Consider the following 56,236-nt stretch of genomic DNA (forward strand, 5'->3'; position numbering starts at 1 on the left):
AGGGCCCGCTGTTCCTCGGCATCGACAACGTGCACCTGTCCGACGCCTGGTCGATGCGCTGCCTCGCCTACATCCGGCACCGCGTGCTCGACCTGCCGGTGTTGATCATACTCACCGCCCTGATCGGCCACCCGCCACACCGCGAGGTGGCACTGCTGGAGATGGCGGGCTGCACGCCGGCCACGATCACCCTGAACGGCCTCGGCGACGCCGCCGCGGCGGAGATCCTCGGCCTCGCCCCCGGCGAGCTGGCCTCCGCCTGCCGCGAGGCCACCGGCGGCAACCCGTACCTGCTGCACGCGCTGCGGCCGCGGCTGCTGCCCGGCGCGGACCCGCACGCGCTCGGCTCGTCGCTGATCGGCCAGGTGCTCCACACCCGGATGCACGAGTTCCCGCACGCCCCCGCGATCCTGCAGGCCGCCGCCATCCTCGGCCAGGACGCCGGCTTCGACCTGCTGGCCCAGCTCGCCGGCATCAACGAGCTCGACGCGCTGCAGGCGATCGACACGATGGTCCGGCTGCACGTGCTCGACAACAGCAACCAGCCGACGCTGTCCTACCCGTTCGTCCGCAACTCCGTGCTCAAGGACATGCCGCAGACGACCCGGGCGGTCAGCCACGCCCGGGCCGCGAAGCTGCTGGCGGAGACCGGCGCGCCGATCGAGCGCGTCGCCGCGCACCTGCTGGACGCCACCGCGGTCCGGATCCCCTGGGGGGTCGACGTGCTGCGGCTGGGCGCGCGCAACGCCCTGTTCGCCGGTGAGGCCGAACTGGCCTCGCGGTACCTGCGGCGGGCCCTCGACGAGCGGCTCAGCTCCGGGCGGCGGGTGGCCGTGCTGCTGCAGCTGGCGCACGCCGAGTTCCAGCTCGACCCGCCGGCCGCCGCCGTGCGGGTGCGCGAGGCCGTCGACAACATCGGCCGCCGGGAGACCGCCGCGTTCATCGCCACCGCGATGCTGCTGTCGCTCTGCGGCGGCCAGGACGCCCGGCTCGCGATCAGCGCGGCCGGCCAGATCGCGGCGCGGCTCGACGCCGGCGGCCCGGACGCCGTCTGGCCGCTGTTGTGCATGACCTACCTGGCCGAGGCCGGCAGCAGGCTCGGCCCGCCGCCGGAGTTCCGCGACTTCGAGGAGCAGTGGGCCCCGCTGACCGACCCGGCCGCGCGCCGGAGCCGCTCGGCGCTGCTGGCGCTCGACGCGGTGCGCAGCGGCGAGTCGGCGCAGGACGCCGTCACGCACTTCGCCGACGCCCTGAGCCACATCTCGGCCCCCGCCGAGGACGGCACGCCCCGAAGACTCGGCGGCGGCGACGGCGATCTGTTCGAGCAGCACTACTTCTTCACGCTGGCCACCGCGGTGCTCGCGGACGAGCCGGTGCACGTCGACCGGCTGTGCCGGGTCCTCGACGTCGAGCGCGAGCCGTGGGACGTGCACATCCCGCAGGGCGCGCTGCCGACGCTGGCCCGCGGGATCGCGCTGCAGGCCAGCGGCGACCTGCAGCGGGCGAGCGTCCACTTCGAGTCGCTGCTGCGCCGGTTCGACGAGCGCGGCGCGACGACGACCTGCCCGGTCGGCGTGCTGTGCGCGGCGAAGCTCGTCGAATGCTGGGTCGACCTGGGGCGGTTCGAGGCGGCGACGTCGCTGCTGGACCGGATGGACTTCGTCGCCAGCCAGGGCCTGTTCACCCACACCTACCTGCTGTACGCGCGTGGCCGCCTGCGCGTCGCCACCGGCTACACCCGGTTCGGCTTCGAGGACCTGCTCAGCTGCGGGCGACGGCTCGCGCACCACGGCATGCGGTTCCCCGGGTTCGTCCCGTGGCGCGCGCACGCCGCCCGTGCGGCGCTCGCCCTCGGCCAGGCCGACGACGCGGCCAGGCTGGCGGAGGAGGACCTGTCCGCGTCGACCCGCTGGGGCGCGGCGCGGCCGCTCGGCATGGCCCTCACGACCCTGGGCCTCGTCCGCGAGGACGACGAATCCGAGCGGGCGCTGAACAAGGCGATCATCGCGCTGCGCTCGTCGCCGGCCCGGCTGCAGCTGGCCACGGCGCTGACCGAGCTGGGCGCGCTCCAGTCACGGCACGGTCAGTCCGAAAAGGCCATCGAGACGCTGCGCGAAGCGGTCGAGCTGAGCGAACACTGCGGCGCGCGTCCCCTCGCCCGCCGCGCGGCGGAGGAGCTGCGCTCGTCCCGGCGCGCGCTGACGCCGGCCAAGGACAACGAGCACGGCCTCACGCGGCAGGAGAACCGCATCGCGGTGATGGCCGCGCAGGGGCTGACCAACCGCGAGATCGCGACGGCGCTGCACCTGACCCGCCGCACGGTCGAGCTGCACCTGTCCGGCGCGTACCGCAAGCTCGGCATCCCCGGCCGGGCGGAACTCGGTGGTGCGCTGGCGAAGTCCCAGCGCGTGGACACGCGTTGACCCCCTGCGACGTCGTTGCTCTACTCGGGCCATGGCTTCGCTCGAAGAACCCCTGAAATTCGCCTACTGGGTCCCGAACGTGAGCGGTGGGCTCGTCACGAGCGACATCGAGCAGCGCACCGACTGGGGCTACGAGTACAACCGCGAACTGGCCGTGCTCGCCGAGGACAACGGGTTCGAGTACGCCCTCTCCCAGGTCCGCTACACCGCCAGCTACGGCGCCTCCTACCAGCACGAGTCCACCGGGTTCAGCCTGGCGCTGCTGCTCGCGACGCAGCGGCTGAAGGTGATCGCGGCCGTGCACCCCGGCCTGTGGCACCCCGGGGTGCTGGCGAAGTTCATCGCCAGCGCCGACGTCATCTCCGGCGGCCGTGCCGCGGTGAACGTCGTCAGCGGCTGGTTCAAGGACGAGTTCACCGGTCTCGGCGAAGCCTGGCTGGAGCACGACGAGCGCTACCGGCGTTCGGAGGAGTTCATCCGTGTCCTGCGGGAACTCTGGACGAACGACCACGCCGAGTTCCGCGGCGACTTCTACCGGATCCACGACTTCGACATCAAGCCGAAGCCGGTGGCCGCCCCGCACCCGGAGATCTTCCAGGGCGGCAACTCCACCGCGGCGCGCAAGCTCGCCGGCCGCGTCTCGGACTGGTACTTCAGCAACGGCAAGGACTTCGACGGCTTCAGCGAGCAGGTCGCCGAAGTGAACGGCTACGCGGCCGAGAACGACCACACCGTCCGATTCGGACTGAACGGCTTCCTCATCGCCCGGGAGACCGAGAGCGAAGCGAAGGCCGTGCTGCGCGAGATCGTCGAGAAGGCCAACAAGGACGCCGTCGAGGGCTTCCGCAACGCCGTCAAGCAGGCCGGAAAGTCCACTTCGGACAGCAAGGGCATGTGGGCGGACTCGGAGTTCGAGGACCTCGTGCAGTACAACGACGGCTTCCGCACCCGGCTGATCGGCACGCCGGAGCAGATCGCCGACCGCGCCATCGAGTACAAGCGGCGCGGGGCGAACCTGCTGCTGCTCGGCTTCCTGCACTACCTGGAGGACGTCGAGCACTTCGGCAAGCACGTGCTGCCGGTGATCCGGGAGAAGGAGCGCGAACTCGCCCGCGGCGCCGCGACCCCGGAACCCCTGGGCGTCTGAACGCCCTGGAGGAGGCTCCGGCTAGCGTGAGCCGGTGAACTTCTGGGCGGGTGCCGCGAGCCTCGTGCTCCTGATCGGGGTGCTGGTCTTCGCGATCGTCCGCCCGCGCGGCTGGCCGGAGGCGGTCGCCGCGGTGCCGGCGGCGGGGCTGGCGCTCCTGCTCGGGCTCGTGAGCCCGGCCGCGGCCGGGCACCGGGCCGTCGAGATCCTGCCGACGCTCGGCTTCCTGGCCGCGATCCTCCTGCTGTCCTTTTTGGCCAGTGTGGACGGCGTGTTCGCCTGGCTCGGCAACCGCCTCGCCGAGGCCTGCCACGGCAAGCCGAAGCGGCTGCTGGTGCTGACGTTCGCCGCGGCGGCGGGCGTGACGGCCGTGCTCAGCCTGGACGCCACGGTCGTCCTGCTCACCCCGGTGGTGCTCGCGACGGCGTCGAGCCTGAAGATGCCCGCGCGGCCGCACGCCTACGCCTGCGTGCACCTGGCGAACTCGGCCTCGACGCTGCTGCCGGTGTCCAACCTGACCAATCTGCTGGCCTTCGCCGCGTCCGGGCTGACGTTCGCCGGGTTCACGGCGTTGATGGCGCTGCCGTGGCTGGTCACGATCGGCATCGAGCTGCTCGTGTTCCTGCGGTTCTTCGCCACGGACCTCCGCCCGCAGGAGACGGCGGAGCCGCGGCAGCACCTGGAGACGCCGACGTTCGCGCTGGTCGTCCTGGCGGCCACCCTGGCCGGCTTCGGGCTGGGCCCGCTGGCCCACGTCGAGCCGGTCTGGATCGCGGCGGCCGCCGCCCTGGTCCTGGGCGTCCGGGCGCTGGTCCAGGGCAAGATCAAGCCGTGGCAGCTGGTCAGCGAGGCGGCCCCGCAGCTGTGCCTGTTCGTGCTGGGCCTGGCGGTGGTGGTCGAGGCGGTCTCGGAGCACCTGCTCGGCGGCCTGCTGCGCGACCTGCTGCCGACGTCGACCGGCCTGGTCGACCTCCTGCTGGCGGCCGGCGTGGCCGCCCTGCTGGCCAACCTGGTCAACAACCTCCCGGCGACGCTGATCCTGCTGTCGGTCCTCGGCACCCACCCGGCGCCGGGTGTGCTGCTGGCGGTGCTGCTGGGCGTCAACATCGGCCCCAACGCGAGCTACCTGGGCTCACTGGCGACCCTGCTGTGGCGCCGGGCCCTCCCGCGGCACCCGTCGGCTCGCACGTTCCACACTCTCGGCGCACTGACGACACCGCTGTGCCTGGCCGCGGCGACGGTGGCCCTGTGGCTGGGCCTGACCGTCGCGACGTGAGCCGTCAGTGGTGCGAGACGTCGCGCCAGTCCTGACGATCCAGGACATCCCGGTACTGCCTCAGGATGCGGTCGCGTTGGCCGGGGGTACAACCGTTCCGCTCGGGCGTCCGCGCCGCCAAGTAGCCGGCGATGATCTCGGCGGTGCGATACCTGTCCGCTGTCGGGCTCTGCCGCGCGACGTGTGCCGCGTGTGCGGTGAGCACAGCGGACGCCGGCGGATAGGTCCTCAGGCTCATGCCCATGCCTTCGCAATCGGCCATGGTCCTCAGCAACAGACCGGTGTGGTCGACCAGGTCGTCGTCCGGGTCACCGGCGGCTTCGTGCAGGTGAGCCGTAGTGGCGACTTCTCCTGCGAAGTAGCCGTTGAGGAAGTCACCGTCACAAGCATGGCGAAGCAGCCAGGTACGGGAAACGGATGTCACTCGCCGGCAGAGAGCTCGCACGACGTACACCCGTCCCCAGCCGCCGACGCGCTGGGCCAGCCAGAGCAGGGCTTCCTCACCGCCGCTACGACGCCTGAGCGCATCGGCGGCCAACGGCCCGAACCGGTCCGACAGCAGCCCGATGGTCTGGATCAACGGGATGTCCTGCTCGACCGAGTCGGTGGCCAGCAGGGCCAGCCCGATTGTGGCCGAGCAGCGGTCGGTGCTGTGCCGCACCAGCCATCGGCCGGTGTGCCGAACTCGCTGCCGGTCCGCCCGCAGGGCCGCCGCGGTGATGTGCTCGTTGCGGTGGATCGGGACGTTGACGGCGTGGAACGCGTCGGCGAGATCACTGGGCGGGGCGGCGGGGTCGCCGAAGTACCGGTCGAGGACACGTGCGGCTTCGGCACCTTGAAGGCGCCGATCCCGCACGGCCGGTGGACGGTGCCGCCGGTAGGGACCGTCGTCCGGATACGGCTCGCCGTCCCACGGCAAGGGCGCGTCGGGCGCCGCCTGGTGCAGCCGAAGAGCGTGCCGGAACAACGTGGTTCGCGGCGCGCTCACCGGCGGGCGGAGGGCTCGATTCTCTCGGTCATGACCACCACGATCACAGACCGGAGCCCGTCCGGGCAACCAGGTTCCGGACTCAGTTGCCCGGCATCCTCAGGGTCTGGCCCGGCTTCATCGTGGCGCCGCAGTCGTCCAACGGGCCGCCGAAGCGGTCCGCGGCCACCGCCGGGATCGTCACCTTCGCGTAGTCCTGCGCCGCCTTCAGCTTGGCCGGGTCGGTCACCGCGTCCTTACGGACCCAGTCGCCGTTGCGCAGGCCTTCGATCGGCGACGAGTAGATCAGCACGTAGTCGCGGTCCAGGCGGGGGTCCAGCGCGATGCCGTTGCCCGCGGCCCACGGGCCCCACGAGTGGATGAACGTCGGCTTGACCGTGTCGAAGACGTAGTTGCGCAGGCCGGCCAGGTCGTTGTCGTGGACGAGGTCGGCGATCGGCTTGTTGACCAGGCCGGCCATGTCCACCAGCTCGAGCCGGCTGGTCATCGACGAACCGCCGAGGTCCGGCAGCAGCAGCGACGCCTTCTGCAGGCCCAGGATGTCGGCGTAGGTGTTGAACCCGCGGCCGAAGCGGTCCGCGACCAGGCACGCCGTGATGTTCGGGTTCTTCGCGAACTTGTCCGCGGCCTGCGCGAAGCCGACGGCCGACGGGACGAACGCGCCCACCAGCACCACGACGATCCCGATCCGCAGCAGCGCCCGGCGGTGCTTGAGCAGCTCACCGGCCGACAGCGTGCCCGCGATGACCGCCAGCGGCCAGATCGGGCTGGCGAACCGGTGCTGGTACATCCAGTCGGCGACCAGCACGCCGTACGCGACGATCCCCAGCCCCAGCGGCACCAGCAGCGCGACCAGCGAACGCCGCCACGGCGCCTTGACCAGCGCGAACACGATCACCAGCAGCAGCAGGACGACGCCGGCCCAGCCCGCGTACCCGGCCAGCTCGAAGGGGCGCTTCAGCGCGTCGACCCCCGGCAGGCCCTGCTGCTTCGCGACCGACGGGTTGGCCAGCAGCCGCCCGAACTCGGAGTGCCGCCAGAGGACGTACCCGCCGAACGGGACGGCGAACGCTGCCACCGACAGCAGCGCCAGCCGGAAGCTCTTCCAGAACAGGCCCGAGCGCAGCAGGAACAGCGCGGCCAGCGGGTACGCGCCCGCGTAGATCAGCCCTTCCGGCCTGGTCAGCGCGGCGAACGCGACGATGACGCCCGCCCAGATCGCGACCTTCGGCGTCAGCAGCTTGTCGCGCTTGACCGAGACGAACAGCGTCACGCCCAGCGTGACCACCGCGAACGCGAACAGCGAGTTCTCCAGGCCGGACACGACCCAGATGACGAACGACGGGATCGTCGCCAGCGTCAGGCCGGCGACCAGGGTGACCAGCCACGCGAAGCGCGTGAAGATCTGCTTCGCGGCGATGTAGCAGGCCGTCAGGATGCCGCCGGTGAACAGCAGGCCCAGCAGCTTCGGGAACAACACGTAGTCGGGCAGGCCGAAGAGCTGGCCGTGGTCGAAGAGGCCGACGAGCTTGCCGACGCCGAGCAGCACCATCCACGTCGGGTCGGAGAAGCCCTCGACCGGCGGAGCGCCCGGCTGCAGCACCGGGCCGAGGCCGTCGGCGAAGCTGCGGGCGTAGGAGAACGTGATGGCGGCGTCGTCGACGATCCAGTGGCCGTAACGGGTGGCGTGCGCCGCGACGGCGGCCACCCCGGCGAGCACGGCCAGCACCGGCGCCAGCCGCGCACCCCAGCTCCGGCTGGTGGTGGCGGGCGCGGGGTCCTCGGGGACGTCGCTCTGGGAGGTCTCGCTGAGTGCGCTAGCCGTCATTTCCTCGTCACTGTTCCGCCCGCAGGCCTCTGCCGGTGGGATACGCACGAGCTGGCGCCCCATGAAGCGCGCCCGAGGCCGGACCCGCCACCGCGGCGTCGCGGTCGAGACACTGTAGCCAATACCCCATCGGGGGTCGGCCACGCGTCGCCATTGAGCGTGATCCACCCCACATCTGCCCGCCTCAGCTCAGGTGCGACGTGTCGTTCACCAGCCGGACCGACGCGTTGCCGTCCGGGTAGAACTCCACGATCGACAGCGACGCCAGGTCCAGGTGCAGCCGGAACAGCAGCGACGGCCCGGCGTCCAGGCCCATCCGCAGCAGCGTCTTGATCGGCGTCACGTGGCTGACCAGCACCAATGTCCGGCCGCCGTGCTCGGCGATCAGCTCGTCGCGGGCCTTGCGGACGCGCCGGTGGACGACGTCGAAGCTCTCACCGCCGGGCGGCGGGACCGAGCTGTCGCCCAGCCAGGAGCGGTGCAGTTCGGGGTCGCGGTCGGCCGCCTCGGCGAACGTCAGCCCCTCCCAGTCGCCGAAGTCGGTCTCGATGAGGCCGGGGTGGGTCTCGACGCGGCCGCCGAGCGCGTCGGCGACGGCCTGCGCGGTCTGCTTCGTGCGCGTGAGCGGCGAGGAGATGATCGGGACGGCCTCGCCGTCGACGATCAGGCCCTCGGTCGCGGCCAGCCGCTTCGCCGCCGCCGCGGCCTGCGCGCGGCCGAGCTCGGTGAGCGGGACGTCGCCGCGGCCGGAGTAGCGCCGCAACGCCGACATCTCGGTCTGGCCGTGGCGCAGCAGGAGCAGCCGGGTCGGCGTGCCGCGCGCACCGGTCCAGGCCACCGTCGCGCGGTCCGGCTTCCGGGTCGGCAGCTTCGGCGCGGGCTTTCCGGCGGCGGGCTTCCCCGTGGCCGCGTCCATGGCTTCGTTGGCCAGCCGGTCCGCGTGGGAGTTCTCCGCACGCGGAATCCACTGGTAGCTGACGCGGGTGAAGCCCGCGGCCAGCTGCTTGGCCTGCTCGGCGAGCGGCTGCATGTCCGGGTGCTTGATCTTCCAGCGCCCGGACATCTGCTCCACCACGAGCTTCGAGTCCATCCGGACGTCCACAGTGGACGCTCCGAGCTCGGCCGCGGCGGCCAGCCCGGCGATCAGGCCGCGGTACTCGGCGACGTTGTTGGTGACGACGCCGAGGCCTTCCTTGCGCTCGGCCAGGACCTCGTCGGTCGCGGCGTCCTTGACCACCGCGCCGTACCCGGCGGGCCCGGGGTTGCCCCGGGAACCGCCGTCCGCCTCGATGACGACGTGCTCGGTCACAGGCCGGACTCCACGGTCCTGACCAGGATCGCGCCGCAGTTCTCGCACTGCACGACGTCGTCCTCGGGGCCGCCCTTGATCTCGTTGACGGTGTTGCGGTCCAGCTCCAGCTGGCAGGCGCCGCACCGGCGGGCGCGCAGCAGCGCGGCGCCGATGCCCTTGTGCTCGCGGACGCGCTCGTACAGCTTGAGCAGCGGCTCCGGGAACCGCGGCAGCAGCTTCGCGCGGTCTTCCTCGCGGCGGGCGAGGGTGGTGTCGAGGTCCTTGAACGCCTCGTCGCGGCGGATGGTCGCGGCCGCGACCTCGGCGTCGGCCTTGTCGACCTCGGCGCCGGTGCGCTGGGCGTCGAGCCCCAGTGCCTCGCGCTGCTCCATCAGCTCCAGCAGGTCGTCCTCCAGCGCGCTCTGCCGGCGCTGCAGGGTCTGCAGCTCGTGCTCGATGTCGGTCATCTGCTTGGAGTTCACGGAACCGCCGGCCAGGAGCTTGCGGTCGCGGTCTTCGCGAGCGCGCACCGACTCGATCTCCTTCTCCTGGCGGGCTACCTCGCGGTCCAGGTCGGACGCGGCGGTCTCCACGGACACGAGGGCGTCGCGGCGGTCGCGGGCGGTCTTCTCACCGGCGTCGATCTCGGCCAGTTCGGGCAGGGTGCGGCGGCGGTGCGCGGTGCGCGAGAGCTCGGCGTCCACCTTGGCGAGCTCGAGCAACTGGCGCTGCACGGCGGGTTCGGCCTTCACGGTGCTCCTCTTAATTCGATGTGCGCTCGGCGCGGACGTTCCACGGGTCGGTGCACCGCGTGGAGACGCAAGTGTCGACGTTACCCGCAAACGCCCCGGCCACGACCGCCGAGGCTTGCCTGCACCAGGGCCATTCGCTGGCCCAGTGGGTCAGCCCGACCAGCGCGGGCGCCGTGCCCCGGCGGGCCAGGTGCTCACCCGCGGGGTGATGCCGCAGGTCGGCGGTGACGTAGGCGTCGACACCGGCTTCCGCGGCCCGCTCGAGGTAGGAGTCACCGGCCCCGCCGGAGACGGCGACGGTGCGGATCGGACGGTCCGGGTCGCCCGCGCCGAGCACGCCCGGGACGGTCGCGGGCAGGGCGTCGGCGACGCGCTGGACGAAGGCACCGAAGGGTTCCGGCTCCGGCAGCTCGCCGATCCGGCCGATACCCGTGACGCCGTCCGGCTTCGGGTCGAGGGGCCCGGTGACGCGGAGGCCGATCGCCTCGGCGAGCGCGTCCGAGACGCCGGGGTCCGCGGAGTCGGCGTTGGTGTGCGCGCAGTAGAGCGCGATGCCCGCGCGGACCATCCGGTGCACCAACGCGCCCTTCGCCGTGTCGGCGGGGACGCCGTGCACGCCGCGCAGCAGCAGCGGGTGGTGCGCGACGATCAGCTGCGCGCCGAGCTCGACGGCTTCGTCGAGGGTTTCGGTGCCGGGGTCGACGCAGAAGAGCACGCGCGTGACGGGCTCGGCCGGGTCGCCGCAGACGAGGCCGACGGCGTCCCACGACTCGGCGAGTGCCGGTGGGTACGCCTGCTCCAGCGCGGTGATGACTTCGGATAGGGCGGGCATCGGGGGATCTTCGCATGTAGCGTTTCCGGCCATGAAACTTCGGTCCTGGCTCGTCGCGGTGGTCCTCTTGGTCTCCGCGGCCCTGCTGGCCGCGGTACCGGCCTCGGCGTCGCCGTCTTTGTGGCACCTCACGGACCTCGCCGCGCAGCGCGTGCGGATCGCGGACCAGGTGGCGGCGGCCAAGTACGGCACGCCGTCCCCGATCGACGACCCGGTGCGGGAGCAGCAGATCTACGACACGGTCGCGGCGCAGGCCCCCAGGCTCGGCCTCGACCCGGCGGACGCGGTGCGGTTCTTCCGCGCCCAGGTCGAGGCGAGCAAGGTGGTCCAGCGCGGCCTGCACGCGCGCTGGGCCGCGCACCCGTCCGAGATCCCCGCCGACCGGCCCGACCTGAGCGAGCTCCGCCCGGTGATCGACCGGCTGAACACCGGGTTGCTGACGGAGCTGGCGGCGACACTCCCGGCGCGAGCGGCCCGTTCGTGCTCCCAGCGGCAGCTTCTCGCCGCACGCGTCGCCGACGTCGTCCACCGCTTCGACGCCCTGCACGCCCGCGCACTGGGCGAAGCGATCTCGGCGACCTGCCTACCGCGTTAGGGGGCGCCCCGGCGGCGCGTCAACGCCGCCGCGGGCGCCGTGCGGGGGTCAGTTGCAGTTGCCGCAGCAGCCGCAGCCCTGTCCGGTGCACTTCGAGCAGCACCCGTGCATGATCGCTCTCCTTCCGGTTCGCGTCCTCGCGTGATCGACGCTAGGTGCCTGGTGAGGGCCGGTGGTACCGCCGAGCGGTGAGCAGACCAGGTGAACCCGGGGCGCCGGTGGTTACGCTCGCCGCATGCTTCAGATCGTCGTTGTCTGCTCCGGCAACATCTGCCGCTCCCCCATGGCCGAGCTCGTCCTGCGGAAGGAGCTCGGCGACGCCGGGCTCGACGGCGCCGTCCGGCTGTCCAGTGCCGGGACCGGCGGCTGGCACGAAGGGGAACCCGCCGACAAGCGCGCCCGGGCGACGCTCAAGGCCCACGGCTACCCCACGTCCCATGTCGCCTCCGAGGTGACCGAAGACGACCTCGAGGCCGACCTGATTCTCGCCGCCGACCAGGGGCACGCCGAGTTCCTGCGGGCCCGCGTCGACAATCCGGCGAAGGTGCGGCTGCTGCGGTCGTTCGACCCGTCGGCCCCGGACGGCGCCGAGGTGCCGGACCCGTACTACGGCGGTGACGACGGTTTCGAGGACGTCCTCGGCATGATCGAACGCGCCGTGCCCGGTTTGCTGGATTGGGTGCGTTCGCACCCCTGACACGTCACATTCGGCGAGGTCGGCGGGCGGGCCGGACCGGGCACGGCCTACCGTGGAGGGGTGCGGTTGCGGTTCCTGCTCCGGCCCGGGTGGCTGGCTCTGACGGTGGTGGTCTTCGCCTTCGCCGTCTGTTGCTTCACGCTCCTTTCGCCGTGGCAGTTCGGCCGCAACACCGAGCGCGAGCAGCAGAACTCCTCGCTCGAGACGTCGTTCACCGCCGCGCCGGTGCCGCTCGATCAGCTGCTGGCGCCGGGCGCCGTGCCCGACCAGCACACCGAGTGGCACCTCGTGTCGATCACCGGCCAGTACCTCCCGGACAAGGAGGTCGTCGCCCGGCTGCGGACCGTGCAGGGTGAGGGCGCCTACGAGGTGCTGACGCCGCTGCGGACGACCGACGGCACGGTCGTGCTGATCGACCGCGGGTTCGTCAAGCTCGACAGCAAGTCCGGCGTGCTTCCGTTCGCGCCGGCGCCGGGCGGGACCGTGCAGGTCACCGCGCGGGTGCGCAGCGACGAGACCGACCCGAAGAACCGCGACGCGTTCGCCGACGCGTCGACCGGCGGGCGGCTGCAGAGCTACGTCGTCGACTCGAGGGTCGTCGCGCGGGCGGGCCGGATCGACATCCGGCCCGGGTACTTCCAGCTCGACACCGATCAGCCCGGTGTGCTGGGCGCGCTGCCGCTGCCGCAGACCGACTCGGGGCCGTTCTTCTCCTACGCGCTGCAGTGGATCGCGTTCGGCGCGATGGCGGTGCTCGGCTGGCTGTACTTCACCGTGCGCGAGCTGAAGCCGGGCGGCGCGCTGACCGAGTCGAAGCAGCCGGGCGAGCGGACGCGGCGGAAGTCCGTCTCGGAGATCCTGGCCGAGGACGAGGCAGAGTACGCCGAAAGTGGCCCTTCGAAGTAAGCCGGAAATGGACCTGTGGCGAGGCCACTTGTGGTCTTCATACTGGGTTCATGCTGATCCACCCCTGGGACGCCGCGAAGGACGACGCCGAGTGGCGGGACTGGCTGGCCGGCCACGACTTCGGCCAGCTGATCGCCGGCGGCACCGGCCGTGACCTGCCGATGGTCACGCCCGCGCACTTCGCCTACGACGGCGACCGCACGATCGTCACGCACCTGGCCCGCCCCAACCCGATCTGGCCGCTGCTGGAGGAGCACCCGCGCGCGCTGCTGACGGTGGTCGACGACTACACCTACATCCGCGCGGACTGGAACACGGCGTCCGGCGCGGACCCGGCGCGAGGCGTGCCGACGTCGTACTACGCGACGGTCCAGCTGGAGGGCGACGTCCGCCTGGTCGACGACCCGGCGGAGAAGGCGGCGCTGCTGGACAAGCAGCTGCGGCACTTCGAGACGGACGGCGCCCGCGCCGAGGTGAGCGCGACGGACGCCCCCGACCGGCGGCAGCTGCCGGGCATCCGCGGGATCGAGTTCACGATCACGGGCGTCCGCGCGAAGTTCAAGTTCGGCGGCAACCGGACGGAAGAGGACCGCGAGCGGATCGCCGCCCAGCTGGCGGAGCGCGACGGGCGCCTCGACGCGGAGGCCTTGGCCCAGTTGCGGCGCCGCGGCTGAGCCAGGGCTCCCCCCGCCCTTCCCTGGGGGGCGTCCCCACGTCCAGTCTATCGGCGCCCACCGACGGGAACGCCGGAAAGCGGCTCGGGCGGCGGAGTTGTCCACAATGGGCCGAGGCTGTGGACAAGCGGCCGAGACCGGGGCAGCAGCAGGGCCGCGTGGAGCCTGCTGAAGGGAGCGGGCTGAGGCCGAAGGGAAGCAGTCCCGCGCGACCCATGCACTTGGACACGATGTGCACGATGGTCGAGGCCGAACTCAGCGCGAGCGGCGCCAGAAACCCGCGACCACCGCGAGCAGTACCGACGTCACCCCGGCCAGCCAGCCGACCACACGGGACAGTTCCACCGCGCGTGTCACGTGACCCGCGTCCGGATTGCGGCCCACGCCCAGCACCGGCAGTTCCTCGACTCCGTGCGGGTACACCGTCCGGCCGCCGACGCGGATCTCCAGTGCTCCCGCGAACGCCGCCTCCACGCGGCCCGCGTTCGGGCTCGGGTGGGCGATCGTGTCGCGGCGCCACGCGCGCCACGCGCCGCCCGCCGAGCCGCCGACCACCGGGGCCGCCAGCACCGTCAGGCCCGCCGCGACGCGGGTCGGGACCAGGTGGACGAGCTCGTCGAGCCGGTCGATCGCCCAGTGACCGGGACGGCCGCGGCGGGTGCGGCGCAGCAGGCTGACCGCCCGCGCGCCCAGCAGGCCCGGGACGCCCGCCACCGCGCCCCACACCAGCGGCGCGACGACGGCGTCGGAAGTGTTCTCCGCCAACGTTTCCACCGACGCCCGCGACAGCGCGACCGGGCCCAGCCCGTCGGCGACGCGGGGGTCCAATTCGGACAGTGTCGAACGCGCCGGCTCGAAGCGGCACTCCTCGAGGTCGCGCGCGAGCTCGGTGCCCTGCAGCGCCAGGCCGGCCGCGCCGAGCACCGCCCAGGTCGTCACGGCGGTCGCGGTCGCCTGCACCAGCGGACGGCCCCGGCCCGCGCGTTCGAGCAGCAAGCCACCCAGCACGGCGGCGCCGGCCACGGCGGCTCCCGGAGCGGGCCCGAAGCGGCGGAAGGCCGTCACCGGCGGACGCCGTCGCGGATCGCCGAGGGCGCCGTCGGCCGCCACGCCCAACACCAGTCCGATCGCGCGCGCCGCGCTCACCCGTGCCCCCCGGCATAAGAAAAGTCCACTTCGGGGAGAGGCTACTCGCCCCGGCCAGGCCGTCGTGCGGCCTACTCCACCAGGGCCGCGACTGCCCTCGCCTGACCGGCCCCGGCTCACGTCCGGGCCCGCCGCCGACGCATCCCCGGCCTACTCCACCAGGGCCGCGATCTCGTCCCGCGCCTGGACGACGATGTCCCGCATCGCGCGCTCGGCCCGGTCCGCGTCGCCCGCCGCGACCGCGGCCGCCACCTCCAGGTGCAGGGCCACCGCCTCGGGCTGCGGCTCCGGCGGCATCAGCCCGTGGCCGGTGCGGCCGGTCAGCACCTCCGCGACGACCTCGGACAGCTGCGCGAACATCGGGTTGCCGGACGCGCTCAGCAGCAGGTCGTGGAACGCGATGTCGAACTCGAGGAACGTCGGGAGGTCACGCGCCCGAGCCGTCCGCGCCAGGCGCTCGCCCAGTGCGCCGAGGCGGCCGCGCTCCTCCGGCGTCGCGCGCAGGGCGGCGTAGCGCGCCGCGCACGGTTCGATCGCCGAACGCAGCTCGTTCAGTGTGGCCAGGGCCGCCGGGCGGCCTGGGCCGTCGAGCTGCCAGCGGATGAGCTTCGGGTCGTAGTGGTTCCACTCCCCCGGCTCCCGCACCGTCACCCCGACGCGCCGCTTGCTGCTGGTCAGGCGCATCGTCTCCAGCACTCGGACCACTTCACGCGCTACCGTCCGCGAAGCGCCGAAGCGCTCCTGGAGCTCTTCGGACCGCAGCACCGTGCCCGGCGGCAGCTCGCCGTTCGCGATCGCCGCGCCGAGCGCGTCCAGGACCTGGTCGTGCCTGTCGTTCCCCACTCAGCCAACCTAGCGAACTGACTCGATTAAGTAGCACTTAATCTTGAATAAGTAGTACTTTTGAGCTTCACTCACCTGGGCACAACGAAGTGGGAGGTGGCGATGACCGTCATCGTGGTGATGGGCGTGTCGGGTTCCGGGAAGACGACGGTCGGCACGGAACTCGCGGACGCGCTGGGCGTCGAGTACGCCGAAGCGGACACGTTCCACCCGCAGGCCAACATCGACAAGATGACCGCGGGGACCGCGCTGACCGACGCGGACCGCGCGCCCTGGCTCGAGGCCATCGCCGACTGGATCCGCGCGCACCAGGAGTCCGGCGGCGTCGTGACGTCGTCCGCGCTGAAACGCCGGTACCGCGACGTCCTGCGCACCGGCGGCAACGTCTGGTTCGCCCACCTGCACGGTGATCGCGAGGTGCTCGCCGAGCGCATGAAGACGCGCAAGGGCCACTTCATGCCGGTCTCCCTGCTGGATTCGCAGCTCGCCGACCTCGAACCCCTCGAACCGGACGAGCCCGGCGCGATCTTCGACATCCGCGAAACCCCCGACGCCATCACCGAAGCCGCCCTGACCGCCTTCCGGGAGCGCGCATGACCTCCGTCCTCGCGGCCGCCTGGACCGGCCACGACACCCGCCTGATCGCCGCGACGGTCGTCGCCATCGCGGTGATCGTCGTGCTGATCACCAAGGTGAAACTGCACCCGTTCCTGGCGCTGGTGCTGGGTTCGATCGTGCTCGGCCTGACCGCCGGGATGCCCGTCGACAAGCTGCTCAAGAGCTTCTCGAGCGGTGTCGGCAGCACGGTCGCCTCGGTCGGCATCCTGATCGCGCTCGGCGCGATGCTCGGCAAGCTGCTCGCCGACTCGGGTGGCGCCGACCAGATCGTCGACACCGTGCTCGGCAAGGCGCGCGGGGCCGCCCTGCCGTGGGCGATGGCCCTGGTCGCGGCGCTGATCGGGCTGCCGATGTTCTTCGAGATCGGGCTCGTCATGCTGATCCCGGTGGTGCTGCTGGCGGCCAAGCGCACCGGGAAACCGTTGATGCTGCTGGGCATTCCCGCCGTCGCCGGCCTCTCGGTGCTGCACGGCCTGGTCCCGCCGCACCCCGGCCCGCTCGCCGCGGCGGGCGCGCTGAACGCGAACGTCGGGATCACGCTGGCGTTCGGGCTGCTGGTCGGCATCCCGACGCTGGTGATCGCCGGCCCGCTGTTCGGCAAGCTCGCCGCCCGGCTGGTCCCGGACGCCGCCCCGCCCGAGCGGCTGATCCCGGAGCGGGCGGACCCGGACAAGCCGCGGCCGAGCTTCGCGGCGACGCTCACGACGGTCCTGCTGCCGGTCGTCCTCATGCTCGCGAAGGCCCTGTCGGACATCCTGCTGGGCAAGGAAAACCAGGCGCGGCGCGTGCTGGACTTCATCGGTGACCCGCTGATCGCCCTGCTCGCGGCGGTGCTGGTGGGCATGGTCCTGCTGGGCCGCCCGGCCGGCCTGGACCGCGCTCGACTGTCCACTGTGGTCGGCGAGTCATTGGGACCGATCGCGGGCATCATGCTGATCGTCGGCGCCGGCGGCGGCTTCAAGCAGACCCTGGTCGACGCCGGGGTCGGCGACGTCATCACGGGCCTGGCGAAGGACGCGAACCTGTCGCCACTGCTGCTGGGCTGGCTGGTCGCGGTTGCGATCCGCCTGGCGACGGGCTCGGCGACGGTGGCCACGGTCTCGGCGGCGGGCATCGTCGCCCCGCTGGCCGCGACGATGGATCCCTCGCACAGCGCCCTGCTGGTACTCGCGATCGGGGCGGGGTCGCTGTTCTTCTCGCACGTGAACGACGCCGGGTTCTGGCTGGTCAAGGAGTACTTCGGGTTGTCGGTCGGCCAGACGCTGAAGACCTGGTCGGTGATGGAGACGCTGATCTCGGTGGTGGCGATCGCGCTGATCCTGCCGCTGTCACTGGTGGTCTAGTTCAAAGCCGTGAAGGCCACCTTGAGGGACTCTGAGTCCCTCAAGGTGGCCTTCACGGCTTTGGCGACCGTTGACATGTGACCTTTTGGTCACCTATTCTTCCGGCGTGCCCGACGACGACCTGGTGTTCAAGGCGCTGGCGGATCCGACCCGCCGGTTCCTGCTCGACCTGCTCTTCGAACGCGACGGGCGCACGCTCACCGAACTCGAAACGCAGGTCGACATGAGCCGCTTCGGGGTCATGAAGCACCTGAAGCTGCTCGAGGAGGCCGGATTGGTCGTCGCGCGCAAGGAAGGCCGCGAAAAGCTGCACTTCCTGAACCCCGTGCCGATCCGGCAGATCCACGACCGGTGGATCGACAAGTACACCGAGCGCCACGTGACCGCGCTGCTCGACCTCAAGAACGAACTGGAAGGCGACGAACCATGACGACCACCGTGCAGGTCAACCGCATCTACATCAAGGCCACCCCGGAGCGGATCTGGGAAGCCATCACCAAGCCCGAGTGGACGCAGAGGTACGGCTACACCGGCCTCGCCGACTTCGACCTGAAGGCGGGGGGAAAGCACCGGACCCACCCGACGCAGGGTTTCATCGACGCGGGCTTCACCGGGGACCTGATCGACGGCGAGGTCCTCGAAGCCGATCCGCCGCGCAAGCTCGTCATCACCTGGAAGCTGCTGATGGACCCGGCCATGGCGGACGAGCCGTACACGACCGTCACCTACGACATCGAGGCGACGCAGACCGCCGGCACCAGACTCACCGTCACCCACGACGTCACCGGCGCGCCGCTCACCGGGGCGATGGTCGCCGGCGTGCACGAGGACGTCAACGCCGGACCCGGCCAGAGCGCGGGTGGCGGCTGGGCGTGGATCCTGTCGGACCTCAAGTCCCTGCTGGAGACCGGCGACGTCATCGTCCCGGCCTGAGAGGGTCCGGTGGGCCCGGCTCGCGCCGCTTCGGGCCGGGCCCACCGGGGTCTACGCGCGCTGGGTCGCGGCCTTCAGCGCAGCCTTCGCGGACGCCGGAGCGTCCAGGGTGTCCAGCCCGAACAGAGCCGCCCCCACCACGGGGTTGACGTCGACGACGCGGACCACCGCGCGCGGGGCGACCTTCAGGCACCGCTTCTCGATCTCGGCGATCACCGCGGCGCCGATGCCCGTCAGCACACCGCCGCCGAGGACGATCTCCGGCGCTTCCTCGGTCAGGTCGAGGTTCCGCAGGATCACCGCCGCGAACACGCTGACCTCCTCGACGAACCGGGTGACGATGTCCGCCGCCACCTCGTCGCCGGTCGCCGCGACCTCGAACAGCAGCGGGCAGAGCCCGTGGATCGAGGCGGCGGGGATCTCTTCGAAGTGCAGGCCCTGGACGACGTCGAGCAGGGTCGGCCGGTCGAAGAAGCCGGCCACGGCCGCCTGCAGCTCGGTACGCGGGCCGCGGCCGTCCTCGGCGCGCACCGCCCACCACAGGGCCTCTTCGCCGAGGCGGTAGCCGCCGCCCCAGTCACCGGAGATCTTGCCCAGCGCGGGAAAGCGGTGCACGCGCCCGTCCGGGCCGACGCCGGCGCCGTTGATCCCGGCGCCGCACACCACGGCCACGCCGACCCCCGCGCTGCCCGCCCGGAGCAGCGCGAGGGTGTCGTTGCCGACGGTCAGCGTGTCACTCCAGCCGCGGGCTGCCAGCGCCGCGTGCAGCGCTTCTTCCTCACGCGGGAAGTCGAGCCCGGCGAGGTAGGCCGACGTGTGCACCGCGAACGGCTTCTCCCCGTGGTCCGGGAAAGCCTCCAGCACCAAGGCTTCCAGCGCCGCGACGCAGGCCGCGACCCCGACGTTCTGCGGCGAGGCTCCCGGCCCGCGCGACTTTCCGAGCACGACGCCCTCGTGCGACACCACGAGGACCTCGGTCTTGCTGTTCCCTCCGTCGATGGCGATGACAGCCGGCTTCATCCGCGCGCCCAGGGCAAGTACTCACGGTTGATCTGCACCAGCGAATCGGCGAGCGTGTCGGCCTTCGTGTACTGGCCCACCAGCGGGTGCGCGAGCAGCGCGTCGGCCACGCGGTCACGGCCGCCCTTGACCGCCGCCTCCAGCGCCAGGAACTCGTACGCCGTCGTCGCCGCGATGAGGCCGGAGAACTGCGGTTCCACGGGCGACTGCGGGATCGGCGTGGCGCCGTTGGAGTCCACAGTGGACCTTGTCTCGATGACGGCGTCGTCCGGGAGAAACGGGAATGTGCCGTCGTTGCGGACGTTCACCACGTGCTCCTCGGCCGGGCCACCCGCGGTCAGCGCGTGCACCAGCTGCACGGCGGCCTCGGAGTAGTACGCGCCGCCGCGCTTCTCCAGCGACTCCGGCTTCGTGTTCTCCTCCGGGTCGAGGTAGATCTTGAGCAGCTCCTCCTCGACGTCGCTGACGACCTCGGCCCGCGGCCGCTCGGTGCGCTGCTTGGCGACCTGCTCGTCGTGCGCGTAGAAGTACTTCAGGTAGTACGACGGCACGACGTTCATCCGCCGCAACCACATCTGGGGCACACTGACCTCGTTGGCCAGGTAGTCCAGGTGCTGGTCCAGCAGCTCGGGCAGCCGGTCGACGCCGTCGACCAGCGCGCCGCGCTCCCAGCTCAGGTGGTTGAGTCCGGTGTGGACGAGCTTGACGTCGTCCGCGCCGACCCCCAGCAGCTTCCCGAACTGCCGCTGCAGGTTGATCGCGACGTTGCACAGCCCGACCGCGCGGTGCCCCTCGTTGAGCAGGGCGCGCGTGACGATGCCGACCGGGTTGGTGAAGTTGACGATCCACGTGTCGTCACCGGCGATCTTGCGGACGCGCTCGGCGATGTCGAGCACCACCGGCACCGTGCGCAGCGCCTTCGCGAGGCCGCCCGCGCCGGTCGTCTCCTGGCCGACGCAGCCGCAGGCGTGCGGGAAGGTCTCGTCGGAACGCCGCGCCCGCTGGCCGCCGACCCGCAGCTGGATCAGCACCGCCGACGCGCCGTCGACCCCCTCTTCGAGCGACTGCGTGGTCCGGACCCGCGCGGGGTGACCGGCGTGGTCGAGCAGCCGCTGGCTGAACCCGCCGACGGCCTCGACGCGGTAGGCGTCCGGGTCCACCAGCACGATCTCGTCGACGTCCAGAGTGGACCTCCGACCGGCGATCCCGTCGATCAGCTCCGGCGTGTAGGTGGACCCGCCACCGACGACTGCCAGCTTCATCCCTTGACTCCCGTGAATGTGATGCCCTTGACGAACGACTTCTGCGCGAAGATGAACAGGATGATCACCGGCGCCATGATGAGCGCGGTCGCCGCCATCGTCATGTTCCACTCGACGTGGTGCATGCCGCGGAAGGACGCGATCGCCAGCGAAAGCGGCCAGTGGTCCTGGTTCTCGCCGGTGTAGAGCAGCGGCCCGAAGTAGTCGTTCCAGGTGAACAGGAAGCAGAACATCGCGGTGGCCGCGATTCCGGGCTTCGCCATCGGGATCAGCACCCGGTACATCGCCTGGAACTCGTTGCAGCCGTCGATCTTCGCCGCTTCGAGGTAGTCCTTCGGAATGGTGAGGAAGAACTGCCGGAGCAGGAAGATCGAGAACGCGTCGAAGAAGAAGTACGGCGTGATCAGCGGCACGAGCGTGCCGGTGAGGCCGAGCCGCACCCACAGGTCGTACAGCGGCACGACCGTGACCTGCGGCGGCAGCATCATCGCGGCCACCGTGAGCATGAAGAACAGGTTCTGCCCGCGCCACCGCAGTTTCGCCAGCGCGTACGCCGCCGGAATCGCCGAAAGGAGCGCGCCGATCGTCGCCAGCGCCGAATAGAGCAGGCTGTTGCCGAAGTACTCCAGCAGCGGTGCCTTCTTGAACACCGTCACGAAGTTCTCGAAGTGCCATTCGGTCGGCCACAGGCTCGCCGTCATCGCCTGGTCGTCCGCCATCACCGCGGTGAGGAAGACGAACAGCAGCGGCAGCATGAAGATCACGCCGAGCGCGATCCCGGTCGCGTGCAACGCGATCCAGGACAGGCGCCGGTCCCAGCTCCGCTTGAACCGCACCTTCGGGTCCACGCCCGCCGGCTTCTGCGGCGCTTCCGCCAACGCGGTCATGCGCCCTCCTCCTGGTGCTGGGACTTACGCAGCTGCCGCACGAGAATCCAGGTGAAGCCCGCCGAAACGATGAACAGCAGCACCGCCATCGCGGCCGCGTAACCCATGTTGAAGTAGCGGAAACCCTGGACGTACAGCCAGATCGGGTACGTCAGCGTCGAGTTTTCGGGCGCGCCGATGAGCTTCGAGTTGCCGGCGACGTCGGCTGTGCCCGCCGAGGCGGACGCCGCGACTATCGCCTGGGTGAAGAACTGCAGCGCGTAGATGATCGAGTTGACCACGCCGAACAGCAGCACCGGCGAGATCGACGGGAGCGTGACGTGCCAGAACTTGCGGACCGAGCCGGCGCCGTCGAGCTCCGCGGCCTCGTACTGCTCGGTCGGGACGTCGAGCAGCGCGGCCAGGATGATGATCATCAGCTCGCCGGAGCCCCACAGCGCGAGCAGCGTCAGCGCGGGCTTCGACATGGCCGGGCTGTTGAACCACAGGCCGCCGTCGATGCCGATGAGCCGCAGGAACCGGTTCACCGGGCCGAATTCGGGGTTGAACACGAAGACGAACGCCAGCGTCGCCGCCGCGGGCGGGGCCAGGGTCGGCAGGTAGCAGAGGGTCCGGACCAGGCCGACACCCGACTTGAGCCGGGAGATCACCGACGCGATGCCGAGCGAGAACGTCACCCGGCAGACGGTCAGGACGACCACCAGCCACAGCGTGTTGTACGCGGCCGTGCCGACGAGCGGCTCGGTGGTGAACATCCGGACGTAGTTGTCGAACCCGATGAACTGCGGCGGGTTGATCAGGTCGTACTTGGTGAAGGAGTAGTAGACCGTGGCGATCAGCGGGTAACCGAAGAAGACCAGGAACCCGATGAGCGCCGGGGCCATGAAGAACAGCGCTGTTCGACGACGCTTGCTGGCCCGGCGGGCCCCCGCCCGCGCCTTGGAAGGCGCGGACGGGGAGCCGTCGGTTTTCGCGGCGAGGGTGGAGGTCATCCGCCCGCGCCCTTCTGCTTCAGTTCGTCGTCGATCTGCGCGTCCACCTTCTTCAGGCCTTCGGTCAGATCGGGGATCGAGCCGGCCTGCCACTTCTCGGCGAAGTCGTTGACCGCCTTGAGGTGCGCGTCACCGATCGGGGTGGTCTGGTTCGACACGAGCTTGCCGCTGTCGTACATGTCGAGGAACGTCTTGAACTGCGGCTGCAGGTCGAGGCGCGGCGACGTCAGCGAGGCCTTCGTGCTGGGCACGTTCTTCAGGCCGTTGGCCATGTCCACCAGGGTGTCGGTGTCCAGGGTGGCCTGCTTGATCAGCTCCCACGCGGCACCGGGGTTCTTGGCGCCCTTGGGGATCGCGATGATCGTGCCGGTGGTGAAGGCACTGCCGTACTTGTCGGCCATGCTGGTGAGCACCGGGGCGGGCGCGGTGGCGTAGTTCAGCGTCGGGGCCTGGTCCTTGATGAACGCGGTGCGGAACTCACCGTCGTAGATCATCGCCAGCTTGCCCTTCTGGAAGCCGTTGTCCGCGGAGTACTCGTCACCGAGACCGGCCTTGAACTTCTCGACCTTGTCGTGGCCGCCGAGGGCGTCGATCAGCTTCTGCTGGAACTCGAACATCGCCTTCCAGCCGGGGTTGCTGGCGAGGTCCGACTTGCCGTCCGGGCCGATGAACGGCGCACCGAAGTTCGGCGCCCAGTACTGGGCCTGGTTGCCGTAGAACGGCATCGACGGCAGGAAGCCGGCGACCTTGATCGAGCCGTCCGCGTTGTACTCGGTCAGCTTCTTGGCGTCTTCGAGCCACTCGTCGGTGGTCTTCGGCGGCGACGTGATGCCCTTCGCCGCGAACATGTCCTTGTTGTAGTAGAGCCCGTAGACGTCGGCGAGCATCGGCATCGCGCACCGCTTGCCCTGGTACTCGGTGTAGTTGCGGACCGCGTCGGGGATCTGGCTGAGGTCGATCTTGTCGCGCTCGATGTAGGGCTTCAGGTCCTGGAAGCTGCCGTTGGAGCACCAGGCGCCGAGGTTGTCGGTGTAGAACGAGATCGCGACGTCGGGCGGGTTGCCACCGCGGATCGACTGCGTGAGCTTGTCGTCGTCCTGGTTGCCCTCGTGCTTGATCTCGATGTTCGGGAACTTCGCCTTGAGCTTGTTCAGGCCCGCGGTGACCACGCCGTACTCGCGGTCGGTGAACTTGCTGTAGACGGTGATCGTGATCTTGTCGTCCTTGCCGGGCGCGGCGGCCGCGTCACCGCCGCCGCTGGGCGCGGCGGCGCCGGAACAGGCGCTGGTCAGCAGGACGGACGCCGCGGCCACGGCGATTAACGCTGCGCCGCGACGGGTCCGGTTGGTAGGGCGCATGGCCCTCCTCCTCATCGGTTGGGCTACTCGGTTGGGGACGGGGCGGGACGGGTGTTCGGGACCGCCGCTTTACCGGGCGAGGGTCCGACCGCGGGTCGGCGCGACCCGAGGAGCGTGGGGGTGACGACGCCGAAGACGTCCTCACGGGTTTTGGCGAGCGCGGACTGCAGTGCGCCCGCGCGGACGGCGTTGCCCTGCACGGAAGCGCAGCCGACCGGGGTGCGCGGCAGGACGAGGTCGTGCAGCCTTTGCTGGACGAGCCCGGCGAAGTTCTCGCCGCCGGCGCGGCTGGTGTCCCCGCAGAGCAGGACGAGCTGCGGGTCGGCGACCGCGACGAGGTTCGCGATGCCGCCGGCGACGCGCCTCGCGAGGTCGTCGAGGAAGGGATGCTTTTCTCCGGCCTTCTCGACGGCGTCCCACGCGGTGTCGGCGGTGATGCCGTGGGCGGCGGCGAGGCGGCAGATGGCGGGCGAGTCGACGAGGTTGCCGAACCGGGCGCCGGCCTCGGGCCAGACGTCCCCGGTGTCGACGGTCGCCGGGTCGGGCACGCGCATCCAGTCGATCTCGCCCCCGCCGCCGGTGGCGCCGCGCAGCAGCCGCCGTCCGATGACGACCGCGCCGCCGACGCCTTCGGACAGCCACACCATGACGAAGTCGTCGACGTCCTGCGCCTTCCCGGCGCTCATCTCCTCGACGGCGACCAGGTTGACGTCGTTCTCGATCAGGACGTCGACACCGAGCTCGTCGCTGAGCTTCTGCGGGACGTCGAACCCGAGCCAGCCGGGGATGTGCGGGGCGGAGGAGAGCAGGCCGGTGCGCGGGTCGAAGGCGCCCTGAGCGCCGATGACGACGTGGGCGAGCTCTTCGCGGGTGATCCCGGCCGCTTCCGCGACGTGGCTGAGCGCCTCGCCGAAGGTCCCGACGACGTCGGCGCCCTCGTGGACGGGCAGCGCGACCTGGTGCTCGGCGAGGATCGTCCCGGCGACGTCGGCGACGACGAAGTCCGCGACGTGCGGGGTGAGATCCACGGCGGCGACGTAGGCGAGCCCGCCGTTGGCCGACCAGAGCTGGGCGCGCGGGCCGCGCCCGCCACCCCGTACGCCGGCCTTGATGACCAGGTTGTCCAGCTCGAGGCGGGTGATGAGCTGCGCGGTGGCGGGTTTGGACAGTCCGATGGCGAGCTCGAGCTCGGCGCGCGTCAGCGGGCCCTCCCGGAGGAGGACCTCGATGGCCGCGCGATCGTTGATCTCACGCAGCATCCGCGGGCTACCGGCTCGCACTTGTCGTCGCTCCCGACTTAATTAGGATACTTTACAGACGGTTTCCGGGGACTGTAGTGAGCCGAGCCACAGCCGTCAACGGGCTCCGGAAACGGCCAGGTAACGCTTGAAGGCGCGCTGGGCCACGTGGTGGAAACACCAGTGAACGAGTTCCGCCGGGTGCTGCGGGCTTGGTCAGCGGATTTCCGGTTGCGTGGCCGGGGATGCTGATCCGGTGGATGTCGACGAGTCGACCGGTTTCGAGCCGCGGTTCAAGGTGCTCGACGCGCTGGACCGCGTGACACTCCGGGAAGCCGGGGGTTCGCTGACGGTGGGGGTGGAGCTGGTGCGAATGAGCTGGCCGCGAAGGGCCTGGCAACCGGAAACGAACTTGGCTTTCGGCGCCGCCCCCGACTTCACCGGCGAGCCCGCTCGCACGGTGATCGAGCGAGGTGACCTGCGATGACGCCACCTGAGGACGTGCTCGGGTACCCCGTCCCGATCGCGCAGTTCGTAGCGCGGACCGACCTCGCCGTCGTCGCGCTGCAGCACGTCGTCGCGTATCCGGACGGCTGCGCTCTGCACCTGCACCTGAACGTCCGGCGCGGCTCGCTGGACCGGTCCACCTGGGACGGCATCGGCGAAAGTGACGCCGGCGGGTTTCCCGGCCTGGCCGGCGACGGCCTGTGGTTCCGGGTCGACCTCGGCACTTTGACCGAAGTGGGCGGCGGCGCGAGCTACAACGACCACCGCTACCGGGGCGACCGGCAGCTCTGGCTGAGCCCGCTGCCGGCCGGTCCCGTCGAGTTCTCCGTCGAGTGGCGGAAGGCCGGTCTCGACCTCACCGCCACCACGCTGGACGGCCGGGCCATCACCGAGGCGGCGAAGCTGGCCCAGCCGTACTGGCCGTGACTACTCCTCCGCGTCACGCGGGCGATGAACGCGCTACGGCAACCTCTCCACCACGTCGGTCCGGTTCACCTTGACGTTCGGCACCGGTGATCCACTGGTCGAACTGCTGTGCCAACCACTTTTTGGTCTCGTCCGAAAGATGTTCACGAACCTCATCGAGCAGCGGAGTGACGGCGTGCTCCCGCACTTCTTCGTGAGCCTCCGGCGCCGGACAGATGAACACCGCAAGGATGCGAAGGTTCCGCAGCAGCTCTTCGCTGGTGATCAGCTCGAGAATCGGTACGTGCGCGATCACGGCGGTCTTGAGCGCGCCCCAGGCTTTGTCCACGATCAGGCCGACCACTTCCCTGGTCAGCAGCGACCGCCCGTCCTTCCTGCTGGAGTCGACAACCGTGTCGACCACGATCTTCTTGGTCGCTTCGGAAAGCTTGTCGATCACGGCGTTGGACTTTTCGAGGATCTTGACGAAGCCGATGATCAGGTCACACCACCCGTGGTCAGCGAGCTGCAAGCGGATGGAGCCGACGTCTTCGGACCCGGCGTCGAGTTCGGCGAGGATGTCCTGCCAGATGCCCTCGGTCATCGCCTGCGCAAGCGCGTCCACCTGCTCCACCGGAGCGGGATGGCCCGGGTACTCCTCCAGAATGCCGCCAGAGTCATGAAGTTCTTCGGCCGACAAGACCTGCTGCCCGGACTCGTTGCCTGGCAATTCGGCCTGGTCAACCCCGCGAGGTTCGCCCGGCCGCAGCTCTGCTTCCTGCCTCTGAAGTGGAACTTCCGGCGTCCGCACGAAGCGCCGCCTGAGCAAGCCGGACAAGTCCAAGCGGAACGAATCCATGGTCGCCGCGCGGGCCCCCGCGTTGCGCCTCAACCCGCGCTTCGAAACCGTGCACCTGAGCCATTTCTTCCTGATCTCGGCGCGTTTGACGGAGCGAACTCGCTCTGGTTGGCGAGCAAGGCCCACCCACTCTTTCCAACCGTGTTGTGAGCCGCCGCAGTTCCCGCACTTGCAGACGTGGCCTGTGGCCTTCTCACAATTCTGCGGATGCTTCCTGGTCGATGCCATCGACTGGCCCCTCGTTCGACAACCCACCCCACTCGATCTTCCGAGTGCTCAAGGAAGCGACATACCGCCACGCCGGTAGTCGCCAGGTTGCCGTTAGTAACGAGATTTGACCTCATAGAACCCGCGCGCCACTTCGACCGCACGGGCCTCGATTGCCATAGGCGATCGGGTGAGAAGTGCCGTGAAGACGCGGCCTTCACGGCACTTCGATCACTCCTCCGCGTCCGCCCAGGCCTTGAGCATCACGCGGGCGATGGAGGAGTTGCCCGGCAGGAGGATCTCCGCCGCGCCGTCCGCGATCGGGGTCGGCTTGGCGCCTTCGTTCCGCTCCTGACTGTTCTCGAACGCCGCGCGCACCTCCGCGCGGGACACCCACAGCGCCTCTTCGATCTCGCCGTCCGCCGGGATCAGCGGCAGCGTGCGGTCCGCCCGGGCCGTGAAGCCCAGCATGATCGAACGCGGGAACGGCCACGGCTGGCTGCCCAGGTAGCGGACGTCCGACACCAGGGCCCCGACCTCTTCGCGGATCTCGCGGAGCACACACGCCTCCAGCGACTCCCCCGCCTCGACGAAGCCGGCCAGCACCGAATACCGCCCGGCCGGCCAGATCGGCTGGCGGGCCAGCAGGACGTGGGAGCCGTTGGTCCCCTCCAGCGAGTGGACCAGGCAGATCACCGCCGGGTCGGTGCGCGGGTACTCCTCGCGGCCGTCGTTCGTGCACTTGCTCGCCCAGCCGAACTGGATCAGCTCGGTCGGGTGACCGCAGCGGGTGCAGAACTTGGCCTGGCGACGCCAGTTGCGCAACGCCTGCGCCGTGGTGAACAGGCCGGCCGACGTGTCGTCCAGCAGGTCGCCGTAACCGCGCAGCTCGACCCAGATCTCGCCGTCGACACGCGGGACCTCTTCGACGAAGCCCCAGCTGCCGGCCATCTTGACCGTGTCGGTCTCGCCCGACGGGCCGCCCGGGAGCGACCAGTAGTCGGTGTCCTGCCACTCGCCGAGGAAGACCGCGTCGGACGGCGGCTCGGCGCCGAAGTCGACGGCCTTGCGGAACGCCAGCACCGACGATCCCTCGACGACCGGGGTGCGCCCGGTGTCGTCCAGCAGGACGACCCGGGCGTCAGCCCAGCGAGACAGCAATCGAGAAGGGTTGGTGCGCAAGCCTTCCTGGCGGTCCACAGTGGACCGGGACAGGGTCGGCAGGGCATCAAGGGTGAACGGGACGGACATCAGGCAGGCTCGCCCACTTCGACGTCACCGAGCGCCAGCAGCTTGCGTTCCAGCACCGCGGCGTCGCCGACGACCACGCCGGTGAACCGCTTGGGAGCGAAGTACTTCAGCGCCGCGTCGGCGACTTCTTCGGCGGTCACCGCGGCGACGCGCGCCGGGTGCTCGTTCAGCCACTCCAGGCTCAGCCCGGTCGAGGCCAGCGCGAGCACCTGCCCGGCCAGCCCGGCCTGCGACGACGTCGAGGTCAGCAGCGAGCCGATCGCGTACTGCCGCACCGACTCCAGCTCGTCGCCCGCCGGCGGGACCTGGCCGAGACGGCCCAGCTCGTAGCGGGTTTCCAGCAGCGCCGGGGCGGTCGCGTCGGTGGCGGTGTCCGCGTCGACGTTGACCACCGCGGTGTCGTCGGTGAACTCGAAACCGGAGTGCGCGGAGTACGTGTACCCCTTGTTCTCACGGATGTTCTCGACCAGCCGCGACGAGAAGTACCCGCCGTAGGCCAGGTTCGCCAGCTGCAGCGCGGCGTAACCCGGGTCGGTGCGCGGCACGGTCTGCGCGGACAGCCGGATCTGCGACTGCACGGCCCCGGCGCGCGGCACCAGCAGCACGCTCGGGCCGGTCAGGTCCGGCAGCGCGGGCAGCCGCACGGCGGAGCGGTCCGACGCCCAGGCGCCGAGCACCTTCTCCAGCTCGCCGATGACCCCGCCCGGGTCGATGTCGCCGACCAGCACCAGCACCGAGCCGCGGGCCTGCACGGACGCCTGGTGCAGTGCGCGGACCTGCTCCGGGGTGACCACCGCGACGTCTTCCGCGCGAGGAACTTCGCGCGTGGCCGGGTGGTCGCCGTAACGGTGCTTCTGCAGCGCCTCGCGGGCGATCGTGCGCGGCTGCGTGCGGGAGACGGCGATCCGCTCGACCAGCCGCTCCTTCTCCCGCGCGATCTCCTCGTCGGCGTAGGTCGCGCCGGTGAGGGCGTCGGCGAGCACGTCGAGGAACGTCGGCAGCTCGGCGGCGAGCGCGGAACCGGTCAGCACCAGGCGTTCCGGGTCGACGCCGACGCCGATGTCCCCGCCGATCAACGCCAGCTCGGTGTCGATGTCGATGCGGTTGCGGCGCGCGGTGCCGGTGAGGATCGTCTCGGCGAGCACCTCGGCGGTCGCCGGGTGCAGCGCGTCGTCACCCGCGAACGGGATCCACAGCCGCGCCTCGACCATCGGCACCGTCGCCTTGCGGACGGCCAGCACCCGCAGTCCGTTCGACAGCGTGGTGTCCACATGGGACAGGTCGCCGGCGACCCGCTGCTCGCCCAGCGGGGGCAGCGGACGCGGCCCCTGCGCGGTGCGGCCGATCTCCTCGGCGCTGCGGTGCGTTGCAGAAGTCACTGCTCGTTGGTCCCTTCCGAAGCGGGCTTGACCACCAGGACGGCGCGCGCGTCGGGACGCAGCGCCTTCGCCGCCGCCGAAACGGCTTCCGAGGTGACGGCGGACATCCGGTCCGCGAGCTTGTACACCAGCGACGCGTCGCCGTAGAGCAGTTCGAACGAGCCGAGCGCGAGGGTCCGGGAGACCAGCCGGTCGTGCTCGGAGTGCAGGCTGGCCGTCCAGCGGGCGGTGACCTTGCGCAGCTCCTCGTCGCTCGGCGGGCTGTCGGCGAGCTTCTGCAGCTCGTCGTCCAGCGCCGCGAGCACGCGCTCGCGCGTCACCTCGTGCGGGTGGATCAGGGTGATGGTGAACGTGTCCGGGTCGCGGGCCTCGAACGGGCCGAACAGCCCGGCGCCGGCGCCGATGTCGACGACCAGCGGCTCCTTGTGCACCAGCCGCTGCTGCAGCCGGGAGCCGTCGCCGTCGGTCAGCACGCCGGCGAGCACGAGGTAGGCGAGGTAACCGTCGACGTCGTTGATCGGGTCGGGCATCCGGTAGCCAACGGCGAGCGCGGGCAGCGGGGCGTGCGGGTCGACGTTCTCCCCGCGCAGCTCGGTGGTCGGCAGCGGCTCGGCGAACGACGGCCGCTGCGGCGCGGGCCGGTGCGGGACGTCGCCGAAGTTCTTCTCGATCAGGTTCTTGGCGTTGGCGATCTCGAAGTCGCCCGCCACGGTGAGCACGGCGTTGGCCGGCGAGTAGTAGGTGTCGAAGAACGCGGCGCAGTCTTCGACCGTGGCGCTCTCGAGGTCCTCGAAGCCGCCGTAACCGTTGTGCGCGTTGGGGAACGTCGAGTACAGCACCGGCGGCAGGGTGATCCACGGGAACCCGCCGTACGGCCGGTTCAGCACGTTGAGCCGGATCTCCTCCTTGACGACGTCGATCTGGTTCGCCAGATTCTCGGCGGTCAGCTTCGGCGCGCGCATCCGGTCGGCCTCGAGGAACAGCGCGCGCTCCAGCGCGGCGCTCGGCAGCACCTCGAAGTAGTCGGTGTAGTCCGGATGGGTGGACCCGTTGAAGGTGCCGCCGCTGGACTGGACGTGCCGGAAGTGGGCGAGTTTCTCCAGGCTCTCGGAGCCCTGGAACATCAGGTGCTCGAAGAGGTGCGCGAAACCGGTGCGCCCCTCCGGCTCGGAGCGGAAACCCACGTCGTAGTGCACGCTGACGCCGACCACCGGCGCGGTCGCGTCGGGTGCGAGCACCACGCGCAAACCGTTGTCTAGGGTGTATCGGACGAGCTCGGGATCGGCCATGGCCCCACCCTACGACGGCTCGGCGCCTCCTGGCTTCCCGGCTGGCGGGTGAGAACCGGTGTCCGGGCCGACGGCGGCGAGCAGCCGCGCGCGGCGGGCGCCGGCGAACGCGCCCGCGAGCGCCGTCGCGAAGGATCCGGCCTGGTCAGGGGTGATGTCGCCGTCGTGCCAGTAGACCGTCGGCGGGTGCTTGAGGCCGTCGAACGCGGCCACCCACGGACCTAGTTCGCCCAGAGCGAGCGCGTACGGCAGGCCGCGTGAGAACACCAGTTCCCGTTGGGGCTTGCCGAGGTCCTTCACCTTCACGGCACCCAGTTCCGCGGCGACCCCGCGCAGCCGTCGTGCGACGTCGAGACCGGCTCGCCGGCGCGCGGGCAGCGCCGCCGACACCACCGCGGCGGCGGCCCCGGCCAGCGCGAGGATGACGCCGAGCTGGGCGTACCCGGCGGTCAACGCCAGCAGGACGGTCAGGAACACGCCGTAGAAGACGACCCGGATCCCGGCGCGGCGGAGCCGGCCGGGCCGCGGCGCGAGCCAGCCGCGGCGGACGGCGTCGGCGGACAGCGCCGGTGCGATGTCGACGTGGTCGCGCCGCAGTTCGGCAAGGGTCACCGAGTCCTCCGGCAGTACCGCTTCGAAGACCGCACGCTCGAAGGAGGTCAGGTGCTCGTCGGGCGGGTTGCGGCGGGTCAGCCGGGAGCCGTCGCTGACCCAGAGGTAGTTGCGGACGGCCAGGTCGAGCACGGTCGCGGCCAGGTCCGCCGGCCCGGCGCGGCCGTGCAGCAGCACGCCGACGTGGCCCGGCAGCACCCCTTCCGGTGACGCGAACTCGCCGCTCGCCGAGACCAGCTCGGCCTTCGGCGGCTCCGGCGAAGCGGCGTCCCGGCGTCGCGCGAACAGCACGAACGCGGCCGCGGCCAGCAGCAGCGCGCCGAACCCCGCCCAGGCCCAGCCGACCGGGGCGGTGACGACGAACGCGCCCGCGAGCGTCTTCGACGGCACCAGCCGCGCGTTCGCCGGGACGGTGCCCGCCGGCAGCTCGACGGTGGCCGTCATCCGCTGGCCCGCGAGGAGGTTCTGCTGGCTGAACCGGGTCAGGCCGGCGTGGTCGATCTGCGCGGCGCCGCACTGGAAGTCCGAATCGGCCGGCCCGGCCAGGCAGTCCACCGCCGTCGGGATCTTCGGCGCGGCGAAGGACGCGCGGAGGAATTTCAGCTCGGTGCTCCAGCCGCCGGCCAGCTCCCAGGTGACGCGGTCGCCGTCGACCGCACCGTCCACTGTGTACCGGACGATCGACGTGCCGGACGTCAGGTGGACGGTGAACGCGTCCTTGTCGACCGATGCCGTGCCGCTGCCTTCGAGCACGACGTCACGGACGCCGTAAACGCGGTCGCGGTGGTGCGGCGCCGCGACCCGCAGCGCGACCCGGCGGTCCATCGTGACGCCGTTGGGCACGGACACCGCTTCGGCGACCGACAGCGAACCGTCGCGCTGGACCTTGAGCTGGATCTCGGCGCTCTGCGGCAGCGCGGGCAGCGGCGGCTGGTCCACCGGCGCCGCGGCCAGCAGGAGCGTCAGCACCGCCGCCGCGAGCACGTCAGCGCGGCGACGTGGTGCGGCCGGACTCGGTGAGCAGCCCGTCGAGCGCGGTCAGGAACGACGGGAAGTGCGTGCCGAACCGGCGCAGGTCGCTGTCGGCCTCCATGCCGCCGTACCAGTAGAGCCCGGCCGTGCCGTCCGACGCCGGGTTGAGCGCGGCGAAGGTGCCCAGCCAGCGTTCGGTGTCGCCCAGCACCACCGCGTACGGCAGCGACCGGGAGAACACCATCTCGCGATCGCCCGGCGGGATGTCCTCGGCCTTGGCGTGGTGCAGGTAGTGCAGCAGGCCGCGGACCTGGCCGACGAGCACCCGGCCGCGCGCGGTGCGCGAGGGCAGCAGCACGGCCGCGGCGGCGACGCCGAGCCCGGCCAGCGCGAGCGCGACGCCGAGCAGCGCGTCCCCGACGGTGAAGGTGAGGATCGCCGTGACGACAAGGCCGAGCGCGAAGATCCCGGCGCCGAGCCAGGTCAGGCGGCCGCGCGCGGTGTCGGGGCGGCGGGAGAACCAGCGCTTGGTGACGACGTCGGCGTACATCGCGTCGCTGATCCGGCGCAGGTCGAGGCCGCCGCGGGCGCGCAGCTGCGACACGAGCACGGCGTCGGTGCCCTCGGGCAGGAGCGTTTCGTAGACGGCGCGCTCGAAGTCGTGGAGGTGCTCGTCGGGCGGGTTGCGGCGGGCGAGCTGCCAGTCGGGCCCTGGTACTTCCGCCAGCCACAGGTAGTTGCGGACGGCGAGGTCGACCACGGTGGCGCTGATGTCGACGACGTCGACGGTCTCGTCGATCACCGTGCCGACCTGCCCGGGCAGCACGCCGTCCGGGGAGGCGAAGTAGACGCGTTCGCCGTCGCGCAGCAGCACCTCGACCGGGCCGGTGGCGGCGGTGAGCGCGCCCGCATCCTGCTTGCGGCGGCGCACCACGAAGACCGCGGCGGCGATCAGGAGCACCAGGAGGACGGCGAAGACGACGCCGGTCAGCGGTGTCATGGCGAAGGCGTTGGCGAGCAGGCCGATGTCGGCGAACTTCGCGGTGGCCGGCGTGGTGTTCGCGGGCAGGCCGACCAAGAGGTCGACGCGGTCGCCCGGCGGGACGTCGTTCTGCTCCAGGCGCACGACGCCGGTGTGGTCGAGCTCGGCGAGGGTGCAGCGCTGGCTGGAGCCGATCGGGCCGGCGAAACAGTCCACAGGGGACAGTTCCGGCGACGGCGCGATGAACGACGCGGTGAGCTTGGCGACCGGGCCGTCGAAGCCGCTCGCGGCCTGCCAGCGCGCCTGCTGCCGGCCGCTCTCGTCGGCGACGACGCCGTCGACGAGGTAGGTGACGGTCGAGCTGCCGCCGGTGAAGGTGAGGACGAGCTGGTCGCCGGTGAGCTGGCTGGTGGCGGCGCCCTCGGTCTTGACGTCGCGGACGGCGAAGACGCGATCCTGGTCGTCACCGGCCGAAACCCGCAGCGGGACGCGGGAAACGAGCTGCTGCCCGCCGGGGACGGTGACCTTCTCGGTGACGGAGAGGGAACCGTCACGCAGGAGCTTGAGCGCGACGTCGGCGCTGGTGCCGTCCGCGGGCGGCTGGCCCGGCACGATGCTGCCGAGCAGCTGCGGCTTCTTGACCTGCTCGCTCGGCTGGGCGGGCAGCGGCGGCCCGGCGGTGGGCCCTTCGGCGGCCGCGGCTGTTCCCGCGGTCCCGGCGGTCAGCAGGCCGGCCGCGGCGACCACAGCGGCGAGTTTCCTCAACACAGCACCACACCCTAGAGCACTGGATCTATGCTGACGGCCGGAACGGCGAGATCAGCGCAGGTACGCCGCTTCCGACGGGGATAGTCCACGGGGGGTTCCACAAAGATGTCTCAGCCGCCGCAGGGTCCGCACGACCCGCGACGTCCGGTGCCACCTCCGGGCCGGCCGCCGTTGCCGCCGCCGGGGGCGCGGCCGTTGCCGCCGCCGGCGAACCGGCCGTTGCCGCAGGGCCAGCCGGGGCGGGGTGGACCCGGGCAAGGGCAGCCGGGGCAAGGGGGCCAGGGGCAGTCCGGGCAGCCGCCGCAGGGGCAGCCGAGCCAAGGGCAGTCGGGTCAGGGGCAGGCTGGGCAGGGCCAGCCGGGCCAAGGGCAGCCGCCACAGCGGCAGCCAGGCCAAGGTCGCCAAGACCAGCAGGGGCAGGGGCAGGGGCAGTCTGGGCAGGGCCAGCCGGGTCAAGGACAGCCGCCGCGGGGGCCGCAGCAACCCGCTGGTGCACCGCAGGGACCGCAAGGCCCTGCCGGTTCGCCGCAGGGACCGCAAAGTCCTGGCGGCTCGCCGCAGCAAGGTCCGCGCGGACCGCAGGGACCCGCCGGGATGCCGCAGAACCCCGCCGGCCCTCCGTCTCACGCGCCGCAGAACCCCCATGGCCCCGCAGGTTCGCCGCAGAATCCGCCTGCCGGTTCGCAGCAAAATCCGCACGCGCCGCGGAATCCGCAGTCTCCCGCTGGGCCGCCGTCGGGTTCGCGTGGGCCGCAGCAACCCGGGTGGCCGCCGCAAGGTCCGCAGGGCACCCAGGGGTTCCCCGCGCCGGGACCACCGTCCGGGCCCTACCCCCAGCCAGGCGGCCCGCCGACCGGACCCCAGTTCCGTCCCCCGCCGCCCACCGGGGCTCCGCTGCCGCCGCCTGTGACGGCTCCCGCGCCCGTCTTCGCTCCGGGTTATGCCGGGCCGCCGCCCGCCATGACCTTCGGGCCGCGGTTCGCGCCTGGGTACCGGCCCTACGTCGCCAAGAAGTCGAACACCGGGCTGATCGTCGCCGTGTCGATCATCGGGATCGTGGCCGTCGTCGGCGGGCTGATCGCGGCCGTCGCGCTGACCGGCGGGAACTCGCGCCACGTCGCCGACGCCGGCTACTCCAGCGCCTACCCGACCGAGACCGATTCGGCCACGACCAGTGAGGAAACGACCGAAACGACGTCGTCCACCGAGGGGACGACCACGCGCGAGACCACGTCCGGGCGCGAGACGCCGACGTCCCAGACGCCGTCCGGGCCCCACTCGGTCGCGAAGACCGGCGACAACCCGCTGTTCGCCAGCCCGAACTTCGGCCTGCAGAACGTCTCGTGCTCGCTGAGCCGCTGGGCGACCGACCAGGCCAGCGTCACGCGGTTCTTCCAGTCCGGCCTCACCTGCCTCGACGCGATGTGGTCGAAGGCGCTGGGCGGCGCGGACCTGCCGTTCGAGTCGCCGAAGCTGGCCGTGCCGCGGTCGCTCTCGGAATCGTCGACGCCGTGCGGCAGCGGGGGCACGACCACCGGTGTCACGCCGTTCTATTGCCCGTCGAACAACACGATCTACATGCCGATGGACCGCATCGAGATCGACGTGTGGGGCAACCACCCCGGCCCGTACCTGTCGATCCTCGCCCACGAATACGGCCACCACGTGCAGAACATGGCCGGCATCTCCGACGCCTACGGCGAGCAGCGCTATGACGCGGGCGCCGACTCGGCGGTCGGCCTCGAGCTGTCACGCCGCATGGAGCTCGAGGCGCAGTGCTTCTCGGGGATGTTCCTGGGCTCGGCGTCGGTGTCGGGCGGCTCGGTCGACAAGAACATCTACAACGAGGCCTGGAACGCCCAGGACCGCGGCGACGACTACGCCCGCAACGGCAAGCGCGACCACGGCAGCGCCAAGCACAACATCTCCTGGTGGCAGCACGGCGCGACGACCAACCGCAGCCAGCAGTGCAACACGTGGACGGCCTCTTCGGGAGACGTCTCGTAACGCCCCAAGGCGGCCTTGGTTGCGTCTCACGCACCGAAGGCCGCCTTGGGTGCGCCAGGCGCACCGAAGGCCACATTGGGGCGGTCGGGGCCAGGTCAGCTCGGTGGCGTGAACGGGTTCTCGACGGCCGGGGTGCCGCGCGGCGGGGTCTCTTCGGAGGAACCCGAGTAATCGGCAGCGGCGGGCTGCGCTGGGAAAGGTTGCGACGGCGCGGTGCTTGGCTGCGCCGGGAACGGCTGTGAGGGTCCGGCATTCGGCTGCGCCGGGAAAGGCTGCGAGGGTCCAGCACTCGGCTGCGACGGCGCCTGCCCGGGGTAAGCCTGCGGAGGCGCCCCATAAGCCTGCGCCGGGTAGCCCTGTCCCTGCCCCTGCGCCGGGTAACCCTGCCCCGGATAACCCTGTCCCCGCGCCGCAAACGCTTGCGCCTGCTGGGCCTGCGCCGCCGCGTAAGCCTGGAACGCGCGGGCGTGGTCGCGGTTCCGCCGTTCCGCCAGCACCGCGGCCAGGAACGCCCACGGCGGCACCCCGGGCGGCACCGCCACCCCCAGCGCGTTGCCGACCTGCTGCGCGAGCCCCCAGCCGAGCGAGTGTGCCGCCTCCGGGCGCAGCTCGTTGAAGCGCGCGAGGAACTGGCGGCTCGCCAGCGCGAGGTCGTCCGGCAGCCGGGTCAGGTCGAGCTGGGACGCCCAGCCCTCCAGGCCCGGCGGCATGCCGATCGCCGGGTAGCCGGCCCTTTCCGGGACGCGCTCGCGCACCACGAGCGTCCCGGCGAGGAAGTCCCCGACGCGGCGGCCGTCGGACGAGCACAGCGACACGATCACCGCGACCGCGCCGAACAGCCCGAGCGTCCAGAAGTCCACGACGAAGCCGGCGAGCCCGCGGGTCAGCGCGTGGCGGAAGCGGATCGGGCCGCCGTCGACGCGCACCACGCGCAGGCCCAGCGCCATCTTGCCCAGCGACCGGCCCCGCGAGAGCGTCTCGAACAGCACCGGGTAGCCGACCATCACCAGCACCAGGAACACGAGGAAGAGGGTCAGCGCGAGCGAGCCGTCGTCCGCCGGGACGGTCTGCGTCAGCACGAAGAGCGCGGCGAGCAGGAGCGCGAACTGGACGACGACGTCGAGCGCCATCGCGAGGGCCCGGCTGGCGAGCTTGGCGACGCGCAGGTCCAGGACGACGGCTTCGCCGGTGACCAGCTCGGATTCCTCGTGCACGAGGTCCAGCCTATCGACGGATAGGGTGGCCTGGTGGATCTGGACGTCTTCGTGGTGGCGCACTCGGCCGAGTGGCAGCGGCTCGGCGAGCTGACCCGCCGCGGCGGCAAGCTCACCGGCGCGGAAGCCGACGAGCTGGTGACGCTCTACCAGCGGACGGCGACGCACCTGTCGATCGTCCGCTCGGTCGCGCCCGACCCGGCGCTGATCGGCAGGCTGTCCGGGCTGGTCGCGCGCGGCCGCTCGGCGATCTCGGGGTCGCACACCCCGGCGTGGCGCGAGGTTGCCCTGTTCTTCACCCGCCGGTTCCCCGCCGCCGTCTACCTGTCACGGCGGTGGTGGATCCCGGCGATGCTGGCCTCGATCGCGGTGATCGTGGTGATCGCGGTATGGGTCTCGGGTGATCCGCACGTGCGCGCCTCGATCGCGACGCCGGACGAGCTGAACCAGCTGACCAAGCCGGGTGGCGACGCCGAGAGCTACTACTCGACCGGGCCGGCGACGTCGTTCGCCGCGCGTGTCTGGACGAACAACGCCTGGGTGGCGGCGACCTGCCTGTTCCTCGGGATCGCGCTGGGCCTGCCGGTGATCGGCGCGCTCTGGGCGAACGCGCTCAACGCGGGCCTGATCATCGGCGCGATGAGCGCGGCCGGCCGCGCCGACGTGATGATCGGCCTGCTGCTCCCGCACGGCCTGCTGGAGCTGACGGCGGTGTTCGTCGCGGCGGGCACCGGCCTGAAACTCGGCTGGACGGTGATCGACCCCGGCCGCCGGTCGCGCACGGTCGCGCTGGCCGAACAGGGCCGATCGGTCGTCGTGATCGCGCTCGGGCTGGCGTGCGTGCTGCTCATGACGGGCGTCATCGAGGCGTTCGTGACCCCGTCGGGCTGGCCGACGTGGATCCGCGTCGGGATCGGCGTCGTGGTCGAGGTGCTTTTCCTGGTCTACGTCTTCACCCTCGGCCGCCGCGCGGCCCGCGAAGGCGAAGTCGGCGACCTCGAGGCGCGGGACATCGGCGACGCACTGCCCGAATCAGCATAGGCACGAACCCTCGAAGGCGATCGACGATCCGTCGTCCAGGCTCGCGGTGCCCACGAAGCGGGCCTCGAACTCACCCTGCTCGGTCAACGTCAGCTTCGGGCTCGACGCCGAGCCGTCGGCGCCCGTCTTCGCTGTTGCCGTGTCGCTGCCGCCTTCGAAGACCAGGAGGTTCTTCGGGCGGGCCGCGCGGACGTAGAAGCTCACCGGGACGTCCGCCGCCGGCTGGCCGTTTTCGCCGATCACCCGGACGACGAACGGCGCGCCCGGGTCCTTCGTCGCCAGGCGCTGGCCGTTGCCGGACAGGATGGCGAGGGTGCGGCCGCCCGCGGCCCAGGTGTTGGAAATCCCGGTCAGGGAACAGACTTCCTGGTACAGCCGCGCTCCCGTGACCGCGCCTTCCGCGGTGAGGCAGCGCGCGGTGGCGACGTTCGCGATCTCGACGAGCCCCGGCAGCCCCGCGACCCGCCGCCAGGCCTGGTGCTTGTCCTTGTCGTCACAGGCGGCGAGCTTCACCGCGACGCCGTCGACCGGGCTGGCCGCGGTCAGGCACTGTCCACTAGGGACACTCGTGAAGTGCTGGGACGTCTTGTCGTACCGCCACTTGGCGTTCGGGTCCTTGGCGTCGGCGAGGACGGGCTTGCCGTCGACGGCGGCGAGCGAGAGCGTGCCCCCGCCGTCGGCGAGGTAGACGGGCGCGCCGTCGTCGGCCGACGCGACCCCCGGAACCGACACCGAGACCAGGACCAGGCACCCCACGAAAAGCTTTCGCATCCTTCGGGCTTAACAGTCCGGCGGGCCACGCACCACCGCAGCCACTCGCCCGAGGGACGCCGTGATCAGCACGCCGACACGCGTGATTGGAGGGTCGACTCGCGTGATTGGAGGGTCGACACGGCGAACACCGGCGGGCTGTGATTGCCGTGTCGTCCCTCGGATCACGCGTGTCGACTCCGCAATCACGCGAGTCGACCCGGCAATCACAGCCGGCCGGCCGCCTTCAGGGCCAGGTAGCGGTCCGCCAGGGCCGGCGGCAGCTCCTCCGGGACCGCGTCGACGACGCTGACCCCGTGGCGCGCCAGCCTTTCCGTCACCCGGCTGCGCTCCGCCATCGTGCGGGACGCCGCAGCCGCGTCGTACACCGCTTCCGCGTCGCCGCGCCCCGACAGCATCTCCGCCACCCGGGGGTCCGCGACCGACGCGATCACCAGCTCGTGCCGCGAGGTCAGCGAGCTCAGCACCGGGAACAGGCCCTCCTCCAGCGGTGCCGCGTCCAGGCCCGTCAGCAGCACGACCAGCGCGCGCCGCCGGGTCCGCCGCAGCACCTCGGCGACCATGCCCCGCGCGTCCGTCTCGATCAGGGACGGCTCCAGCGGCGCCATCGCGTTGACCAGCGACGTCAGCAACGCCGCGCCGGTCGAGCCCTGGACGGCCGCGCGCAGGCGGCGGTCGTAGGCCAGCAGGTCGACGCGGTCGCCCGCCCGGGTCGCCAGCGCGGCCAGCAGCAGCGCCGCGTCCATCGCCGCGTCGAGGCGCGGAGCGTCGCCGACCCGGCCCGCCGAGACGCGGCCCGTGTCGAGCACCAGCACCACGTGCCGGTCGCGCTCCGGGCGCCAGGTGCGGACCATCACGTCCGCCGCGCGGGCCGTCGCGCGCCAGTCGATCGAGCGGACGTCGTCGCCGATCACGTACTCGCGCAGCGAGTCGAACTCCGTGCCCTGGCCGCGGATCAGCACGGCGTTGCGGCCGTCGAGCTGCTGCAGCCGCGCGAGCCGCGACGGCAGGTGCTTGCGGCTGTGGAACGGCGGCAGCACGCGGACCGTCCACGGCACCACGTGCGAACCCTGCCGCGCCGCCAACCCCAGCGGCCCCACCGACCGGACCGTCACCCGTGCCGCCATCCGGTCACCGCGGCGGGACGGCCGCAGCGCCGTGACCATGGCCCGCCGCTCCCCCGCCGGCACGCGCACCGCGTGCCGGTCGGCAGCGCCCGCCGAAGGCGGCCACGCGTCGCGCAGCTGCCCGCGGACCGCGCGGCCGCCGGGGTTGGTCACCACCAGCGTCACCTCGCACGGCTCCCCGAGCCGCACCGAGGAGTCGCCGGAGCGCGTGAACCGCAGCGGCCGGACGCTCCCGGCCAGCACCAGGTCGGCGACGACCAGCACGAGCAGCACCCCGCCGACGGCCAGCAGGCCGGTCCGCGACGGCAGGAGCAGCCCGACCACCAGCGCGCCGAACAGCGCCAGCAGCCCGAGCCTTCCGGTGACGGCCATGTCAGCGCGGCACGGGCACGGACGCGAGAACCCGGTCCAGCACGCCGTCCGCGGTGACGCCTTCCAGCTCGGCCTCGGGCCGGACGTCCAGGCGGTGCCGCAGCGCGGGCCGGGCCAGCGCCTTGACGTCGTCCGGGGTCGCGTAGTCGCGCCCGGCGAGCCACGCCCAGGCCCGCGCGACGGCCAGCAGCGCCGTCGCACCACGCGGGGAGACGCCGATGCGCACCGACGGCAGCTGCCGCGTCGCGCGGCAGAGGTCGACGACGTACCCGATCACCTCGGGGCCGATCGTCACCTTCGAAACCGCTTCGCGCGCAACAGCGAGTTCCGCCGCGCCCGCCACCGGCTTGAGGCCGGCCGCCGCCAGGTTGCGCGGGTCGAAACCCTGCGCGTGCCGCCAGAGGATGCCGATCTCGTCCTCACGTGACGGCGTCGGCATGGTCAGCTTGAGCAGGAACCGGTCCAGCTGCGCCTCCGGCAGCGGGTAGGTGCCCTCGTACTCCACCGGGTTCTGGGTGGCGACCACGATGAACGGGTCGGGCAGCGGCCGCGATTTCCCGTCGAGCGAAACCTGCCGCTCCTCCATCGCCTCCAGCAGCGACGACTGCGTCTTCGGCGGCGTCCGGTTGATCTCGTCGGCGAGCAGCAGGTTCGTGAAGACCGGGCCCTCGCGGAAGGAGAACTCGCCGCTGTGCGCGTCGTAGACGATCGAGCCGGTGACGTCGCCGGGCATCAGGTCCGGCGTGAACTGCACGCGCGTGGTCTCCAGGTCCAGCGCCGCCGCGAGCGCCCGCACCAGCAGCGTCTTCGCGACGCCGGGGACGCCTTCGAGCAGCACGTGCCCCCGGCAGAGCAGGGCCAGGATCAGCCCGGTGACGGCGGCGTCGTTGCCGACGACGGCCTTCGCGACTTCCGCGCGCAGCGCGATCAGCGCGTCGCGGGCCCCGGTCGTCCCTTCGGTACCGCTGGTCAAGATCGCTCCACCTCTCGTTCCACCCTGTCCAGTTCGCCTGCCAGCCGCACCAGCGCGGGATCGCCGGTCACCGGCGGCCCGTACAGCACAGCTCCGACGTCGTTCGCGGGCCGGCCGACGCGCTCGCTCACCGACGTCACCAGCGCCGCCGCGTCGGCGTCGCGGGGCAGGCCCAGCGTGGTCCGCAACCGGGCCCGCGCCGCCTCCCGCAGTGTTTCGCCCGCGTGGTCCGCTGCCTTCGCGCGCCGGTACAGCCGGGCGCGTCCCTCGGCGGTTTCGGCCGCGCGGACGACGATCGGCAGCGGCTCGGTGACGACCGGGCCGAGCCGCCGGGCCCGCCACAACGCCAGCAGCGCGACCGCGATTCCCACCTGCGCGGCGCCGAAGTACCAGCCGTCCGGGATCAGCTCGAAGATCGACTTCCGCGAGTCGTCCAGCGCCGGATCGGACGCCGAAGGCAGGTACCAGACCAGCTTCGGGTGCTGCCCGAGCAGGTGCAGGCCCAGCGCCGCGTTGCCCTGCTCGGCGAGCTTGCCGTTGGTCAGCGGCGAGGGCGAGCCGAGCAGCGTCGTCGTGCCGCCGTCGTCGGCGAGCTGCAGCAGCGTGCCGCCGCCGTCCTCACCCGGGTAGCACGAGCGCGCGCCGGGTGCGGCGTACCCGATCCCGCCGAGCGTGACGTCGCCGGCCGCGACGGCGGCGGCGACTGTGCACTGCGGGCTCAGCGTGCCGACATCGCTCTGGCCGACCGGCCGGACCAGCGGCAGGGAGTCCTTCAGCGTCGGCGCACCCGGCGTCACGAGGACGACGTCCGCGGCGCGCTGCCGCAGCGCGTCGAAGCGCTTCGCCGGCACCAGGTCCGGCTGCGTGACGAGCAACGTCGAGTTCTCGCCCAGCGCGTCGTCCGCTTCGTCGATCGTGTGCGCGGTCCGGACGTCGACACCCTGGTCCGCCAGGAGCTTCGCGAGCGCGTGCGCGCCGCCGGGTTCGTAGGAGCCGGGTTCGAGCGCGCCGAACGTCTGGTCGCCGCGGCCGAGCAGGAGCAGCGCGGCGGCGGCGACCACCAGCGCGAGCAGGGCCAGCGGAAGGCGGGAGCCGCGCCAGATCCGGCGTACGTCCGGCGAAACCGAGGTGCTCACGCGGCCACCACGACCGGCCGTTCCCGGCGGCAGCGGTCGTCCAGCCCGGTCAGCGTGCGGTAGGCCGCTTCGGTGCCTTCGCGGCCGCCGTAGTGGACGTCGTCGAAGAGCCGCGCGCCCTGGCGCAGCTCGTTAGCGACGTTCGGCAGCAGCACCCCGGCCTCCGCGGCGGCCTCGTCGGCCGTCCGGCCGGAACGGGCGTCCAGCAGCGCGCGTTCCTCCAGCGCCCGCACGAGCGCGCGGAAGGCGTCACGGACGGCGTCGTCGTACCGGCCGGCGGCCGCGGCTTCCGCGGCGGACCGGCGGTAGTCGGCGGCGCTCTGCCGCTTCCCCTCGAAGACGAGCCGGTCGGCACGGGCCGCGCGGGCGATCTTGCCGGTGCGCAGGCGGATCACGACGACGAGCAAGATCAGCACCACGAGGATCAGCACCACGCCGAAGATCCCGCCGGGGACCACCGAAGACAGGCCGTTCAGCAGCTTGTCCAGCTGCTCGTCGACCCACTGGGCGACTTCCTGCAGCACACTCGGCTTGGCCTGCTGGTACTTCTGGTCGGTCAGCTCCTCCTGCGCGGCGCGCCGCGCGGTGTCCCGGTCGATGTCGACCGGGACGTCGGTGAGCAGCAGCGTCACCATGCCTGCGGCGGCGTCACCCCGGCGGCGCGGGCCAGCTCGATGTCCATGCCCTCGCGGCGCATCCGCTGGTCCAGGTAGATGATCACGGTGACCAGCGCGACGAACGGCGTCGCGATGGTGCCGGAGATGATCTGGCCGACCCCCTGCAGCAGCAGTTCGCCGGTGCCCGGCACGGCCGGCTGCGCCGACGGGTTCAGCACCTGGCTGAACGCACCGCTGCCGAGGCTGAACGGGACCTGGATGATGCTGTTGAACAGGTATTCGATGATCCCGGCCAGCAGCAGGATGCCGAACACGCGCCAGAACGAGCCCTTGACCAGCCGGACCGACCGGGAGAACGCCTGCTTGAACGTGCCGTGCTCCAGCACGAGCGCGGCGCTGGCCAGCGCCCAGAACACGTAGGCGACCACGCCGGGGACGATGCACAGCATCAGGCCGATGGTCGTGACGATCGAGTAGACGAGCCCGACGCCGAGCAGCGGCAGCAGGCGCGGCCGGACCTCGGCCCACGCGAGCGAGAAACTCACCTCGCGCCCCAGCGCGGCGCGGCCCATCACGGCGGCCAGCAGGCCGTTCACGACGGTCAGCAGCAACGTCGTGAGCAACGCCGTCGGCAGCGCGATGATCACGAGGTCCCCGAAGGTGCCGAACAGGGCGTCACGCGCCTCCGCCTCGGTGGAGCCCGGGCCGATGTTCGTGGTCAGGTCCGCTAAGTCGTTGTAAAGGAATCGCTGGATCAGGAACGAGAGGGCGGCCGAGATCACCGCCATCACGGCACCGATGCCCAGGACGACCAGCGGGTACCGGCGGATCGCGGTGATCGAGCCGTCGAGGATGTCGCCGACGTTGAGCGGGCGCAGCGCGATCACGCCGGGCTTGCCGAGGCCGTGCGGGCTGAAGCCCCGCTGCTGCGGGTACGGCGCGTACTGCTGCTGCGGCGGCGGCCCGCCGTAGGACATCGGCGGCGGGGCCTGCTGCTGCCAGCCGGGAGGCGGTGACTGAGCGCCACGCGGGTCCGGTGCCTGCCAGCCGGTCGGCGGCGTGGGCGGTGACTGATCGTGACTTTCCGGCGGCCTCACCTCACCCGATCCAGGGGTGGGAGCCTGGGGGATACCCCGGCTCGGTGTCGGCGTGTCGGCGCCCTCTTCGCCGGGCGCGCCACCGGTCTCTGTCATCGAAGCCCCTCGCCTGCGGTACCTGCTTGCGGACACTCTCTCAGAGCGGGTTGCACCCGGCCAGACCTGGGGTGACGTCCGCACACCGCGACAGTGCGCACACGGACGGGTGCGGGAGGCCCCGTTCCCCCGGTAGGCTGAACGCCGGGATCGGGTACCCCCGGTCCGTACCGAGACCCTTCGGGACTGCCTAGATGACGCAACCGCCCCACGGCCAGGTACCGCCCCGCGGAACCGTCCAGCCGCCGCCGGTGCCGGATGCGCAACCGGCTCCCCCGTGGCTGGGTCACCCCCACACCGTCGCCGCGCCCCGGCGCCGCTCCCCCGCGGCGATCATCGGGGTGTGCCTCGGCGCGGTGGCCGTGCTGGTGCTCGGGCTGGTCGCGATCGTGGCGCTCAACCGCCAGGACACCCCGCTCGCGAACGCGAACTACCGCGACACCCCGTCGTCCCAGGACGCTCCTTCGCAGCTGCCCGGGGGTGCGGGTGCCCCGGCGTCGGCCTCACCCGGCCCGTCGACCGAGCTGTCCACGCCCAGCGCGACCGGCCCGCAGAAGATCCTCAAGCTGGCCGACCACCCGATCCTGCAGGACCCGAACGCCGGGCTGCAGAACCGCGTCTGCACGCTCCCGACCTGGCAGAGCACGCAGGCGGGCGCCGAAGCGTTCTTCACGGCCGCCAGCAAGTGCCTGGACGCCGCGTGGGGCCCGTTCCTCACCGCCTACGGCCTGCCGTTCACCCCGCCGGCGCTGCACTTCCCGACCGGCGCGAGCTTCGAGACCGAGTGCGGCACCATCCAGGTCGGCATCGCGACCGCCGCGTACTACTGCGAGAACAACCTGTACGTGCCCTTCCGCGGCCTGCAGACCGACCAGTACGGCAACAACCCCGGCGTCTACCTGGCCCTGTTCGCCCACGAGTACGGCCACCACGTCCAGGAGGTCGCCGGGCTGATGGACGCGGCCTGGCAGAAGATCTACGAGGCCGGCCAGAACAGCCCCGCCGGGCTGGAGATGTCGCGGCGCAAGGAACTGCAGGCCCAGTGCTTCTCGGGGATGTTCCTCGGCGCGCACGTCGACCAGGGCGGCACGATCAGCCGCGACATGTACAACAAGGCCTGGAACGACCAGGAGACCCGCGGCGACAACACCTCCCGCAGCCACGACCACGGCACCAACGCGCACTACGCGTCGTGGTGGCGGGCGGGCGCGACGAGCAACCGGATCGCCGACTGCAACACCTTCGCGGCGCCGTCGTCCGAAGTCAGCTGATCGTCAGCTGGCCTTCGCCGGTTTGGCGGCCTTCGGTTCCGGCCGCGGTTTCGGCGGCAGCCGCAGCCAGGTGTAGACGGAGATCCCGCCGGCGAAGCAGGCGAACACCAGCAGCGCGAGCCCGATCGGGCGCCGCGCGTCCGATGCGCCGGCCGACGTGTCCGCCACCCGGACGGTGACCGTGCCCTGGTCCGGCAGCTCGTCCGGGACGCCGACGTCGACGTGCTCGTTCTGGCCGTGACCGCAGCCGTTGAGGGTGCCCTCGTGGGTCTTCCCGGCGATGGTGAACCGCACGGTCTCCACGGGGTCCAGCCGGTCACACGGCGCGGGCTTGGTGACCTCGGCCGACACCGGCACGCCGACGTCGTCATTGCTGATCCCGAGCAGCCCGGGCCCGGCGAGCCAGGCCAGCAGCACGACGAGCACGCCCGCCGCGGCCGGGATCGCCACCGTGGGCCACTTCAGGGCGAGGGGTCGCGGGGGCACCCGGTCATGGTTCCAGATCCGCCGGGCAAAACCCAGGCGCCCCAGGTCCGGTGCTCCCCGAACCGGACCTACCGCTCGATCTTCTCCGTCTGCGTGACCTTCTTGACGTACAGCAGCTTGTCGCCCGGCTCGATCGCGTCGGCTTGCGGCGCGTCGATGCGGTAGAGGACGCCGTCGCGGACCAGGCCGAGCACGAGGTCGGACAGGTGCCGCGGCGACCCGCCCTCCTCCGACGGCTCGACCGGCCGTTCGGCGATGGCCAGGCCGGATTCGGGGGTGAGCAGGTCCTCCATGATGTCCACGACCAGCGGCGTCGACGTCGCCATGCCGAGCAGCCGCCCGGCCGTCTCGCTGGAGACGACGACCTGGTCGGCCCCGGACTGCTTGAGCAGGTGGACGTTCTCCGCCTCCCGCACCGACGCCACGATGTGCGCCTTGGGCGCCAGCTCGCGGGCGGTGAGGGTGACGAGCACCGCCGTGTCGTCCCGGTTGGGGGCGACGACCACCGCGCGGGCGTGCTGCACCGCGGCGACGCGCAGGACGTCGGAGCGGGTGGCCGAGCCGTGCACGGCGACGAGGCCGAGCGCGCTCGCGGCGTCGAGGGCCTGCTGGTCGGTGTCGACGACGACGATCTGGCCTGGCTCGACGCTCTCGTCGCCGAGCAGCGCGTTGACGGCGGACCGGCCCTTGGTGCCGAACCCGACGACGACCGTGTGGTCGCGCACCTTCGTCCTCCACTTCTGGATCTTGAACGCCTGCCGGGAGCGCTCGGTGAGCACTTCCAGGGTGGTCCCGACCAGGACGATGAGGAAGAGCACCCGCAGCGGGGTGATCACCAGCACGTTCACCAGCCGGGCGGTCGACGTGGCCGGCGCGATGTCGCCGTAACCGGTGGTCGAGAGCGAAACCGTCGCGTAGTAGAGGCTGTCGAGCAGGGACAGGCCGTCGCCGTTCGCGTCGCGGTAGCCGTCGCGGTCGATGTAGACGAGGACCACCGTGGCCAGCAGGGCGAGTGTCGCGCCGATGATCCGCTTCGAGATGGCCCGCAGCGGGCTGACCGTCAGCTCGGGCATCCGCAGGACGCCGACGAGCTCGTGGTCGGGCCGGTCGGTGAGACTGCCGAGCGGCAGCCGCCTCAGGGCCTTCATGCACCGGCTCCCGCAGGCAGGTGTCGGACGTCACTCACGCCCGGAGGATAGCCGAACCGGGTGACCGGCCGCCGCGTGGAACGATGAGCCGATGGCTACCTCACAACGGCCCGCGCACGTCCTGGCAGGTGCGCTGGGCTTCATGGGCGTCCTCCACTTCGTGGCTCCCAAGCCGTTCGACGGCCTGATCCCGCGCTCCCTCCCGGGCTCGCGGCGCGCCTGGACGTACGGCTCGGGCGTCGCCGAGCTGACGGTGGCCGCCGCCGTCGCCACCCCGCGCACCCGCCGCCTCGGCGGGCTGGCCGCGGCCCTGCTGTTCCTGGGCGTCTTCCCGGGCAACGTGAAGATGGCGGTGGACGCGTCTTCGGCGCCCCTGCCGCAGCGAGCGATCGCGTGGGGCCGGCTGCCGCTGCAGTGGCCGCTGATCGCCTGGGCCCTGAAGGTCCGCGACGCCGCCTGACCCGCGTGATCAGGAAGCCGACACGCGTGATTTGAACGCCAACTCGCGTGATTGAGGAGTCGACACGGCATCCGGGCCTTGGCCTCGCCGTGTCGACCCTCAAATCACGCGTGTCGACTCGGGAATCACGCGTGTCGACCCTCTGATCACGCCTCGGGGAGGTTGCGGAGCAGGTTGCGGATGCCTTCGGCGTCCAGGAGGTCGGCCGGGCGGATCGTGTGGTTCGCGCGGACGTAGTGGAAAGCCGCGCGGACCTGTTCCACCGGGACGTTCTTCAGTGCCGCCCAGGCCATCCGGTAGGCCGCCAGCTGGACCGACAGCACGGCCTGGCGGGACTCCGGCGGGACCGAGCCCGTCTTCCAGTCCACCACTTCCCAGTAGCCGTCGGGGTTCCAGAAGACGGCGTCCATGCGGCCGCGCAGGGTGATGCCCTCGACGTCCGCCGAGAACGTGATCTCGACGGCGTGCGGGACGCGCGAGGCCCACTCGCTCTTGTCGAACTGCGTCTGCAGCTCTTCGAGGCCGGGGTCCGGGATCTCGGCGAAGTCGGCGGCGCCCGGGAGGTCGTCGATCTCGATGAGCTGGTCGCCGCCGAAGCGGCGTTCCAGCCAGCTGTGGAACTCCGTGCCACGGCGGGCGAAACTGTTGGGCGCCATCGGGAGCGGGCGCCGCAGCTCGGTCGCGAGCCGGTCGGCGTCGTCCGCCAGCGCCACCAGCTGGCTCACCGAAAGCCGTGACGGCAACGGAACCCGCTTGATCTGGTCGTCCTTGCGCGCCCACTCCTCGAGCAGGACGTCGGTGTCGGTGAGCCAGCCGTCGGGATCGTCCTCTTCGGACGCTTCCTCGTCCGGAGTCGCGGAAAGCTCCTCGAAGACCAGGTCCACGCCACCCTGGACGCCGGTGCGGCGGTCGGCGAGGGGGTCGACCGGCCAGCGGGCCGTCCGCGAATCCGACACCAGCGGGTTCTCGTCGTCGGACGACGGTTCCGGCGCCCAGTCGGCGAGCGTTCCGACGCCGGTCTCGCGCAGGACGTCGGCGATCTCCGTCAGGAACTCGGACGGCCCCTTCGCCCGGCTGCTGCTTTCGTTCCACCAGTGCCCGGACACGATCAGCGCGTGCTCGGACCGGGTCAGCGCGACGTAGCAGAGCCGCCGTTCCTCCGACTGCTCCCGCTCGACGAACCCCGCCTCGTGCAGCTCGAGTCCTTCTTGGACTTCCTTGCGGTCGTAACCGTCGGCGATCCGCAGCTCCGGCAGGTCCTGGGCATCACCACGCAACACAGCGGGCAGCGACGTCGCCGTCCGCAGCCACGACGACGACCGCCGCCGACCGGGGAAGACGTCCTGCACCAGGTGCGGCACGGCGACGACCTCCCACTCGAGACCCTTCGCGGAGTGCACGGTGAGCACCTGCACCCGGTCCGGCACCACCTCGACCTCGCCCGGGGTGAGCCCGTCTTCGGCGTGCGCCGCGGTGTTCAGGTAGTCCACAAAGGACAGCAGGGTCGCGGTGGGCGCCGTCTCGGCGTAGTCGGTGACGACCTCCGCGAACGCGTCCAGGTGCGCGCGCCCGGCCGATCCCGGGCGCGCCAGCGATTCGACGTCCAGAAGCAGCGTGCGCTCGACGTCGGCGACCAGCTCCGGCAGCGACTGGTCCAGCCGCCGCCGCAGCGCGGCCAGCTCCCAGCCGATCCGCCGGATCCGCCGGTAGCCCTCCTCGGAATACCGCTCCGGCGCGCCCGGTTCGTCGATCGCGTCGATCAGCCCGGCCTGCTCGACGCGCTCCACGACCAGCTCCGGGCCGTCGGGCTTCTCGGGGCTGGACAGCTCCCCCGCGCGCCGCCACAACGCGGCGACGTCGGCGGCCGCGAGCCGCCAGCGCGCGCCGGTCAGCAGCCGCGCCGCCGCACTGCCGGACAGCGGGTCGGCGAGCACCCGCAACGTCGAGACGAGGTCCGCGACCTCGGGTTCGTCCAAGAGCCCGCCGAGGCCGACGACCTCGACCGGCAGCCCGCGGGCCCGCAGTTCCGCGGAGATCGGGGCCATGTCGGCGCGGCGGCGCACCAGCACCGCCGCGGTCGGCGGCTTGCCGGTCTGCTCCTGCACGGAGTACCAGCGCCGGGCCAGGCCGTCGGCCACCCAGTCGCGCTCGGCGCGGATGTCCGGCAGCAGCGCGCACGCGATGTCCGCCGGCCCGGCGCCTTCCCGTGCCCGCAGCCGTTCGACGCCGAGGCCGCGCGCCCGCAGCGGCTCGGCGATCGCGTTGGCGAGGTCGAGGATCTCCGGCGGGTTGCGGAAACTGGTCAGCAGCCCGAAATCCCGGGCGGGGACGAGCCTTTCGCCGTCGTGGCGCGGGAAGTCCGTGGTGAACCGCGGCAGGTTGGCCGCGCTGGCCCCGCGCCAGCCGTAGATCGCCTGCGCCGGGTCACCGACCGCGGTGACCGGCATCGGCTGGTTCTCGACGCCGCCGAACAGCGCCCGCAGCAGCACGCGCTGGGCGTGCCCGGTGTCCTGGTACTCGTCGAGCAGCACCGCGCCGAAGCGCTCCCGTTCGCCGCGCACGACCGACGGGTACCCGCTCGCCAGCTGCGCGGCCAGCGACATCTGGTCGGCGAAGTCCAGCGCGCCCTCGTTGCGCTTGCGCCGGTGGTAGGCCTCGACGAGCGGCAGCAGCGCGAGCCGGAAGTGCTGCGCCGCCATGATTTCCGTGAGTTTCTGCGGCAACGCGGCCCGCTGCCCCTTGGCGCGCGGCGCGTTCTCGATGACCCGGCACATCCACGACGTGTATTCGGCCAGTTCCTCTGTGGACACCAGGTGCTCGCCGAGCTCCCCGGCGAGCGCCAGCACGTCCGCCGTCACGGTCGGCGGGACGCGGTCGGTGTCCAGCTCGTTGTCCCATGTGGACACGACGCGGTGGGCGAGCTGCCACGACGACGTCTCCGACAGCAGCCGGACCCCGGGCTGCACCGGCAGCCGGAGGCCGTGTTCGGAGAGGAGGCGCCCGGCGTAGGCGTGGTAGGTGAGGACGGTCGGCTCCCCGGCGACCACAGTGGACCGCAGCCCGCCGGACGGGTCGAGCCGGTCGAGCAGCCCGGACCCGGCGAGCCGCCGCAACCGCGCGCGGACGCGTTCGCCGAGCTGGCGCGCGGCCTTGCGGGTGAAGGTGAGGCCGAGGACGCGGTCCGGGCTGACGATGCCGTTGGCGACGAGCCAGACCACGCGCGCGGCCATGGTCTCGGTCTTTCCGGCACCGGCGCCGGCGACGACCAGCGACGGCTCGACGGGCGCGGCGATCACGGTGGCCTGCTCCGGAGTGGGCCGGTGCAGGCCGAGCGCGTCAGCGAGTTCAGCAGGCTCGACGGGATTGGCGATGAGAAGCGGGCTCACGGACCGGGCACCTGCCTGCCTTCGGGGCGCAGCGGGCAGCAGCCGCGCGCCGGGCAGCGGTCGCAGTCCACGTTCTCCTGCGCCTGGTAGTCCGGCCCGGCCGCCGAAGCCGCCGCGCCGCGGACCAGGTCCAGCCACTGCTTGCCGCCCGTCTCGTCCATCGGCGGCTGGGACCGTTCCGTCGAGCCGGTCTTGTTGTTGGCCTTTGCGACGTACACCAGCCGCGCGCCGCCCGCCTCCGTGCGGCCCTCGATCGCGCCCAGCAGCACCGCCAGCTGGTACGCCGCCAGCTGCGGGTGCGCCTCGGCGTCGGCCCCGGACACCGGGACCTTGCCGGTCTTGATGTCGACGATCACCGGCCGTCCCTCGGAATCCAGCTCGACCCGGTCGACCCGGCCGCGCAGCAGCACCCGGACCTCGTCCTCGCCGCCGGCCGGCAGCTCGACCTCGATGTCCTGCTCGACCCCGGCTTCCTTCAGCTCCGCCCGGCTGCGTTCCAGCCACGTGACGAAGTTCTGCAGCATCCCCTCGACCCGGCGGCGCTCCCGCTTCGAGAACCACGGCGCCCCGGCGTCGACGCGCACCCACGCGTCGTCCAGGGCGGCCTGCAGCTCGGCGTCGGTGCTCCCGGACGCGACGGCCTGCGCGAGCCCGTGCACCAGCGTCCCGGTGACGGCGGCCAGCTGCGCCGGGTCGCTGCCGCCGTGGCGCTCGATCATCCACCGCAGCGGGCACTTCGTCAGGATTTCCACTGTGGACGGTGAGATCCGGATCAGGTCGCCGGGCGGGTGCACCGGTTCGTCGGTGGACGCCGGGAGCAGGCCGTACCAGGTGCTCGGGTGGGAACCGGGCACCTTGGCGTCGGCCAGGCGTGCGAGCTGCTTCGCCGCGCGACGACGGCGCGCGGGGTCGGCCTTGTCGTCGCAGACGACCTCACGCAGCTCCCCCACCAGCTCGGCGAGCACCAGCGACCGGCCGGGTGGTTTCATCCGGGAGTCGAGGCCGCCGTCGTCGGCGCCGTTCTCCTCCAGGTCGTCGAGGAAGCGGGACGGCTGTTCGTCCTCCCCGGACACCGCGGTGACCAGCAACGTCTCCTTCGCGCGGCTCATCGCGAGGTAGAACAGCCGCCGTTCCTCGGCGAGGATCGGCGCTGTCTGGGAGACAGCGTCATCGTCCACACCGGACATCAGGTCCTTGAGCCGTTCCACGCCCAGCACGGATCCGCGCAACCGCAGGTCCGGCCAGGCGCCTTCCTGGACTCCGGCGACGGCGACGACCGTCCACTCGCGACCGGCGGCGGAGTGCGCGGTGAGCAGCGAGACACCGTCGGCCGGGACGGCGGCCGGCGCGAGCGTGTCCCCCGCGATCTGCTGTGCACCAAGGTAATCCGCGAAGGACGCGACACTCGACCGCGGCAGCCGGTCGACATAACGGCCGGCCGCGTCGAACAGCGCGACGACGGCGTCGAGATCACGGTCGGCCTGCGCACCCAGCGAACCACCGCGCTCGGTCTGCTTCAGCAGCTTCTCCTGCAGGCCGCTCTCGTTCCACAGCTCCCACAGCACCTGCTCAACACCGGCCCCGCGGGCGACGGCCTGGTGCGTGACGCGCAGCAGGCCACCGACACGCCGCACCGGCTCGGACTCGGCGTCGGCCAGCCCGACGAGGATGTCCCCACCCCGCAACGCTTCCACGAGCAGCTCGTCACTCGACCGCTGCCCGCCACCGGCCAGCTCGAGCCGTCGCAGACCGCGGCGCAACCGCCGCAGCGCCAGCGGATCCGCACCACCGAGGGACGACGAGAGCAGCATCTCGGCGAGGTCGATGTCCAGCAAGTCCGGCGAGGGCGCCAGCTTCAGCACGGCCAGCAGCGGCCGCACCGCCGGTTGCCGCGCCAGCGGAAGTTCCTCGGTGGCCGACCCGATCGGGACGCCCGCCGCGCGCAAAGCGCGTTGCAGCACCAGGAAAGTTCGCGCCGGCGACCGGACGAGCACGGCGATCTCCGACCACGGCACGCCGTCCACGAGGTGCGCGCGGCGCAGCTGGTCGGCGATCCAGCTGGCCTCGGCGGCGGGCGTCGGCATCACGCGCACCCGGACATTGCCGCCGGTGGCGCCCTCGGCCGCAACGATCTTGCGGTGCTGGGACAACCCGGGCAGCGTCGCGCCGATCTTCGCGACCGCCACCCGCACCGCCGGGGCCAGCCGGTGGGACGTCGTGAGCGTGATCGTCCGGCTGCCGTCCGGGTCGGCGTCGGCGAACAGGCTCGCGTCGGCACCGCGGAAGGAATAGACGTTCTGGTCGGGGTCGCCGGCCACGACGAACTCGGCCGCGGTGTGCCCGATCATCCGGACCAGGCTGGTCTGCAGCGGGTCGAGGTGGTGGGCGTCGTCGACGAACAGGTGCCGCACGCGGGTGCGCTCCCGTTCGCGCAGCTCGTCGTCGTCCTCCAGCGCGAGCAGCGCGGAGGTGACCAGCTCGGCGGCGTCCAGCGCGGGCGCGCTCGCCACGCCCAGCGCGTTGCCTCCCGCCCCCTGCAGCTGCGTGACCTCCTCGTACTGCGCCCAGAAGCGCCCGGCGGCGACCCACTCCTCACGGCCGCGGCGGCGGCCCAGCTCGGCGAGGTCCGCCGGCCCGAGCCCGCGTTCGGCCGCCCGCATCAGCAGGTCGCGCAGCTCCTCGGCGAAGCCGGGCACCATCAGGGCCGGGCGCAGCTGCTCCGGCCACTCCTCGGCGCCCTCGTCGAGGTCGCCGGCGAGCAGCTCGCGGACGACGACGTCCTGTTCGGCCCCGGCCAGCAGCCGGGGCGCCGGCAGCTCCGCGCCCATCGCTTCGAGCCGCAGCAGCGAATACGCGTACGAGTGGACGGTCCGGACGAGCGGCTCGCGGACGGTCCGGGGCAGCGGCCGCGCCAGGTCGGGGTCGGCGGTGAGGCTGCGGGTGATGTCGGCACGCAGCGCGTCCGCGGCCTTGCGGGACGTGGTCAGCACCAGCACGCTCTCCGGGTCGGCGCCCTCGGCGATCCGGCGGGTCGCGGCCGACGCCAGCAGCGTCGTCTTCCCGGTGCCGGGACCGCCGAGCACACGCAGGAAACCGCCGGGTGCGGAGAGTACCCGGCGAGCACCGGAATCCCAGGTGAACGTGGGTGTGTCGAGGATCGGCGTGCGCACCAGCCGCGCGTTCGCCGGTCCTGTTCGCCTCCCGTTCACCCCGCGATAGAACCACGCTCGGAGTAACGGGTGCGGCACCGGCACACCTAAGTGACGGGCGCGTTCGGTGAAGGTCCCCGCCGGTGCGACGGGCGGCGTCGAAAACTGTCGTACCCGTGCGGCAGAGTGGTGGCATGGACGACGTTCTGCACGAGCGGGTGCGGGAGATCATCGAGTCGGTGCCGGCCGGCACGGTCGCGACGTACGGCGACATCGCGGCGCTCTCCGGCGCGCCCTCACCGCGGATGATCGGCGCGATCCTCGCCGAGGACGGGCACGACCTGCCGTGGCACCGGATCCTGCGCGCGAACGGGACACCCGCGCCGCACCTGCTCCACGACCAGCTGGAGCGGCTGCGCGCGGAGGGCGTGCTGGCCGACGGCGAGCGCGTCAACCTGCGGAAATACCGCTGGAAACCGGAAGGTGAGGAGGATTCCGAGCCGGCAGGGCTGTTCTGACGCTCACTGATCAGGTTAGCCTTGCCTAATGACGACGCAGGTGGAGCGACCGGTACTGACCTACCACCGGGCCCGCGTGACGATGGTCCGGCCGGTCACGCCGCACATGGTGCGCGTGACGTTCACGGCGGCCACCTTCGCCGACGTGCCCGCCGGGGCGCCCGACCAGTACGTCAAGGTCTTCTTCCCGCGGCCCGGCCAGGAGACGCCGACCCTGCCGGACACCGGCTCCGACGTCCTGTCGTGGTATCGCACCTACCTGGCGATGCCGGACGACGTCCGGCCGCCGATGCGCACGTACACCGTGCGCGCGCACCGGCCGCGCTTCGCCGAGGTCGACGTCGACTTCGTGCTGCACGGCGACACCGGCCCGGCTTCGGCGTGGGCCGCCCGGGTCGCGCCGGGCGACCGCGTGGCGTTCCTCGGGCCGCACGGCCTGTACGACGTCCCGGACGGCACCGGCTGGCAGCTGCTGGCCGGCGACGAAACGGCGTTGCCCGCGATCGGCGCGATCATCGAGCAACTCCCGGCGGGCACGCGGCTTTCGGCGTACATCGAGGTCTCGGCGCGCGAAGAGCGTCAGACGTTCGAGACGCACGGAGTGGTCGAAGTCCACTGGCTGCTTCGCGACGCGCGCCCACACGGAGAAGCGCTGCTGGAAGCGGTCCGAGCAGCGAATTTCCCAGGTGGGACGCCGTACGCGTGGGTGTCGGGCGAAGCGGGCGTGGTCAAGCAGGTGCGGCGCCACCTCGTGCGCGAGCGGGACGTCGACAAGCGGCGGATCTGCTTCACGGGTTACTGGCGGCTCGGGATGAGCGAGGAAGCGGCGAGCCGGGAGTCCCTGCGCGCGGCGGAGGCAGGCGAGGACTGACCAGCAAGTGCAACCCTGGGGTTGCATCACACTCCGGCATGTGCAACTCTTGGATTGCACATGAGCCGAAGGAGTGCACCGATGATCACTGACAGCATCGAACGCGAGATCGTGATCGCCGCCAAGCCGGCCAAGGTCTGGCCGCTGGTGGCCGAGCCCGGCTTCTGGGCGACCGACGACGAAACCATCCAGGGCACCATGGCCGAAGAGGGCCAG

General features: G+C 71.8%; 51 protein-coding genes (2 of these 51 cut by a window edge). 20 read left to right on the forward strand and 31 right to left on the reverse strand.

Translation table 11 applies throughout. The features are described 5' to 3' along the window. The 3 genes in view from ACIOD2_RS15150 to ACIOD2_RS15160 are tightly spaced (at most 34 nt apart) and all read left to right on the forward strand, a layout consistent with a single transcriptional unit that may run on beyond the window. A protein-coding gene (locus ACIOD2_RS15150; protein WP_400538155.1) for an AAA family ATPase crosses the window boundary here: on the forward strand, positions 1-2,423 show its 3' portion. Its footprint begins 430 nt before the window's first position; the window shows 2,423 of its 2,853 coding nt (coding positions 431-2,853); its start codon lies off the left edge, out of view; the stop codon is at positions 2,421-2,423. Between the two features lie 31 nt (positions 2,424-2,454). Then, the gene (gene sfnG, locus ACIOD2_RS15155) at positions 2,455-3,570 is read left to right on the forward strand and encodes a dimethylsulfone monooxygenase SfnG (protein ID WP_392763144.1); all 1,116 of its coding nucleotides are present in this window, start codon (positions 2,455-2,457) and stop codon (positions 3,568-3,570) included. 34 nt (positions 3,571-3,604) lie between these two features. Next, positions 3,605-4,846 (forward strand): SLC13 family permease, encoded by a 1,242-nt coding sequence (locus ACIOD2_RS15160; protein ID WP_400538157.1) that lies wholly within the window; start codon positions 3,605-3,607, stop codon positions 4,844-4,846. Positions 4,847-4,850: 4 nt separating this feature from the next. Here ACIOD2_RS15160 and ACIOD2_RS15165 read toward each other — a convergent pair whose 3' ends face one another. The 5 genes from ACIOD2_RS15165 to ACIOD2_RS15185 all read right to left on the reverse strand — a co-directional run bounded on the left by ACIOD2_RS15165 (position 4,851) and on the right by ACIOD2_RS15185 (position 10,537). Then, positions 4,851-5,834 (reverse strand): hypothetical protein, encoded by a 984-nt coding sequence (locus ACIOD2_RS15165; RefSeq protein ID WP_400538159.1) that lies wholly within the window; start codon positions 5,832-5,834, stop codon positions 4,851-4,853. An 82-nt stretch (positions 5,835-5,916) separates the two neighbouring features. Beyond that, positions 5,917-7,662: a hypothetical protein gene (locus ACIOD2_RS15170; protein ID WP_400538161.1), complete on the reverse strand. Its 1,746-nt coding sequence runs from the start codon at positions 7,660-7,662 to the stop codon at positions 5,917-5,919. Between the two features lie 184 nt (positions 7,663-7,846). After that, positions 7,847-8,971 (reverse strand): bifunctional RNase H/acid phosphatase, encoded by a 1,125-nt coding sequence (locus tag ACIOD2_RS15175; RefSeq protein WP_400538163.1) that lies wholly within the window; start codon positions 8,969-8,971, stop codon positions 7,847-7,849. Beyond that, positions 8,968-9,705, reverse strand: a complete 738-nt coding sequence (locus tag ACIOD2_RS15180) for a zinc ribbon domain-containing protein (RefSeq protein ID WP_400538165.1) — start codon at positions 9,703-9,705, stop codon at positions 8,968-8,970. The genes ACIOD2_RS15175 and ACIOD2_RS15180 overlap by 4 nt, the downstream gene beginning before the upstream one ends. A 10-nt stretch (positions 9,706-9,715) precedes the next feature. Next, positions 9,716-10,537 carry a Nif3-like dinuclear metal center hexameric protein gene (locus ACIOD2_RS15185; RefSeq protein WP_400538167.1) on the reverse strand — a complete coding sequence of 274 codons (822 nt, stop codon included), beginning with the start codon at positions 10,535-10,537 and terminating at the stop codon, positions 9,716-9,718. 31 nt (positions 10,538-10,568) lie between these two features. Here ACIOD2_RS15185 and aroQ point away from each other — a divergent pair, with 31 nt between their 5' ends. From aroQ to ACIOD2_RS15205, 4 genes are all read left to right on the forward strand, one after another. After that, positions 10,569-11,132, forward strand: coding sequence for a gamma subclass chorismate mutase AroQ (gene aroQ, locus ACIOD2_RS15190; protein ID WP_400538169.1), 564 nt, complete (start codon positions 10,569-10,571; stop codon positions 11,130-11,132). 235 nt (positions 11,133-11,367) lie between these two features. Further along, a complete protein-coding gene (locus ACIOD2_RS15195) occupies positions 11,368-11,829 on the forward strand; it encodes a low molecular weight protein-tyrosine-phosphatase (protein WP_400538171.1) in 462 nt (153 codons plus the stop codon). Between the two features lie 60 nt (positions 11,830-11,889). Next, positions 11,890-12,735, forward strand: coding sequence for an SURF1 family protein (locus ACIOD2_RS15200; RefSeq protein ID WP_400538173.1), 846 nt, complete (start codon positions 11,890-11,892; stop codon positions 12,733-12,735). Positions 12,736-12,785: 50 nt separating this feature from the next. Next, on the forward strand, positions 12,786-13,409 hold the full coding sequence (locus ACIOD2_RS15205; protein WP_400538175.1) for an FMN-binding negative transcriptional regulator: 624 nt from the start codon (positions 12,786-12,788) through the stop codon (positions 13,407-13,409). A 255-nt stretch (positions 13,410-13,664) separates the two neighbouring features. Here the strand turns inward: ACIOD2_RS15205 and ACIOD2_RS15210 are convergent, their stop codons facing one another. After that, the gene (locus tag ACIOD2_RS15210; RefSeq protein WP_400538177.1) at positions 13,665-14,555 is read right to left on the reverse strand and encodes a cobalamin biosynthesis protein; all 891 of its coding nucleotides are present in this window, start codon (positions 14,553-14,555) and stop codon (positions 13,665-13,667) included. 150 nt (positions 14,556-14,705) lie between these two features. Further along, on the reverse strand, positions 14,706-15,398 hold the full coding sequence (locus ACIOD2_RS15215; protein ID WP_400538179.1) for a FadR/GntR family transcriptional regulator: 693 nt from the start codon (positions 15,396-15,398) through the stop codon (positions 14,706-14,708). Positions 15,399-15,500: 102 nt separating this feature from the next. On the opposite strand from ACIOD2_RS15215, the gene ACIOD2_RS15220 reads away from it, so the two are divergent. The 4 genes from ACIOD2_RS15220 (at position 15,501) to ACIOD2_RS15235 (ending at position 18,292) form a co-directional block, all read left to right on the forward strand. After that, positions 15,501-15,995 carry a gluconokinase gene (locus tag ACIOD2_RS15220; protein ID WP_400538181.1) on the forward strand — a complete coding sequence of 165 codons (495 nt, stop codon included), beginning with the start codon at positions 15,501-15,503 and terminating at the stop codon, positions 15,993-15,995. Then, positions 15,992-17,359, forward strand: coding sequence for a gluconate:H+ symporter (locus ACIOD2_RS15225; RefSeq protein WP_400538182.1), 1,368 nt, complete (start codon positions 15,992-15,994; stop codon positions 17,357-17,359). Before ACIOD2_RS15220 ends, ACIOD2_RS15225 begins: the two co-directional genes overlap by 4 nt. A 106-nt stretch (positions 17,360-17,465) precedes the next feature. After that, on the forward strand, positions 17,466-17,789 hold the full coding sequence (locus tag ACIOD2_RS15230; protein WP_323334397.1) for a metalloregulator ArsR/SmtB family transcription factor: 324 nt from the start codon (positions 17,466-17,468) through the stop codon (positions 17,787-17,789). Continuing rightward, entirely contained in the window at positions 17,786-18,292 is a 507-nt protein-coding gene (locus tag ACIOD2_RS15235; RefSeq protein WP_400538185.1) for an SRPBCC domain-containing protein, read from the forward strand. The genes ACIOD2_RS15230 and ACIOD2_RS15235 overlap by 4 nt, the downstream gene beginning before the upstream one ends. 51 nt (positions 18,293-18,343) lie before the next feature. Here ACIOD2_RS15235 and ACIOD2_RS15240 read toward each other — a convergent pair whose 3' ends face one another. Genes ACIOD2_RS15240 through ACIOD2_RS15265 form a run of 6 tightly spaced genes read right to left on the reverse strand, consistent with a single transcriptional unit; the run spans position 18,344 to position 25,070 of the window. Beyond that, a complete protein-coding gene (locus tag ACIOD2_RS15240) occupies positions 18,344-19,312 on the reverse strand; it encodes an N-acetylglucosamine kinase (RefSeq protein WP_400538187.1) in 969 nt (322 codons plus the stop codon). Next, positions 19,309-20,574 carry a 6-phospho-beta-glucosidase gene (locus ACIOD2_RS15245; RefSeq protein ID WP_400538189.1) on the reverse strand — a complete coding sequence of 422 codons (1,266 nt, stop codon included), beginning with the start codon at positions 20,572-20,574 and terminating at the stop codon, positions 19,309-19,311. The genes ACIOD2_RS15240 and ACIOD2_RS15245 overlap by 4 nt, the downstream gene beginning before the upstream one ends. Next, positions 20,571-21,461, reverse strand: coding sequence for a carbohydrate ABC transporter permease (locus tag ACIOD2_RS15250; protein WP_400538191.1), 891 nt, complete (start codon positions 21,459-21,461; stop codon positions 20,571-20,573). Before ACIOD2_RS15250 ends, ACIOD2_RS15245 begins: the two co-directional genes overlap by 4 nt. Further along, a complete protein-coding gene (locus ACIOD2_RS15255; protein ID WP_400538193.1) occupies positions 21,458-22,453 on the reverse strand; it encodes a carbohydrate ABC transporter permease in 996 nt (331 codons plus the stop codon). Before ACIOD2_RS15255 ends, ACIOD2_RS15250 begins: the two co-directional genes overlap by 4 nt. After that, on the reverse strand, positions 22,450-23,811 hold the full coding sequence (locus ACIOD2_RS15260) for an extracellular solute-binding protein (protein WP_400538195.1): 1,362 nt from the start codon (positions 23,809-23,811) through the stop codon (positions 22,450-22,452). The genes ACIOD2_RS15255 and ACIOD2_RS15260 overlap by 4 nt, the downstream gene beginning before the upstream one ends. 23 nt (positions 23,812-23,834) lie before the next feature. Then, complete coding sequence (locus ACIOD2_RS15265; protein ID WP_400540339.1) at positions 23,835-25,070, reverse strand: ROK family transcriptional regulator; 1,236 nt, start codon at positions 25,068-25,070, stop codon at positions 23,835-23,837. A 235-nt stretch (positions 25,071-25,305) separates the two neighbouring features. On the opposite strand from ACIOD2_RS15265, the gene ACIOD2_RS15270 reads away from it, so the two are divergent. Both ACIOD2_RS15270 and ACIOD2_RS15275 read left to right on the forward strand, forming a co-directional pair. Continuing rightward, complete coding sequence (locus ACIOD2_RS15270; RefSeq protein WP_400538197.1) at positions 25,306-25,536, forward strand: hypothetical protein; 231 nt, start codon at positions 25,306-25,308, stop codon at positions 25,534-25,536. After that, the gene (locus tag ACIOD2_RS15275) at positions 25,533-25,982 is read left to right on the forward strand and encodes a hypothetical protein (protein WP_400538199.1); all 450 of its coding nucleotides are present in this window, start codon (positions 25,533-25,535) and stop codon (positions 25,980-25,982) included. Before ACIOD2_RS15270 ends, ACIOD2_RS15275 begins: the two co-directional genes overlap by 4 nt. 13 nt (positions 25,983-25,995) lie before the next feature. Here ACIOD2_RS15275 and ACIOD2_RS15280 read toward each other — a convergent pair whose 3' ends face one another. The 7 genes from ACIOD2_RS15280 to ACIOD2_RS15310 all read right to left on the reverse strand — a co-directional run bounded on the left by ACIOD2_RS15280 (position 25,996) and on the right by ACIOD2_RS15310 (position 34,790). Next, entirely contained in the window at positions 25,996-26,820 is an 825-nt protein-coding gene (locus ACIOD2_RS15280) for a hypothetical protein (RefSeq protein ID WP_400538201.1), read from the reverse strand. A gap of 438 nt (positions 26,821-27,258) precedes the next feature. Continuing rightward, positions 27,259-28,278 (reverse strand): NAD(+) diphosphatase, encoded by a 1,020-nt coding sequence (gene nudC, locus ACIOD2_RS15285; protein WP_400538203.1) that lies wholly within the window; start codon positions 28,276-28,278, stop codon positions 27,259-27,261. Next, the gene (locus ACIOD2_RS15290) at positions 28,278-29,657 is read right to left on the reverse strand and encodes a M16 family metallopeptidase (RefSeq protein WP_400538205.1); all 1,380 of its coding nucleotides are present in this window, start codon (positions 29,655-29,657) and stop codon (positions 28,278-28,280) included. The genes nudC and ACIOD2_RS15290 overlap by 1 nt, the downstream gene beginning before the upstream one ends. Then, on the reverse strand, positions 29,654-30,946 hold the full coding sequence (locus tag ACIOD2_RS15295; protein WP_400538207.1) for a M16 family metallopeptidase: 1,293 nt from the start codon (positions 30,944-30,946) through the stop codon (positions 29,654-29,656). Before ACIOD2_RS15295 ends, ACIOD2_RS15290 begins: the two co-directional genes overlap by 4 nt. Before the next feature lie 9 nt (positions 30,947-30,955). After that, the gene (locus tag ACIOD2_RS15300) at positions 30,956-32,542 is read right to left on the reverse strand and encodes a DUF2207 family protein (protein ID WP_400538209.1); all 1,587 of its coding nucleotides are present in this window, start codon (positions 32,540-32,542) and stop codon (positions 30,956-30,958) included. Position 32,543: 1 nt separating this feature from the next. After that, positions 32,544-34,280, reverse strand: coding sequence for a DUF2207 family protein (locus tag ACIOD2_RS15305; protein WP_400538211.1), 1,737 nt, complete (start codon positions 34,278-34,280; stop codon positions 32,544-32,546). A 51-nt stretch (positions 34,281-34,331) separates the two neighbouring features. Then, positions 34,332-34,790: a hypothetical protein gene (locus tag ACIOD2_RS15310; RefSeq protein WP_400538213.1), complete on the reverse strand. Its 459-nt coding sequence runs from the start codon at positions 34,788-34,790 to the stop codon at positions 34,332-34,334. A gap of 450 nt (positions 34,791-35,240) precedes the next feature. Here ACIOD2_RS15310 and ACIOD2_RS15315 point away from each other — a divergent pair, with 450 nt between their 5' ends. After that, complete coding sequence (locus ACIOD2_RS15315; RefSeq protein ID WP_400538215.1) at positions 35,241-36,287, forward strand: neutral zinc metallopeptidase; 1,047 nt, start codon at positions 35,241-35,243, stop codon at positions 36,285-36,287. 95 nt (positions 36,288-36,382) lie between these two features. On the opposite strand, the gene ACIOD2_RS15320 is transcribed toward ACIOD2_RS15315, so the two are convergent. After that, positions 36,383-37,501, reverse strand: a complete 1,119-nt coding sequence (locus tag ACIOD2_RS15320) for an RDD family protein (protein ID WP_400538217.1) — start codon at positions 37,499-37,501, stop codon at positions 36,383-36,385. A gap of 33 nt (positions 37,502-37,534) precedes the next feature. On the opposite strand from ACIOD2_RS15320, the gene ACIOD2_RS15325 reads away from it, so the two are divergent. Continuing rightward, positions 37,535-38,542, forward strand: coding sequence for a stage II sporulation protein M (locus ACIOD2_RS15325; protein ID WP_400538219.1), 1,008 nt, complete (start codon positions 37,535-37,537; stop codon positions 38,540-38,542). Here ACIOD2_RS15325 and ACIOD2_RS15330 read toward each other — a convergent pair. The 6 genes from ACIOD2_RS15330 to ACIOD2_RS15355 all read right to left on the reverse strand — a co-directional run bounded on the left by ACIOD2_RS15330 (position 38,534) and on the right by ACIOD2_RS15355 (position 44,731). After that, a complete protein-coding gene (locus ACIOD2_RS15330; protein ID WP_400538221.1) occupies positions 38,534-39,313 on the reverse strand; it encodes an RICIN domain-containing protein in 780 nt (259 codons plus the stop codon). The two genes, ACIOD2_RS15325 and ACIOD2_RS15330, sit on opposite strands and share 9 nt — an antisense overlap. A gap of 206 nt (positions 39,314-39,519) precedes the next feature. Beyond that, positions 39,520-40,812, reverse strand: a complete 1,293-nt coding sequence (locus ACIOD2_RS15335; RefSeq protein WP_400538223.1) for a DUF58 domain-containing protein — start codon at positions 40,810-40,812, stop codon at positions 39,520-39,522. A 1-nt stretch (position 40,813) separates the two neighbouring features. Further along, complete coding sequence (locus ACIOD2_RS15340) at positions 40,814-41,785, reverse strand: AAA family ATPase (RefSeq protein ID WP_400538225.1); 972 nt, start codon at positions 41,783-41,785, stop codon at positions 40,814-40,816. Beyond that, positions 41,782-42,921, reverse strand: coding sequence for a DUF4350 domain-containing protein (locus ACIOD2_RS15345; protein WP_400538227.1), 1,140 nt, complete (start codon positions 42,919-42,921; stop codon positions 41,782-41,784). Before ACIOD2_RS15345 ends, ACIOD2_RS15340 begins: the two co-directional genes overlap by 4 nt. Then, positions 42,918-43,556 carry a DUF4129 domain-containing protein gene (locus tag ACIOD2_RS15350; protein ID WP_400538229.1) on the reverse strand — a complete coding sequence of 213 codons (639 nt, stop codon included), beginning with the start codon at positions 43,554-43,556 and terminating at the stop codon, positions 42,918-42,920. Before ACIOD2_RS15350 ends, ACIOD2_RS15345 begins: the two co-directional genes overlap by 4 nt. Continuing rightward, positions 43,550-44,731, reverse strand: coding sequence for a hypothetical protein (locus ACIOD2_RS15355; protein ID WP_400538231.1), 1,182 nt, complete (start codon positions 44,729-44,731; stop codon positions 43,550-43,552). The genes ACIOD2_RS15350 and ACIOD2_RS15355 overlap by 7 nt, the downstream gene beginning before the upstream one ends. Positions 44,732-44,925: 194 nt before the next feature. Between ACIOD2_RS15355 and ACIOD2_RS15360 the strand changes: the two genes are divergently transcribed. Then, positions 44,926-46,002 (forward strand): neutral zinc metallopeptidase, encoded by a 1,077-nt coding sequence (locus tag ACIOD2_RS15360; RefSeq protein WP_400538233.1) that lies wholly within the window; start codon positions 44,926-44,928, stop codon positions 46,000-46,002. Positions 46,003-46,005: 3 nt separating this feature from the next. On the opposite strand, the gene ACIOD2_RS15365 is transcribed toward ACIOD2_RS15360, so the two are convergent. Beyond that, a complete protein-coding gene (locus ACIOD2_RS15365; protein WP_400540341.1) occupies positions 46,006-46,452 on the reverse strand; it encodes a hypothetical protein in 447 nt (148 codons plus the stop codon). 104 nt (positions 46,453-46,556) lie between these two features. Then, complete coding sequence (locus ACIOD2_RS15370; RefSeq protein WP_400538236.1) at positions 46,557-47,636, reverse strand: potassium channel family protein; 1,080 nt, start codon at positions 47,634-47,636, stop codon at positions 46,557-46,559. A 91-nt stretch (positions 47,637-47,727) separates the two neighbouring features. Between ACIOD2_RS15370 and ACIOD2_RS15375 the strand changes: the two genes are divergently transcribed. Then, positions 47,728-48,096 (forward strand): hypothetical protein, encoded by a 369-nt coding sequence (locus ACIOD2_RS15375; protein ID WP_400538239.1) that lies wholly within the window; start codon positions 47,728-47,730, stop codon positions 48,094-48,096. A gap of 146 nt (positions 48,097-48,242) precedes the next feature. Here ACIOD2_RS15375 and ACIOD2_RS15380 read toward each other — a convergent pair whose 3' ends face one another. Both ACIOD2_RS15380 and ACIOD2_RS15385 read right to left on the reverse strand, forming a co-directional pair. Further along, a complete protein-coding gene (locus ACIOD2_RS15380; protein WP_400538242.1) occupies positions 48,243-51,482 on the reverse strand; it encodes an ATP-dependent helicase in 3,240 nt (1,079 codons plus the stop codon). Continuing rightward, on the reverse strand, positions 51,479-54,652 hold the full coding sequence (locus tag ACIOD2_RS15385; protein WP_400538244.1) for an ATP-dependent helicase: 3,174 nt from the start codon (positions 54,650-54,652) through the stop codon (positions 51,479-51,481). The genes ACIOD2_RS15380 and ACIOD2_RS15385 overlap by 4 nt, the downstream gene beginning before the upstream one ends. 173 nt (positions 54,653-54,825) lie before the next feature. Here ACIOD2_RS15385 and ACIOD2_RS15390 point away from each other — a divergent pair, with 173 nt between their 5' ends. The 3 genes from ACIOD2_RS15390 to ACIOD2_RS15400 all read left to right on the forward strand — a co-directional run. Beyond that, entirely contained in the window at positions 54,826-55,149 is a 324-nt protein-coding gene (locus ACIOD2_RS15390; RefSeq protein ID WP_400538246.1) for an MGMT family protein, read from the forward strand. Between the two features lie 28 nt (positions 55,150-55,177). Beyond that, a complete protein-coding gene (locus tag ACIOD2_RS15395; protein WP_400538248.1) occupies positions 55,178-56,020 on the forward strand; it encodes a siderophore-interacting protein in 843 nt (280 codons plus the stop codon). A gap of 81 nt (positions 56,021-56,101) precedes the next feature. After that, a protein-coding gene (locus ACIOD2_RS15400) for an SRPBCC domain-containing protein (RefSeq protein ID WP_400538250.1) crosses the window boundary here: on the forward strand, positions 56,102-56,236 show its 5' end (the start). Its footprint extends 300 nt past the window's final position; only the first 135 of its 435 coding nucleotides appear in the window; the start codon lies at positions 56,102-56,104; its stop codon lies off the right edge, out of view.

This window comes from Amycolatopsis sp. NPDC088138 (assembly GCF_044741685.1).
Taxonomy (GTDB): domain Bacteria; phylum Actinomycetota; class Actinomycetes; order Mycobacteriales; family Pseudonocardiaceae; genus Amycolatopsis.

Coding starts and splice junctions, on each gene's coding strand:
- sfnG (WP_392763144.1), top strand. CDS start 2,455: ATGGCTTCGCTCGAAGAACCCCTGAAATTCGCCTACTGGGTCCCGAAC.
- ACIOD2_RS15225 (WP_400538182.1), top strand. CDS start 15,992: ATGACCTCCGTCCTCGCGGCCGCCTGGACCGGCCACGACACCCGCCTG.
- ACIOD2_RS15280 (WP_400538201.1), bottom strand. CDS start 26,820: ATGGATTCGTTCCGCTTGGACTTGTCCGGCTTGCTCAGGCGGCGCTTC.
- ACIOD2_RS15185 (WP_400538167.1), bottom strand. CDS start 10,537: ATGCCCGCCCTATCCGAAGTCATCACCGCGCTGGAGCAGGCGTACCCA.
- ACIOD2_RS15265 (WP_400540339.1), bottom strand. CDS start 25,070: ATGCTGCGTGAGATCAACGATCGCGCGGCCATCGAGGTCCTCCTCCGG.
- ACIOD2_RS15395 (WP_400538248.1), top strand. CDS start 55,178: ATGACGACGCAGGTGGAGCGACCGGTACTGACCTACCACCGGGCCCGC.
- nudC (WP_400538203.1), bottom strand. CDS start 28,278: ATGTCCGTCCCGTTCACCCTTGATGCCCTGCCGACCCTGTCCCGGTCC.
- ACIOD2_RS15240 (WP_400538187.1), bottom strand. CDS start 19,312: ATGAAGCCGGCTGTCATCGCCATCGACGGAGGGAACAGCAAGACCGAG.
- ACIOD2_RS15205 (WP_400538175.1), top strand. CDS start 12,786: ATGCTGATCCACCCCTGGGACGCCGCGAAGGACGACGCCGAGTGGCGG.
- aroQ (WP_400538169.1), top strand. CDS start 10,569: ATGAAACTTCGGTCCTGGCTCGTCGCGGTGGTCCTCTTGGTCTCCGCG.
- ACIOD2_RS15355 (WP_400538231.1), bottom strand. CDS start 44,731: ATGACAGAGACCGGTGGCGCGCCCGGCGAAGAGGGCGCCGACACGCCG.
- ACIOD2_RS15370 (WP_400538236.1), bottom strand. CDS start 47,636: ATGAAGGCCCTGAGGCGGCTGCCGCTCGGCAGTCTCACCGACCGGCCC.
- ACIOD2_RS15275 (WP_400538199.1), top strand. CDS start 25,533: ATGACGCCACCTGAGGACGTGCTCGGGTACCCCGTCCCGATCGCGCAG.
- ACIOD2_RS15245 (WP_400538189.1), bottom strand. CDS start 20,574: ATGAAGCTGGCAGTCGTCGGTGGCGGGTCCACCTACACGCCGGAGCTG.
- ACIOD2_RS15315 (WP_400538215.1), top strand. CDS start 35,241: ATGACCTTCGGGCCGCGGTTCGCGCCTGGGTACCGGCCCTACGTCGCC.
- ACIOD2_RS15295 (WP_400538207.1), bottom strand. CDS start 30,946: ATGGCCGATCCCGAGCTCGTCCGATACACCCTAGACAACGGTTTGCGC.
- ACIOD2_RS15260 (WP_400538195.1), bottom strand. CDS start 23,811: ATGCGCCCTACCAACCGGACCCGTCGCGGCGCAGCGTTAATCGCCGTG.
- ACIOD2_RS15195 (WP_400538171.1), top strand. CDS start 11,368: ATGCTTCAGATCGTCGTTGTCTGCTCCGGCAACATCTGCCGCTCCCCC.
- ACIOD2_RS15335 (WP_400538223.1), bottom strand. CDS start 40,812: ATGGCCGTCACCGGAAGGCTCGGGCTGCTGGCGCTGTTCGGCGCGCTG.
- ACIOD2_RS15255 (WP_400538193.1), bottom strand. CDS start 22,453: ATGACCTCCACCCTCGCCGCGAAAACCGACGGCTCCCCGTCCGCGCCT.
- ACIOD2_RS15330 (WP_400538221.1), bottom strand. CDS start 39,313: ATGCGAAAGCTTTTCGTGGGGTGCCTGGTCCTGGTCTCGGTGTCGGTT.
- ACIOD2_RS15250 (WP_400538191.1), bottom strand. CDS start 21,461: ATGACCGCGTTGGCGGAAGCGCCGCAGAAGCCGGCGGGCGTGGACCCG.
- ACIOD2_RS15170 (WP_400538161.1), bottom strand. CDS start 7,662: ATGACGGCTAGCGCACTCAGCGAGACCTCCCAGAGCGACGTCCCCGAG.
- ACIOD2_RS15360 (WP_400538233.1), top strand. CDS start 44,926: ATGACGCAACCGCCCCACGGCCAGGTACCGCCCCGCGGAACCGTCCAG.
- ACIOD2_RS15390 (WP_400538246.1), top strand. CDS start 54,826: ATGGACGACGTTCTGCACGAGCGGGTGCGGGAGATCATCGAGTCGGTG.
- ACIOD2_RS15235 (WP_400538185.1), top strand. CDS start 17,786: ATGACGACCACCGTGCAGGTCAACCGCATCTACATCAAGGCCACCCCG.
- ACIOD2_RS15375 (WP_400538239.1), top strand. CDS start 47,728: ATGGCTACCTCACAACGGCCCGCGCACGTCCTGGCAGGTGCGCTGGGC.
- ACIOD2_RS15220 (WP_400538181.1), top strand. CDS start 15,501: ATGACCGTCATCGTGGTGATGGGCGTGTCGGGTTCCGGGAAGACGACG.
- ACIOD2_RS15350 (WP_400538229.1), bottom strand. CDS start 43,556: ATGGTGACGCTGCTGCTCACCGACGTCCCGGTCGACATCGACCGGGAC.